Origin of the sequence: Bartonella sp. AP280QHHD (assembly GCF_042196125.1) — a bacterium.
Taxonomy (GTDB): Bacteria; Pseudomonadota; Alphaproteobacteria; order Rhizobiales; family Rhizobiaceae; genus Bartonella.
Map to the genome: position 1 here is coordinate 288,357 of NZ_JBHIPQ010000038.1, position 49,215 is coordinate 337,571.

Consider the following 49,215-nt stretch of genomic DNA (forward strand, 5'->3'; position numbering starts at 1 on the left):
GGTTACAACAACTCGACGCATTCATACCTCCTCGTTCCATACAGAATAGTGAAAAGTTCTTTCTGACGGAAATAACGTTCAATCTTCTTTGAATAAAGCAACGCGTAAATCGTTCGCCTTATAAATAGTCTCTCCATCTGCTTTTAGCCACCCATCAGCTATTCCTAAGACTAAATTTCCACGTCGAATACGCTTAAAATCTATTTCATATTCAAGAATTTTGGTTTGTGGAGTTACCATCCCTGATAACTTTACTTCACCTGTTGATATTGCTCTTCCTTTGCCTGGTTCGCCTAGCCAACCAAGAAAAAAACCTGTTAATTGCCACATACCATCCAGTCCGAGACATCCTGGCATGACGGGATCGCCTATAAAGTGACAATTAAAGAACCACATGTCTGGTGTAATGTCAAATTCGGCGCGAACCATTCCTTTATCGTATTTACCATCAGTTTCACTAATTTGAGTGATTCGATGAATCATTAACATTGGCGGTGCTGGCAATTGCGCATTACCTCTACCAAACATTTCGCCGCGAGCGCAGCTTAGAAGCTCTTCATATGTGTAGCGAGACTTTTGTTCAGCCATTGTTACTCCATTTATTTGCATATATCTTTATTTCTGCGCTTTTCCCAACCTACTTTTAGAGCAAATTTTAAAGAGAGGGAAATGATTTTATATCATTTTTAATGACAAAAGCCTTTTTTTATGTATTCTACATAGGTAATTATTTAAAAATGGAATACAAGATTACACCATACTATTCCCATTTTTTTGTATTTTGATCTTATTTAGCAGGAATATATTTGGGTTTGTAATTATGTCAGTGAGTGCAGACAATTTAGATATGAATGAAGAGCAGCAGTTCACAAAAGAGTGTGGAAAAATTGTGCAATATTATTCCATTTCTATGTTAGAAAAACATTTGCGTCAAAATGGTCTGCGTCCAACACGTCAGCGGTTGGAACTTGCACATATGATTTTTTCTCAAGGAAATCGTCATATTACTGCTGAAGAGCTCTATGAGGAAGCGGTGAGGGCAGGTGTACCTGTATCTTTAGCAACGGTTTATAATACGCTTCATCAATTTACGGAAGCGGGATTATTACGGATTATTGCCGTAGAAGGCTCAAAAACTTGGTTTGATACCAATACCTCTGATCACTACCATTTTTATATAGAAGGCGAAAATCGTATTCTTGATATTCCTTATAATTTGGAAGAAGCTCCCATTATTAGAAATTTGCCTAAGCCACCAGAAGGTATGGAAATTTCACATGTTGATTTAATCGTGCGATTGAAACCAAAAAATCAATCTTGTGATAGGCAGTGAGGATATTCAATGAGGAATAAAAATTAAACTTGTTGAGTTTGAGTATTCACCAACCTTTTACTTTTTCATCAGGATAGATTCCCCATAACTGGGGTTGCTGAAGCCATCCGCGCGTATTATTAATGTTTAGTTCGCACCATTGTCCATCACATTGGCGGATGTTACCAATGACGTTAGGTTCTACTTCCGCCACAAGTTCTGCGTTGTCGGTGGGGTTTTTTCGTAGCATCAGCCTTTTTGTTTTATCTTTTTGCCATGGAATAGTTATAGCAGTTCGCTTTCCCGATAAAAGCGATTGATACACCCATCCCTCATCGCCTTCTGCATCACGAATTTTGCGCCATTGATCATATTCTTGAATGATTTCAATAGGTAAGCCCTTCTTTTTGTAGGTGAAAATGATTGAATAGTTGCTTCCTGGTCCGACGCGTACATTAACGCTGGTGGGTTTAATCGAAGCAAATCGCGGAAGTGGTAAACCACTGGGCCCTAAATTTTGATTAAATGTTTGTGCATGCAACAAATGAGATGAACCCAATACAATGACTATTGCTATTAAGATACATGATATGAGTATTGAAACGCGAAACCAACGAGAATTTTGCACACCGAACTCCTTTATTTCGTCATATATTGGAAATTTAAAATCTGAAAGATAAGACTGGAAACTGATAAAAAGTATGACACATTGCTCGTTAAAGAGATCTAAACGATGAAAAAATTGCTACAAAAATATCAAAATAAGGAAAACAAAAGGTTTGTATTTCTTAGTGCTTATCTTGTTTATGAGGGGGTAGATATAAATAAACATTAGATTTTTATGTAGCTGTAAGCGTGATAAAACAGTAAAGTATATTGGAGCCATAGGCAGTTTTTGTACAGGAAATTAGGGCTAAAGTATTGCATCTCTTTTTTGAGTTTGTTTCTCAAAGTAAAAGTGCATGTATGCATACTATGAACAAAGAGCTGTTCAGAAAGGGATTATTGTGTGGCTTGAAAAGAAGTTTTGAATGAACAAAATAATACGATAAATAAAACATTTAAGCGTAAAAATATGAGCAACATTATAGAGTAGATTGATATATGAAGGGCTAATTTTAACAGGACACTTTTTCGTGATAATTCATTTATAAAATTTTCTACACTCTAATCTTATGCCATGATAATGCTTATCCGTATGGTAGATAAGCTGGCTCCATCGTTCTATTTACCAGCTTTCAATGTTATGCAGTTCCTATTATTTATAGTGTTTATAAGAAGCATTTTTGTTTTTTCTTAAATAGCTTTTATTCTATTTGCATACGAATCCCGCTTATGATGTACAAGAAAATAATCTTGATTGATTCAATATGAGAAAGTGTTGAGAAACTTTACGTTATTCAGAATTATTACTTAATATGAAAAACGATTACTTATAATAATAAATCTCCGCGTTAAAAACTTTAACTCGTTATTTAAATTTTAAAAACATTTCCATCAAAAATGGTAATAAAAGGCACATTCATCCATATTAAAATACAGTGTTTTCTCTGTTTATTGTCAATTTTCTTTTTCTCTAACTCAGTATAGAAGAAAGTTGAATGAAATAGAAAGGCTTATTCGATACACTGATGAGGGTAATTACATAAGTGATGAATAGAAGAAATTTATCAAGAAAAAAGAATCTATAGTGCAGTGGTTGAAATTCGTCATCCTTTAGAGAGATAGAATCAAGAGATATAAAAAGTTATGGAATTATATCGTTTCGTTACATAACTGAAGGGAAAGAGGATTATGAATTTGATATTATATTTTACACACAATCGCATATTGCGATAGTTATTTTTGTTTTGTAATCAGACCTAGGATGATCGAAAGATGTAGAATATTTAATGACAAAAAAGAAGTTCATCATGAAATTTGTACATAAGAAGCAGTGATGTAAGAGATATCCAGAAGGAGAAAATTATAGCGAAAAGTGATAATAAAACACCCCGCACTCAATTTACATAGGAAAAAGTCGCTTAAATATCTCAAGTGTAGTTTGTTATCTATTTTTAAAATATAAGAGTGAAATAAAAACCACCTCTATGATAGAAACCTTATTATTTTCAAATAACTAACATATTAGATAACATTGTACATAAAAACCTACCCAAGCAATTCATCGCAATTGCCTATGAAGATAAAATTTTCTAGTAGCTTACTATCTATTGCTTATGCAATTATATAATATCATAAAGTATATTACTTTACCGCAACAGTTCGTCCGTTACTAACAAAACCTTCTCTTTGTGCACGCTTACGAGCAAGCTTGCGTGTACGACGAATAGCTTCAGCTTTTTCACGAGCACGCTTCTCAGATGGCTTCTCATAATAACTACGCATTTTCATTTCACGGAAGATACCTTCACGCTGCATCTTTTTTTTCAACGCACGGAGCGCTTGGTCAACATTATTATCACGAACGAGTACTTGCACTATCTATCCTGCTTTTTTCAGTGTCATAAATGATAGGAAAAAACCTACGTCCTTTTAAAGGCATATCCAAAAGGACAAGCACTTATATCATATAAATGAGACATTTGTCTATATCGCTTTTTAAAATTCTATTTTTTTTACAATAAAAACGCTTTTTATAATGAATGATAGAATTTACGGTTATAAATTTATGAAAGTCCTTGTATTTGATCATTTTCGTCAAGATGAATTTTTTCAGCCGTGGGATAATGGGGTAGTCCCGGCATGGTCATAACATCTCCACAAATGACAACAATAAAGCCGGCTCCCGCACAGAGACGAACTTCTCGTATGGGAATTTCAAAATCAACAGGAGCTCCGTATTGCGTGGGATCAGAAGAAAAAGAATAAGGTGTTTTTGCCATACAAATAGGGTAGACGCCAAAACCTTCTTTTTCCCAAGTTTCAAGTTGTTTGAGAATAGGGGCTGAGATGATGGCGCCACGTCCACCGTATAGCTTTGTTATAATACAATTAATTTTTTGAACGAGTGGAATATCATCTTGATAGAGAACTTTAAAATCAGAATCGTGCTTTTCAATCAAGGTAACGAGTTCTTGTGCAAGTTCTATAGCGCCTTTTCCACCTTGTTCCCAATGCTTACAGATAATAGCTTTGTGTCCAGTTGTTGCAACTATTTTTTGTAATGTTTTTATTTCAGCATCGCTATCGCTGTCAAAATGATTGATAGCCACAACACAAGGAATACCGTAGTGCTTCATATTTTTTATGTGTCGTAAAAGATTGGCAGCTCCTTTTTCTAAAGCGGTGATATTTTCTTCTGTCAGGTTATTTTTATCCAGACCACCATTCATTTTTAATGCACGAATAGTTGCGACGATCACTGTAGCATTTGGTACAATACCTGCTTGCCTACATTTGATATTGAAGAACTTTTCTGCTCCAAGATCTGCTCCAAACCCTGCTTCTGTGACAACATAATCAGCAAGTTTTAAAGCAGTTTTTGTTGCTATAACTGAATTGCAACCATGAGCAATGTTGGCAAAAGGTCCTCCATGAACGAGAACAGGATTATTTTCAATTGTCTGTACGAGATTGGGTTGTATAGCATCTTTGAGAAGAACTGCCATTGCACCTTCCGCATTGAGATCAGCAACGGTGATGGGCGTTTTATCATAACGATAAGCAACAATAATTTTTTTGAGTCTTTGTGTAAGGTTTTCTAAATTTTCAGAGAGACAAAGAAGCGCCATAATTTCTGATGCAACAGTAATATCAAAACCTGTTTGACGTGGAAAACCATTTGTTATGCCCCCCAATGAAATGACAATATCGCGCAATACACGGTCATTCATATCAAGAACGCGCTTCCAAACAATGCGACGTGGATCAATGTTTAGAGTATTTCCCCAATAAAGATGATTATCTATCATTGCGGCAAGAAGATTATGAGCAGATGTAATAGCATGAAAATCACCGGTAAAATGTAAATTAAGGTCATCCATTGGAATGACTTGCGCATAACCACCACCAGCAGCACCACCTTTTACACCAAAACAGGGACCTAAAGATGGTTCTCTCAAGGTAGCTATTGTTTTTTTACCAATAAGATTAAGAGCATCACTTAGTCCAACTGTTGTTGTTGTTTTGCCTTCTCCGGCAGGTGTGGGATTGATAGCTGTGACAAGGATAAGTTTACCATCTGGATTTTTATTAAGCGATTTTATGTATTCAGAAGAAATTTTAGCTTTATCATGACCATAGGGAATGAGATTTTCATGTGAAATACCAATTTTTTGTGCAATTTCAATAATATGTTGCTTTTTAGCAGTGCGAGCAATTTCAATATCAGTTTTAGGCATGGAAAAATTCTTTAAATTCAGCTTTTATTAATGTTTGAGATCTGTACTCCATGGATTAATTAGAAAAATTCATAGAGAACAGAAAAATATTAAGATATCATAGAAATCGATGATATGCCATGCAAGAGATAATGCTAAAGAAGCACAAGAAGAGTTTTATTGTTTTTTAGGAAAAAGAATCTTTTTGCTTTTAAGCAGTAAAAATACGTTTAATTCAATTAAAAATATTGCGAAAAGAAGCTTTGGTTTGCAACAAATGCTGATGACATTAATGGATACCATAAGTGTTTCATAGTAGTACGTTTGAGAAGTAGTTTATTTATTCTTTCTAACAACACACTGAAAAAGTTTCACATGGTGGTAAACCGGAATTTATGGCGACACATCTGAAGTCCCTCTTAAGATGGGACTGCTAGGAATAAAATATCCAGAAACATCCAGTTATGGAACAATTAGAAATAAGCACGTAAAAAATTACCTAACTGAGTAGAGAGTATAATCCGGAAGAGACCAAAAACAAGCGCATAGATTGAAAAAAGAAAACAACAACATACGCTACTCATGCAATCGCTACGATTATAAGCTAATAAAAGCAACTTAGAGCTGAATTGAAGGACTCGTAACATCTTATTCTAGCAAAATGGCTAAAGAAACGACTCACAACAGAATGAAATAACAAAATACAAAGATAGGTAAAAATAAATCACAAAATAAAGAATTTAAAAAGTCTGACTTTATAAGTAAGATATTGATAGATGGCGCACCCGAAGAGATTCGAACTCCTGACCCCCAGATTCGTAGTCTGGTGCTCTATCCAGCTGAGCTACGGGTGCATACATTTCAATTTTTTACATTGTCTAAGACAAAAGGGTTCCTAATCGTTTCATTAAAGAAATGCAAGTGAAACTTGAGTCGTCATAAAAAAAATCTCTCTTTTTTTATGATATATTTTAAAAAAGGATATAATATATTATGGCTTCAGTTGGTTTTGATATGAACATTTTTTTGTCATGACTATACAAAGCAATATGAACGATAGTTAACTTGACGTTTTAATCTATGAAAGATAGTCAAGCAGAGATGAGATGTGTTTTTTGCGGTGGGGGTAAGATATATACACCCGCTGTTGGGTTTTTGTGTAAAACGCCGATATTACTGTTGAAAACTATTTCAGATGAACATGACACAGCAAGGGCGGATGTATGGCGTTATTAAAAAAGAGCTTTCCATTAGTGTTTTTAATCGTTGTTTTAACGGTTACTTATTGGGCTGGAAAAAAGAGTGCAGACCAACCCATTTCTATGGTGGATAAAACAAGAGTATCGGATAAAGCTTCAAATGAAAAAATGGGAAGGCCACCGGTAAATGTTGTCGTTGATCTTGTAAAAGTTCAAGATCTTTATGAACAACTTAACGTTCTTGGGAGTGGAAAAGCTCTTGCAGAAGTCGAGCTTACCCCTTTATCCTCAGGTGTTATTGATAAGCTTTTTGTATCAGCGGGTACAAAAGTACAAGCTGATGATGTGATTGCAAAGCTTGATTCTAAAAAAGAAGAAATAGCGGCTGCAAAAGCAAAAGTGCAACGTGATAACAATGCGTTGACGCTTTCGCGTATTCTTAAATTACGCGCCAGCAATACGGCAACGGAAGTTCAAGAAATTATGGCACGCTTAGAGTTGGATAACGCAAATTTAGTTTTGCGTAATGCTGAATTAGATCTCGATCGGCGAACAATTCGAGCACCGATTCCTGGAGTTGTTGGTATTTTGCCCGTTGATGCGGGGAATAACGTGACCCTTAATACTGTAATAGGCCGTATTGAGAATAGAGAACGTATTTTGGTCGATATATGGGCCCCTGAACGATATGTGTCGCGCATCCATAAAGGAGATGAGGTAACGGCAACGTTAATCGCGCAGCCAGATAGATCTTTTGTTGGTCATATTTATGCGATTGATAATATCGTTGATCCAGAAAGTCGCACACTTCATGTTCAGGTTGAAATCAATAATGAAAAAGATACGCTCATGTCTGGTATGTCCTTTTCTGTTTCCTTGCAGTTTCATGGTGGTTCTTTTCCTGTCGTTAATCCTCTTGCAGTTCAATGGAATAGTAAAGGGTCATTCGTTTGGCGTGTGAGAGAAGGAAAAGTAGAGGCTATACCCGTATCAATTATTCAGCATAAAGCCGATCATGTTTTCGTGAAAGCTCCCCTAGAAAATGGTGATCAAGTTGTCATTCAAGGGGTGCAAATGCTTTATCCAGGAAGTAAGGTAACTATTGATGATCCAAAGTCTCATCAACAGCAATTATCAGTAGGTTATGGAACGGATATACAATGAGCCAAGAATTGAGCACAAAACAGCCTATGTCAAAGGTGGAGCAAGGTGGTCTCATTACCTTATTTATTCGCAGACCGGTTTTTACTCTTGTTTTGAATGCTATGATCATCATTGCAGGATTTGCAGCATGGTTAAATGTTGATGTAAGAGAATTACCCGATGTTGATACTCCTGTAACAACGATTGTGACGATGTTTTCTGGTGCATCGGCAGAAACAATTGATCGTGAAGTTACAAAAGTTATAGAAGATGCTGTTTCTCGTGTTTCAGGTGTTAAGACGATTTCTTCAACGTCTTCTTTTGGACGCTCCCGTGTGAAGATTAACTTTAATGTCGGTGTTGATTTGAATGTTGCAGCATCTGATATTCGTGATGCTCTCTCTCGTGTTACCTATTCTTTACCGAAAGATGCGGATTCGCCTTTGATTATTAAAGCAGATTCGAATGCTGCTGCCATGATGTATTTGGTTGTGACGTCACCAACAATGAGTGTTGATGATTTAACCACGATTGTAAACGATCAGATTGTTGATGCTATTTCTGCTGTTGATGGTGTTGGTGATGTACAGGTCGATAGTGCTCGCACAAAGATTTTTCAGATTGATATAGATCAAGCAAAACTTGCAAGTTATGGATTAACTGTAGCAGATATTTCACGTGTTCTTGCTGATATGACAACAGATGTGCCAGTAGGGTCATTACGCAATTCTAAGCAAACTTTAGTTGTACGTGCTACTGCACGTTTAACAACACCAGAATCTTTTGAACAAGTTGTTTTAAAGCCTCATGTGCATCTTGGTGATGTTGCGCATGTTACTTTATCGCCGGATATAGAAACAGTTATTCTTCGTATCAATGGAAAGACAGGTATTGGATTAGGTATCGTGCGTAAAGCACAATCCAACACTCTTAATATTTCTGAAGGTGTGAGAGCCGTTGTTGATAATCTCAAAAGTATTGTTCCTTCTTCTGTAAATATAGACGTTATTAATGACGATGCAATTTTTATTAAAAGCGCTCTTCATGAGGTTGAAGTTGCGTTGGTCATTGCTATTTTGAGCGTTATCTTGGTCATTTTTCTTTTTCTCAGAGACATTCGTGTAACGCTGATACCTGCTTTATCTCTTCCTGTCGCTTTGATTGGTACCATTGCGGCTATTTATCTTGTAGGGTTTTCATTGAATATTCTCACATTTTTAGGACTTGTTTTAGCAACAGGGCTTGTTGTGGATGATGCCATTGTTGTTCTTGAGAATATTGTTCGGTGGCGCAATATGGGATTAGGTTCCAGAGCAGCAGCGGTGATAGGAACACGTGAAGTGTTTTTTGCTGTTTTAGCAACAACATTGACATTAGTGGCTGTGTTTGTTCCTATTTCCTTTCTTCCTGGGCAAGTTGGAGGTCTTTTTAGAGAATTTGGTTTTGTTTTGGCAATTTCTATTTTGCTTTCTTCAGTTGTTGCCTTAACGCTTTGTCCAATGTTGGCTTCGCGTTTTCTCAAAGAACATATTGAGGAAAAAGAGGAAAAGTCCCATCATTTTGCTTTTTTATATAAATTAGGTAATTTTTTTCATAAGGCATATACTTACAGTTTGCATAAGTGTTTAGAAAAGCCTTGGGCTGTTGTTTTTGCTTCACTTATTTTTGCGGGTCTTTGTGTTGGAGGCTATACGAAGCTACAACAGGAATTAACGCCAGCAGAAGACAGAGCTGTGATCTTTTTGGTTATTAATGGACCACAAGGTATTTCAACACAATATTTGAACGAGCAAATAGAGCAAATTGAAGCAAGTCTACAGCCATTACGTGATGCAGGGGAGATTGCTAACAGTTACTCTATTGCGGGTGCTGGCGGTTCACCCAATACTGCTTTTTTGATTTTATTGCTTTCATCTTGGGATAAACGTTTACGGAGTCAGCAAGAAATCGTGAAAGATATTAATGCAAAGGTTAAACAGTTTCCCGCAGTTTTTGTGTTTGCTGCGCAGGGAAATTCTCTAGGTGTGAGCGGAACTGGGCAAGGGTTGCAATTTGCAATTCTTGGCAATGATTATGCAATATTACAACCCATTGCTGATAAGCTGGTAAGTGCTTTACAAGATGATCCGCGTTTTATTCGCCCACGCCTTACTGTTGATGCAACACAACCGCAATTTTTTATTGAAATCAATCGAAAAAAAGCCTCCGATTTAGGGATTGATATCACCAATTTGGGCGATACATTACAAACAATGTTGGATGGTAAAAAGATTGGTTCCATTAACGTGGATGATCATTCTTACGATGTTAAATTGATATCGCGTACAAATTCTATGAAGAGTCCTAGCGATTTAGAAAATATTTTTTTAAAAACCAAAGACAATCGATATGTTCCTTTATCGGTTATTGCGCGTTTACATGAAAAAGCTATTGCTCCTCAATTAAAACGGGAAAAACGCATGAGTGCTGTTATTTTAAGCGCAAATCTTACTCCAGATATCGCTTTAGGGGAAGCTTACCAAACTGTACAGAAAATTGCTTCTCCTTTGTTATCAAAAGGAACCTATTTGGTTCCCTTAGGGGAAGCCGAAACGCTTAATGAAACATCTTCCAATTTTATGATTGTTTTTGGCATTGCCTTTTTGATTATTTTATTGATTTTGGCTGCTCAGTTTGAAAGCTTTATTTCAGGATTCATTATTATGGCCACTGTCCCATTAGGGATTGGTTGTGCTGTAATTGCTATGCTATTAAGTGGTGTAAGTCTTAATATTTACAGCCAAATTGGATTAATTTTGTTAATTGGTGTTATGGCAAAAAATGGTATTCTCATTGTTGAATTTGCAGATCAATTACGCGATCAGGGAAGAAGCGTGCGTGAAGCCGTAGAAGAAGCAGCAAACATTCGCCTTCGTCCAGTTTGTATGACAATGATTTGTGCCATTTTAGGAGGTATTCCTTTGGTTTTGGCCAAAGGTGCTGGCGCAGAAGCTCGTATAGCCTTAGGTTGGGTTATCGTTGGTGGCTTAGGTTTAGCAACTATTTTTACGCTTTATGTCACACCGGTTGTTTATCTTTTTTTAGGGCGTTTTATAAGACCAAAAGCAGAAGAAGATTTACGTTTAACAAAAGAACTCAATCAAGTTAAATGATGTATATGATAGAAAAGATTTGAAAGTTTATTCTTGTAAAAATATCATTTTCGGATCTTATCCTTTTATTTTGTATATTCCTTCATTTTTATGTGAGCAGTGAAAATAGCGAGCAATAAAGGAGGTGTTTTCTGCTTTGTTATTGTTTGGGCATAGATTTCATTATCAATAACCGTATAGGATAAGCTTATGGGAGATAGCTTTTCGATTCGAAATGAAATGGCTTTTGAAGCCACATTAAAAGCTTTAAGAAACCATGCCGCAAAGGATGGGGTCTATGATATTCGTCGGCATTTTGTAGAAGATGAACAGCGTTTTTCCCATTTTTCCCTCAGACTTGATGATCTTCTTTTCGATTTTTCAAAATGTGGTGTGACATTTAAAACATTGCAACTTCTAGATGATTTAGCGGTCGCAGCAGATGTGTTAGGCCGGCGTGATGCAATGTTTTCTGGTAAGGCGATTAATACAACTGAAAAACGCTCAGTTCTTCATATTGCATTACGTTTACCTGCTGATGAAATTTTCATGTTGGATGGTCATAATCTTATTCGCGATATTCAAGACGTCCTTGAAGATATGGAAAGATTTTCTGAAAAGGTGCGTGATGGAAGCTATAAGGGAAGCAGTGGCGAGAGAATAAGTGATATTGTCAATATTGGTATTGGTGGTTCTGATCTTGGTCCTGCAATGGTCACATATGCTTTAAAACCTTATCATGATGGTCCACAGTGTCATTTTGTTTCGAATGCTGACAGTGCCCATATTTCTGATACTCTCTCTATTTTGAATCCAGCAACAACGCTGTTTGTCATTGCTTCTAAAACTTTTACAACGGCTGAAACAATGGTCAATGCTCAAGTTGCACGTCAGTGGATTTGTTCACATTTAGGAGAAGAAGCCGTTTGTACGCATTTTGTTGCTGTTTCAAGTGCGCTTGATAAAGTGGCAGAATTTGGCATAGATTCCACAAGAGTTTTTAAATTTTGGAATTGGGTTGGAGGACGTTATTCAATTTGGTCAGCCATTGGACTTGTTGTTATGTTTGCAATAGGTGGTGGAAATTTTCGCCAATTTCTCAATGGTGCTTTGCAAATGGATCAACATTTTAAAACTATGCCTTTGCATAAAAATATTCCTATTCGTTTTGCTCTTTTAGGATTCTGGCATCGTGTTATTTGTGGTTATTCATCACGTTCGATCATTCCTTATGCACAGCGTTTAATACATTTTCCAGCTTATTTACAACAGCTTGATATGGAATCAAATGGTAAACAAGTCTCGCTGGATGGAAAACCATTAAGTTTTTCAAGTGGTTCAATTGTTTGGGGGGATTCAGGAACAAATAGTCAACATGCTTTTTTTCAGCTTCTGCATCAAGGAACAGATATTATTCCTGTAGAATTTATTTTATTTATAAAAGGGCATGAGAAAAAATTACATTCTATGTATGAGATGTTGCTAGCAAACGGTTTAGCACAATCAAAAGCCTTGATGAAGGGGCGTAGTCTTGAAGATGCTCGGCATATCTTGATAAAAAATGGAGTTGATGAGGGTGAAGCAGACCATTTAGCACGTCATAGAAGTTTTAAAGGAAACCGTCCCAGCATTACGCTGGTTCAAGATTCATTAACACCTTTTGCACTCGGTCGTCTTATTGCGCTTTATGAACATCGCACTTTTGTTGAAGGGATTTTAATGAATATTAATTCATTTGATCAATGGGGTGTTGAACTTGGTAAAGAATTAGCAAACGAGTTACTACCAATTCTTCGTGGAGAAAGTAAAGCGGATAATCGTGATAGTTCAACATTAGGGTTGCTAGCACATATTCAAGCAAGACGTGCAAAATAATATAATTTTACAGTAGGTTTTGTACTAACTAAGCAAAAGTAGAAGGAGGAGAAATATGAGATAATTCTTTAATTTTACTATGCCTTCTCTTATTATCTGGATTAGATTTATGTAACAGAAAATCAAAAAAGTGCAAAAATTGTAAAAATGAGAATTTATTCGCAAAAACGATAAAGACCTTTGAGAGGTCTTTGAAGACCCTTTGAGCCCCCCCTTAAAATCCTTCGAAAAAAATAAATTGGTACAAAACCTGCTGACAAGCTACAATCGGAAAGCTACGATTAAAGACAGTTTTAATAATATCGCTTTATAAACTGTGGCGGAGAGAGAGGGATTTGAACCCCCGATAGAGTTGCCCCTATGCCGCATTTCGAGTGCGGTGCTTTCAACCACTCAGCCATCTCTCCATAATAAAGTGAAACAAAAATCGGCACTATTTGAGTGTATAAGTGGTAGATAACCTTCAATTGTTTTTGGTACAACCTTTTTTTCTTTTTTATAGGACTTTATTGACAGAGAATAGAAATTCCTTCATATATACAAAATATAAGCGTGGGGAAATCTGCGCATATTTGTGTTGAAGAAGGTTTTATCCTTCTTTGGGATCTATTACGACTGATAAAAAGCAGCCTATTTTCCCTTATTTCAAGGCAGAAATTAAATAAGAGCTGGAGTGAACGGAAGGATAAAAAATGTTCGCAGTCATTAAAACTGGTGGTAAGCAATACCGCATTGTTGCTAATCAAGTGGTAAAAGTTGAAAAAGTTAGTGGAAATGCGGGTGATGTTGTTGAATTCAATGACATATTAATGGTTGGGCAAGAAGGTAATGCGGTTATTGGTACCCCTGTCGTTGCTGATGCATTGGTGACAGCTGAGATTTTAGAACAGGCACGTGGGCGCAAGGTTATCGCATTTAAGAAGCGCCGTCGTCAAAATTCTAAACGCACGCGTGGCCATCGTCAAGAATTTACGAGGCTTCGTGTTTTAGAAATTTTAATGGGTGGTTCAAAACCTAAAAAAGTTGCTGCGAAACCGATAAAAGAAGAAGAAACTACACCACAAGAAACAAAAGCTGCTGCTTCTGTTGAGAAGACGGCTAAAAAAACGGTTGAAAAAAAGACTGCGCCGCAGAAGAAAGCGTCTGTAGCATCAAAGAGTAAGAAAGATTAAAGGAGAGCGTCTATGGCACATAAAAAAGCTGGTGGTTCCTCGCGTAATGGTCGTGATTCAGAATCGAAACGTCTAGGCGTTAAAAAATTTGGTGGTGAAACCGTTATTGCCGGAAATATTATTATTCGCCAGCGTGGTACACGTTGGCATCCTGGTAACAATGTTGGTATTGGAAAAGATCATACGCTTTTTGCATTATCAAATGGAAAGGTTTCTTTTCAACGCAAAGCGGGTAATCGTTCCTATGTTTCAGTCATTCCTATGCTGGAGGCAGCAGAGTAATCTGTAACACTCTCTAGAAATCAACAGGATTTCATTGAATTATAGTTGTGGTTTTATAAGTATTAAAAGGGAAAGATAGAGTCTTATCTTTCCCTTTTTGCGTTGGTACTATAATAAATGTAGAAGATATACGAAAAAGGTACAATTGAGGAAATGGCTTTTCTCAATGAGGGAAAAAGTTTCTGCGCTGTTATGTTAGTATTTAGTACTGAACATATTGATATTATGATAGAATTTGTTGATAAGTTTCTGTATAATAATAGTGAGGAGAGACTTTCTTTTTATGTATGAAGAAGCGTCGAGTAATTTCTTATAAGAGAAGCAGTTTGTTTTCAGAAAATTATGAGAAATTTAATGAGAGCATTATTGATGTAATCATTTTGATAAAGATGGATCTTTTTATCGGCATTGTGGTATTGATGAGTTGTCATACTGTTTTTAGGTGGTAGTGTGGATAGGTGGGGCTATTCATTTAAAAAGACATAGGGATAAAAAATCCATAAAAAGGTAGTCAAAACGACTTTGAAAGTGACGTGCATTAAGGAATTTTCGGTAAATCGAGAGTGAAATTATATTTTTAAGGAGGACGGTGTTTAAAGATATAAAAATAACCAACGTGCAATCAGCGCCCTTCAAGAATATTTTTTCTGATTTCACTATTATTGTGTATTGTTGAAAATAAACAAGCATAAGAGCTAGAGTTAAGGCAATAATTGCGTTTCATTTTTTACTTTATTTATCTTATTTGTAGAGTTTTTCTTGATTTTAGTTGTTGGTGATGGTGCTTGGAGGGTGTCGTACTTTGCAAATGTGCGACAGAGGGCATTGTGTATTTACGATATTGATTGAAGTAAAGGTGTAGCTTAAAATATATAAATATTATATATCGAGGGTTTGATATCATAAGATGGGCAGCACGGAATTTTAAAGATGATAAGTTGCATGGAGCAATTTGTAATTATGTAATGAATTTATAAAGAGGGATAATAGGTTAAATAAACTTTGAGGAATCAATCAAAATATTAGCTGAAGTTACGGATGATTGGGAAGGATGCTTTCTTGTAGGAAAAATAATGAAAAGTTATGTTGAATAACTTAGGATAATGAGAGCGTTTCGAAAACATAGTTTTTCAGGTGATTGGTTCTGTAGAAAATGGGGTTTTGTCTTTGTAAAGTAAAAGAGTAAGAGGTAGATTTGCTTATAATGGTTTTAAGCACTTCGCTAGATAATAATATCCAATTGTTTTATCGGTTATATTGAGGTATTTAAGCACCTCACTTAGCTATATTCCGTAAAATATAAATAAAGCTGTGGTGGTATTTATAGCTTGTATTTTGGGAAATGCAGCTTTGAAAAGGAATGTGTCAGAGATATTGGTGTTCAAATGTGAGGCAATTTGAATTCATGATGAGATATGAGAAAGCAGAAGCAATGAATGTAGATTTTGCTGATGGTGAAATCTTGTCTATAAGATCTGTACAACTTGCAGCTGCTTTTGATCATAAAAATGATGCAATTTATGCTGCTGCTGAATTGCTTGTGCAGGTTGGTGCAGTTGATAAGTGTTATCTGGCAAGCATGCTTGCACGTGAAGAAACAACCAATACTTGGCTTGGAAATGGTATAGCCATTCCTCATGGTATGGCTGAAAATCGTGATTTAATTATCAAGGATGCTGTTGCTGTTATACAGGTTCCTGCTGGTGTTGAGTGGCAGGATGGCAAGAAAGCATATTTGGTTATTGCCATTGCAGCGTGTCCAGATCGCTATAGAGAAATTTGTAAAAAATTGACGTCTCTTTTATTTGATAAAAAACAGCTTGAAGTACTTGCAACAACTATGGACAAACAACAAATTGTTACAACTTTGTTTGACCAAAATATGAAGATAGAAAAAACTTTTATTGGTGACCTTTCTGTGTGTCAGGAATGGACTTTAGATTATCCAAGTGGTCTTCATGCACGACCAGCTTCTCTTTGGGTTGATTTTGCGAAAAAGGCTCAAAGTTCCATCAGAGTTCGCCATGGTCAATATACCGTTGAAATGAAAAATTTGGTTGGTTTATTGCAATTAGGAGCAAAAAACGGTGATGTTCTGATTTTTTCTACAGATGCTGCAGAAGGAGCACAACTTCTCAATGATGCCATTGCTATTGCAAAAAAAGTGAGTATTAGTGAAAAATGTCTGATGAGAGCAATGGAATCTCAAACAAAGGCTTTTCATGGTTGGTATCCACGCTCTATGCAAAAAGGCATTTCTGGTGTTGGAGCGAGTTCAGGATTAGCATTTGGTAAGATTTTTGTTTTAAGGCAAAATGATATTTCCATAATAGATCAGCCAATTGATTTTGCAGCTGGTGCAGCATGTCTTGAAAATGCTCTTACAAAAACAAAACATAAAATGGCATCTGTGATTTCTGATATTACAGTGCGTATGGGAGCAGATTCTGCTGCGATTTTTTCTGCGCAAATGGTTTTGCTTGAAGATGAAAATTTAATAGCTCAAGCTTGTCGTTTTATAGCGGAAGGTCATGGTGTCGCTTGGTCTTGGGATAGAGCGGTTCGTCAATTTTCAGATATGTTTTTTAAGGTAGATAATCCTTTGTTAGCAGCACGTGCTGTTAATTTAGTTGATGTTGGTCGACGTGTTTTAGGTGAAATCAATCCATCCTATAGATCGTTCTTTTTAAATGATATTCCACATGGTGTAATTCTGGTTACAAATGACCTTTCTCCTTCTGATGTAGCACAACTTGATTGTACAAGGGTAAAAGGATTAGCAACAGCATGGGGAGGTCCATTATCTCATACAGCTATTTTGGCGCGTACTCTTGGTATTCCAATGGTTGTTGCTGCAGGTGATGATATTTTAGCAATTCAGTCTGATATTCAGGCTATTATTGATGGCGATAACGGGTTTATTTACCTTAATCCTACGCTTGAAGACGTTGAAGATGCTCAAAGGCATATTGATACTGTTGCGCAAAAACGTGTCAGTGAAATAAATGCATGTAGATTACCAGCGCAAACGACAGATGGTCAAAGAATTCGTATCATGGCTAATGTCAACTACGCAAATCAGGTTCCTGTTGCGCTTGATTTAGGGGCTGAAGGTGTTGGACTCATGCGCACGGAATTTTTGTTTTTAGAGAATCCATATATTCCGGATGAAGAGCTACAATTTAATATATATCGGGCGATGATTACAGCTGTAGGAGATAAGCCATTAATTATTCGTGCACTTGATATTGGTGGAGATAAACAGGTTACGCATTTACATTTATCTAAAGAGGACAATCCTTTTTTAGGTGTTCGAGGAACGCGGCTTTTGTTACGTCGACGTGATCTTTTGGTGCCTCAATTACGTGCTTTATATCGAGCGGCAAAAGAGGGTGGAGATCTATGGATTGTGTTTCCGATGGTCATGTCTGTTTCAGAGATTGTCGCTATAAAAAAGATTGCAGAGGAAATCCGCAACGATGTTGATGCACCAAAATTAAAACTTGGTATTATGATCGAAGTTCCAGCAGCGGCCATTATGGCAGATGTATTAAGCGCCCATGTTGATTTTTTTTCAATTGGAACCAATGACCTAACACAGTATACAATGGCTGTTGATCGGCAAAGTCCGTACCTTGTGTCTGAAGCTGATAGCCTTGATCCAGCAGTTTTGCGTATGATTTATCAGACTATTCAAGGAGCTGCACAACATAAGTGTTGGGTTAGTGTATGTGGTGGTATGGCTGGAGATCCTTTTGGTGCAATGATTTTGACTGGATTGGGAATTCATGAGCTTTCTATGATATCTTGCGATATTTCTCCAGTAAAGGCGTGTTTACAGACTCATAGTTTTGAAGATATGAAAATTTTAGCACAAAAAGCATTACAATGTGAAACTGCACGAGCTGTACGTGCTCTAAGCAAGGATATAAGGTGATAAAGAACATTAAGGGAAAAGAACGAGCTCATTTTGCAGAGTAATCAGATCTTTAGTGCTGTAAAACATTATCCTTTAAGACGATTATTAACAACATATTAATTTATAATGGTAATTTATCGTTTTACATAATGAGAACTCTAAATATCGTAAGGTTTTTTCGTTTTAAATTTCTCTATATTAAATTAATAAAATTATTCTTTTATACATTACAAGGAGGAGTAATGTATGGATAAAAACACTTTAGGAAAGAATAAATGCCTTTTATGCATTCTCTTAAATAGCAGGGGATGTTGCAACATTAGGGGATAAATAGCGTGATCGTACTTGGCTTTTCCTTTTTATTTAAGAAAAGATGATGCTATCCAATAGATTTTATACCACTCATAGACACCGTATGAGGTAGATGTGACAAGCTTTAAGAGATGTTTTTTAACAAACGTGTGGATGAGAAAGAAAATATATTTTTAGAGTATTCTGTTTTGTTATGAGACCATATCCCACTTAAAGAATGCGATAATCAAAAGTATGAAGTAATACGTAATTTTTTTTTAATAATGGAGACTACTTTAGATATTTTGAAAACTGTAACGCTGAATTTAAAAATATATGGTAAAAATGAAAACAGGTTTGCATTTTTATGATTTTGTATTTGATCAAAATGAGACTATTTTTTCATTTTAGAAAATAAAATATATTCATACATATTAAATTAAAAATGCAAAGTTTTTTCTGAATTTTATTTTCTTTAGTATCAACTAAATATAGAAGTGTGAAATTGAATAGAGGATTTAGAATAGGGCTTATTATGTAATCCTATGAAAGAGAAAACTGATACCATCACACTATTTTACAGCTCTCAATGTTGCAAAAATTCGTGCTATTTAAGAAAATGCATAAGAGCCGCTTATCCTCTCTTAAAATGTTCTTCCCCCACATACCATCCCTTCCTATGACGTATAAGTAAGTGATTTTAATTATTTGGTTGTGTAAAACTATGGACTGTATGCCAATTTTAAGAGAAGTATTTTTTTGTGAAGCAGAAAGTGCGTAAATGAGCATGAAAGTTTATAACTGGTGACAATCTTTTTATTCTCATTATTGTATTCTACAAACCTATCCACGAAAAAAGTTTTTTCTTAAAAAGAAGGGATGTGCTTGTTATTCAACAGATAAAAGCTCTTACTTTAATAAATGAATTTGTTTTTTGGGTTTTGAATGTATAGTTTAGACTTGCACGTTATTTCTTTCTGGGTATAGTGCGAACTTCTGGAGAGGTGGCCGAGTGGTTGAAGGCGCACGCCTGGAACGCGTGTATATGGGAAACCATATCGAGGGTTCGAATCCCTCTCTCTCCGCCATTGATGATAAACAAACCTTTATATAGATTTTATCACATAACCTTTAAATCCTAGAATGTACGAAATTTTTTGATATTTTTTGTTGATCGGATCTCTATAAAAACTCTTTAATTTTTCTTTTATTGCTTCTTTTCTGAAAAGATTTGTACTTGGAAACAGGAAGTGCGGAATCTTTAGACAAGAAACATCAATCGCTTGTGAACAGGGCAGTTCGTGTCTATCTAATAGTATAGCATTGTTAACGAGCGGGCTCTACAACTGCGTGAAGGGTAAAGAAGGGTTTATAATATTTTTTGAGACAAGGAAATTGGATCTTCCGAGAGATTGAAAGTTTGTTTGGACTTGTTAGTCAAATTTTGTTTTTTATTGTATTTCTCCCATGGGGACATTGATCTTGTCCAGTGCTTGTAAGGCTACCTACAGAGTTGTTTTTTCAGATTTTCATCTTTAAGTGTTCCGGTTTTCGCTGTTTTTGGCATTTCTACAGGACACAAACAGCATTTTTTCTGCTGTAAATTCAATTTTAAATTGTTTGTATTTTATAGCGGCTGATGTAGGGCAGTGATATTTATCATTTGGTTTTACGAATTGCGAGAACACCGTTTTTAACCAGTTGGTAACCATTGTCTGATACTGTTTTTGAGTGCGATCTCCAAAAATGAGCACAAGGAGCTTTGACTGATGGCTCTCCAATCCATTTCTGGAAAGTTTTGTGTTTTATGGCGTTGTTTCCCTAACAAAGTCTGCGCTTTTGTTATTGCTTGTAAATAAACATCTACATCTAATGCCGCAGCATGTTTTAGACAAGGATTAAGGCGGATGAGTGCTTTCTCTGCTGTTTCAGATTTTGTATGCCAAATAGGAGCAAATGTGTTATATATCTCTTTGGGTAATTTCTAAAACGAGCAGATAGCCTAATTTAGAGAGAATATGAAGTTTTAAGGATAGAAAACACTTCCCATCTCCTTTTAATTCTGCTTTACGACTTTTAAAGATCTCAAGTAATATATTTTAAATAATGAAGATTATGCATTGATTCATGCTTTTTTTTATTGCGTTCTTGAATGAGGGAACACCCCTCACGTAAAACAGAACGCCATTGGTTTGCCAATTCACGGTTTTTTAAAAGAAACATCTCTCAAAGAGCACCCAGGCCCATTTTACGGCGATGTCCGTGAATGGTATAACGATAAAGCTATTGAGCAGTGCCATCTTTAAGTTTATGAAAGAGCAAGCCGGCACCATCACACATTTTGCCAGCTCGTGGATGTTGCGACAGCCCTTAGTACTTAAGACGATTCATGAGAGGTATTTTTAGTCTTTTCTTAATAGTTTTTTACCTACATGCTAGTCTTGCTTGTGGTGTGTAAACAAGTGATTTTAATTGATTCAACATACATAGATTTGAAATGAGGAAATCTTACGATATTCGGGTCTTTAATTCAATATGAATAACGATATATTATCATTATAAATCAATGTCTTGTCCAATAGTTGATGGGTCGTATGTTTACTTTTTTTTCTTGTTTATTCACGAAGCTGCATTTCTGCAATCAATTTTCATCAGGTGAGAATCTACTTTATGATCAAAGTTGGCCACATTGGAAGGAGGAATCTTGACCATGTGGTTACGTTCAGTATGCTCAAACTTAACAGGAAAACTCTATCAATCGACCATAATGGAGAAATGCACCGTCACTCAACCGATGAAGCCAAGAGATCATTCAAGCATAGCTTTTGTTTGTCATTATGTGTCCCTAAAAATTTGTGTTGGATTTCCATAAGTTTTATAATTTTTATCTCCTTTCCCTCTTTAGATTATCTGATGCAGCATAAAATATTTTTTCGAATATTATTGAATGATTTTTACCATTATCACCAACTTAAAGCTTTAGAATCAATGGTGATCATAGAGCTATTTGCAATTTCGTTTATTAACGGGCTAAATTCGTTTTATCTACACCAGAGGTAACAAAAACTTCAGTTTTTCTTGTGCAATGTGCTCATTTAAAATTAATATCATGAATATTTATCTATTACTATAATCAGAATAAAGGTTGGCGTAATAATTGAATATCATTCATGCAACGCTTTTTTATGGCTAAGGCCTTTTAGGTAAATGGATAGCCCCTGTAAAATAAATAAAGGTGCGCAAAAGCCTATAAATACACACAGGACGTATAATATAGAAAATGAAAAAAATTTTCCTGCATATAAAAGTACAATAGAGAATAAAGCTGTTATGATGCGTACACTGGCATCGCCTGCCAAAATCACCTCGGCTAAATTTTCACTAGGTGTGATAGCTTGTCCAATTGTTATTCCCGATATCCTAAAATAAAATTGCCCAATACCTAATAAAAATCCCATAATATAAAGGGAATATTGAGTAAAATTTAAATATAAAACAAAAGAGATTGCGATCACGGCAAAAGCCGGTGCCCCCCATACAAAAAAACGAATTAAAGATGGAAATTTCCGTAAATAATAAGATGAGATAAGACCATTGATCACAAAACCCAGTGCTGACAAAGCAAAAATAGAATTTTGAATAGCTGTAAATTTTATATTATCTGATGTTATAGAAGCAAGAACAAGTGGCAATAAAACAATAGGCCCCGTATAGAGAGAATTATTCAAAATACGATTAATCGTTAAAAACCGCAACGCAGAAATCCGCCAAAGGCATCTAAAACCAATTCCATAAGCCTTTTGAGATGGCGTTTTTAATAGCTCTTTTACTCTGTTTAGGTGTTGTATAGACTTTATACGAAACCATAAGCTGGCATTCAAAAGATAGATAAATACAATAAAGGCTATGGCTATTTTGTGCCCCAAATGCGCAATTATAAAATATATAAGCAACGGGGATATAATAACAAAAAACTGACAGCAACTAGTATAAAATGCAAAAATTCCAGCTTTTTGTTTGGGAGCTGGAACCAGCAGATTCAAGGCACTATTGTTATTTGGATTATCAGCCCCCATCAGTAGAGCGAGTAAGAAAAACACAAATAAAATAAGCATTGAGTTGTTTATGAATAATAAGAAAGACAATAAACAAGCGCAAATAATTTGGCTATAAAACCCAATTATAAAGCCTTGATAGTGCACCAACACATTTCCCAAACATAAGCCAGCAATTCCAATTGCGATTAAATTAACGACATTTAAAGCAGCAGATGCTTCTCCAGTTGTATCTTGGAATTGTAATAAAGAAAGGCCGATAGATAATACACCACTCGTACAGAAACTTGTCAAACTTCCAATCAAAATCATAAGAAAGACGGAATTACGCAACATTTTTTATGATCCCAGACAGAGCACTAAACCATTTTGTGATTTCCTCTGTTGTCAAATGTAGCTCGGTACTTAATCCGAATTTTTCATAAAAGTTTAGTTCAAATGCGTTATAGGCACTTATTTTTTGAAAGTCATCTGTCAGCATGAATTCTATACTTGGTAACGTTGTACCTATAGATTGAGATAAATAATAGGAAATTACTTTCCAATACATATAGGTACGCTCTCTTGCCAAATAATTTTCCAAGGCATATTTCAAGTGACAACCACTTAAAATATATTTCGGACAATGGTGCAACGGATAATAAATACAAATAGCACCGGCTTCATGTCCGAGACAAGAAGAGATATTAATATTTTTATCATTTCATAATATTATAAAAACGCTCAGTGAGCAGATCTTCCAAATTTAGTCTAGTCACAACAAGATTGGTTGCTAATTTTTGAGCAACATGAGACCAAGCCAATCTTACTACTAAAGTTCCAATAACCTTTAAGTCAGATTCTGGATAAGCTTTTTTTTAATTTTCCACCCATATGTCTCTGTGACATATAATAATTGGCTCATCTCGTCTGAATGAACAAGATGTAATTCTAAACCAATATTATCACAAAGTTTTGAGCTCTTGAATTCTCCATATCCTAACCTGGTATTCTTAAATCATAATAGAAACTAAAGAATTTTTAAGTATTCCAACTTTTATTAAACTTTGTAACAATCTATTGGAATCTCCCCTTCACTGACTTCGACAATTATTTTCTCACCACTATAAGAACAAAAAATTATCTTTGAATTTGCTTACTTTTAGAAAAAAAATGAGCAATACTCTTCCTTAACTAAAAGAAACACGCTCTATACCTTTTTCTTTATGATTATCAAAAAACTATCCCGTTATAATTTAACCATCCATTATTAGGATAAATATTCTGCGTTTAGCCTAATAAACTGTTATAATCAATGTTTCTCTCTGTTCTAAAAGTCAGCGCTTTTCATTCTAGAGATACTCATAATTGCTGTAAAATCTTTCCCCAAAAGGCTTCCCTAAACATTGCTATTAACACGATCATCCTGAGAAGTTTTATACATACACACTGCATTCTATGTATTTTTTGGAAAATCCCTTTGAATCTCTATCGAGCCTTGTTTTGGCAGTATCATTTTTAATATATCATAAATATTTTTATTTAATTTAATTTTAGAAAACTTAGTCATTATCGTGTTTCATTAGATGATATGAGAAAGGTAGGGATTCAATAGTGTTGCCTTGCAGAAAATATTGCGTCCATTCTCTATTTTGGAGTTTGCTATATTTTCTTAAAATAAGGAGATTTTGTGATAATATAAAAAGGTTCAGTCCTTTTTCCTACAACGAGAATACATTTTGTTCTGTAGAGAGAAGACTTAGAAAAAACACTTAAGCTGGAAAGTTAACATAAATAGAGAACTTACTTAATTCTGTTTATATGGGATGGGGTATTGCAAACTATAAACGTAGGCTCCCCATGAAAGCAGAACTCCCATAGAGGATTGTCCATATTTTTTGGTATATGCTTAGGCCATTCTCGGTTGTCAAAATCTCGCAAATCTTTAAGTATAGACCAGAATTTTTCTCTATAAAATTCGATACTTTGTATGGGGGCAGGCTCCTCGAATGCAACAAAAGATGTGTTCTTTCCAAAACTTTTATAGTTATCGCAATAAGTTATCATGTCTTCCATCATATTTTTTGAAGTCAGCTTGTTGTAGAACTCAAATCTAAGCATATTTTTTGAGTATCCATTTACACCGAATAGGCAGGGAAAAGGTCTAATTGTGTTATTCATGGTTGCATCGAATTCTTTAAAAACGATCTGCTTCCATTTTTAATATTTGTCTATATTTTCAATTATTTGCGCTGCTGAATCCATGTTTTCCTCCCAATTGTTGTATTTTATAGGAAATTGCTACGAATGATCCTCTCCAAAGCTGATAATTCATCATCATTGTGTCCCCAAATTGCTATAATAGCTGGGCAGGTATTTAAATCGATGGTTAGGGGGAGGGGCTCGTTTTCTTTAAAAAAAAGCGTAAAATGAATCACATTTTCCCAAGAATGAAGCTTTTGCCGCCATACGTTAACATCTTTTATAATATGACCGTCGATCTCGTTGATAAGGAAGATAATACGCCCTTTTTTCTTAAAGCGACTTGGGGTTTGCGAAAACACGCCTGCAATAAGGTTAACGGAGCTTTCAAGTAAACCATCTTCATAGCAATGCGCGAACAAGGTGGGTGCAATTCCTCCGTGGAGGCGGGCTCCTACTTCGATCATCACTGGACCACGAGCTGTTTGCATGATTTCCATGTGCGCAGGTCCATATTCAATCCCCAGCGCGCGAATGCATTGTTTTGCATAAGAGATAAGAGAGGCATAAGAGGGATCTTGAGAATCAAGCACATCAAGCGTTTCATAAACAAAAGTACTTCCATTATGAATACCTTTTTTATATCGTGACAAACTACATATTTTTATAGCCTCTCCCTTTACAACGGCATCGACGATGTATTCCTCTCCCTCCAATCTTTCTTGGAGCAAATAGGCCTCGTTAGGTGCGCCAAAAATATTTTTTTTCTTCCAGTTGATTTCAGAGGCCCACGTTACTACTTCCTCAAGATTAGAGAAAAACAAAACACCATCACTCCCTGCAGAATCATTTGGCTTTACCACATAGCCGCTGTGGCTTTCAAAGCCATCGAGAGTACAATCGTTTTTTGTAAGAATTTTTGATCGGATGTAAGATAAACCATTTTCACAAAGACGTTTTTGCATCGCTGCTTTTTTCCGTCGCCAATCGGTAGTCAAGGGGTTATTCCCAAGACAACCATAATAAGCCGCCAATTGCTCTGCACAATAGATACCTCTTTCGGCACCCGCTATTACAGCCTCTATCGTGCCGATAGGAAAACGTTTCTTTATCTCATCTACACTATGAAGCTTCGCTTCTGCCATGCCCTTTCCCTGATAAGAAAGCATAAAGTGTGAAAAAGGAGCTGCTTGAGAGACAAGACCATAACAAGCATAGCCTAATTTTTGCAAAGCAGGGCCATAGAGGGCACCCGTGGAGAAAGGGTCGACAATAAGAATAGGTTTTCTCATACTTTGTTCCGCTGTAATAAAAGGAAAAGAACATAAATAAAGATTATCAACCCTATAAGGGGCAGAAGATAAACAGCTGCTTGAGGACCCATAAGGGCAGAGCTTGTAAGAAGACCAAGAATGACATAACCTGCCGACTGGGAGAGAGTATAAAGCATGCCGCTATAGCTTCCCACCAGCTCTGCTTGAGCCTCTGTTTTGGTCGCTTCAATCGTATGTTTGCGGGCATTAATTCGCATGGTATTCATTGAAAAGCCAATAAAAAAGCAAAAGACCACAGCCAAATAGGGCGATTGTGTGGTGCTAAAAATAAGATCAGCTACGCTCAATATAAGGGCTGGGAGAATAAATTCAAAACGAGGGATTTTGATAAAAGCAGCCAAAAAAGCGCCCATGCCCGCAACCGCACTGCAAAGTCCATAATATTCAGAGCCAAAATTTTTCACACTCTGAAAAAGAATGGTTGCCAGCGTATTATAAGCGCAAATATGAAAGCCAATAAGTCCTATGCAGACGCATAAAAGTTTAAGTTCACGGGAGAGCTCATCCGCTTGCGGTGTAGGTGCTGGCTTCTTACCAGTTGCAAGTGCTGTGGTATCTGTAGCGTTGTATTCATCGCAAAATATAATATATCCGGCTATAAGGCTTATAATGATGTCAAATACACAAAGTGTCACAATCAAACCATTATAACCGATTTCAGCCGCTGCCCCTCGAGGGCTGGTCGCTTCTAAGAGATAACCACTTAGTGCTGCTCCCAAAAATGCGCCAATTTGCACCACTGTTTGCATAATGCGGGAAGCCTTTTGGGCGCTAATATAACCACTAAGTGCTAGTTTAGTATTATAAGTCTCGAGTGTGCTTAAGGTAATCAAAGAGAGATAGCCGATAGAGATAGAGACAGCGATAAAACCAAAGGGGGAATCAGCGTAATGGAAAAGAGCAATCAATAAAAGAAGGCTATAGATAATGATCCGCCTTTTGTATAAATCGACCAACCGCAGTGAGGCTTTAATGCGCACAAGACCGCTTTTTTTCAGAAGATAGGGCATAAGGGTGCCCAAAGCCATGGTTACGCCCAGGAAAACCGATGAGGATGTTATGCGATAAGCATTCCAAAGATTACTTAAAAATAAAACCATATCAGAAAGATACAGCAGGACAACAAGCCCATAAAACCGAAACATCAGTTGTTTGTGCACATTATCCCCCCATGTTAAATACACATGCTATAAATTATACATTTTTACAAAAAGCTAATATATATGTTGTTAGGCATGTCAAGTTTTTTCGATAGAAGCATGATACAGATTTGAACGATAACGTTTCTCATAGCGATAGCTAATTTTGGAGAAACTGAGAGCGGAGGCGGTTGGTATTTTTACTGTATCTCTTGTGAGTTGCTTTTCCAATGAGGAGTTTCTTCGCTAAATGACCAGTATAGCTATGTTCTTGGGAGGGCTGTGTTTGCACTCTTAAGATTTCCTCCATTTATACTCAAGGTTTAGGTTTTTCTATTGACCGTTGTTAGATGTTGTTGTGACAATAAACTTCGTTATCTATCAGAAACATTTATGGCATTAGCGCTAAGGTATTGTATTAAAGCCTTTACATAGTAGTCTTTTTATAGGGAGAAGGTATTATTGGTTCAGTTTTAGGAGGCTTTATTACGGCTGATTTGGGCGTCGTCGTTGTTTGAGGTCTTATTATAATATTCTTAGTTTCAGTTTATGAATATACCGAAAAATATAGTGAAACATTTGATTCAAACGCTTTTGCTAGGCATATTTCAATATCTCAGCGATGTTTTCCAAGAATTGCTCTGCTGCTTTTTGACGGGATCGGATATCAAATGCTTATAGCGAGGGCAGTGGTTTGAGAAAAGATAGAGTTGATTTCATTATCTTCCTATGGAGCGCAATCTAGTAGCAGCTCTTAAGGGACAATAATATACTGAGATCGAACTCATTTCTATACACTTACACGACGCTATAGGAGTAATCCTCAGAAACTCTACTAGAATTCGTCAAAAAATGACAGGTTATGGAGTGTGAACAAAAAAATATATTTTTTACAAATACTTAATCTCATTTTAAGTTGTCTAAAATATAACATTATCTTAAAACTAAGTCTATATACCGCCATTTATCATAAAGTTAATAAGTTATACAAAATGCGGGAGTATTGTGTTTTTCTGTTTAGAGACGAGTTAAAAAACACCTTATTAAACATTAAGAGATTTCAGATATAAAACAATTTAACTTATGGAAAGTATATAGACAAAATGTATCTTGATAAAAAAGTTTATAACTCCATGTGGTCTTCAAAGAAATTTTCTGGTTCTTTTATTGTCTTATGCGGGTTTGATGGGAGTGGTAAGACAACACAAACAAAAGAAATTGCACGCCATTACTCAACAGAAAAACATATAATACAAACTTTTCAACCCAGTTATTGGTATAGAAATAATCCAGAAATTAGAGATTACTTAGATAATGGAAAAGCAATTGATCCGTTGCTTTTAGCACTCTTATCAGCGACAGATAGACGCAAATATACGCTTGAAATTATTGAACCTTCCTTAACGTCATCGCAAAATTTATTAATTAGCGATCGATATGTTTATTCTAGTCTTGCTTATTTTTATGCTCGAGAGCTTTCTGTTGAAAGTGTCGTTAAATTAAATCAATCTATTCCAAGACCTCATATTACATTTTATCTTCATTTACCGCCCATTACTATACTGGAACGGTTGCAGAAAAGGGATAGTTTAAACTTAAAATATGAAGAAAAACTCTCTTTTATTGAAAAAATTTACAAAGTATACAAAGTTTTATCGGAAATAGATGAGCGGTTTATAACAATTGATGGAACTACTCCTGTTTCTTTAATTCATCATCAAATACGACATCATATAGATAAGTTTTTTTGATTATGAATAAAATCATTTATTAATCAATTTATCCACGATAAATCCTCCTTTATGTATTCTTACTCTAAATCTGAAACTTTAGAGATGTGATTGCAATAATTTAACTGCTCAGGAAAAATATCACGTTATATATTTTAATTAGAAAACTAACTGTAATGGGCTTGTTTTAAAAGATTTAGAGAAGGGGAGTAGAAAAATTAGCAATATTTATTGTGAGGATAATAGTATGTTTATTCTTTTAGAGACGAAGTGTGGTGATAGAAGAACGACATGGAGGAATATACTCGAGCATATTTTAGTGCACAGAATAATAAGGACAATAATGTGAGTGAAGCTTCCATACCGTAAAATTGTTTCACATATGTATAAAGGTGTAGCTTCTGAATAAAACGCACATAAAATATTAATTTTGTTTTTGTCCATAAATGTTCCGTTTTCATAGAAGAATTAATCATAAAACAGCACAAAGATTGTAAAAGCCTCAAAAAAGAAATTTTGCTTTCTTAAATTTAATGATCTAAAATAAAAATTGTAAGAATGCCTGTTTTTAAACAGGATGTATCATGCATATCGACTGGTATTCATTTTAGAGGATAATTTATGTTCACTTCAAATTTGAAGGAACGCATTGCTTTATTTGAAAATAGAACTTTTCTCTATTTTACTTTGAGCGGCTTATTTGCTACATTTGGAAGTGGACTAAATTATATTACATTGTCATGGCTCGCTTACAATCAGACGGGCTCAATCCGTGGTATAGCGTTGATGATGCTTTTTCTTTGGACGCCTGGCATTATTTTTGCGCCTATTTTTGGCATATTGGCAGATAAATATAACCGTAAAACGCAGATTATTATTTCAAATCTTGTGAGAGGTTTGGTAATTGTAAGCTGGGTAATGCTTTGGCATTTTGGTATAGAAATTGAATTGATGGTCTTATCTGCTCTTTTGGGTATTTTTATCCCTTTTTATATGCCATCAGCTATTTCTTTAATTCAAAGTATTGTGCTGAAGGAACAGCTCATCAATGCAAATGCAACCATCGATATGGTTTATGAACTTGGCACTATCGTAGGTATGGGCTTAAGTGGATTTATACTGTCCTATGCAGGAACAAAAGGAACTCTTCTAATAGGTGGTATATTCTTTATCATTGCTGGTTTATTTAATTTTGCAATGAAGGTACCTAAAAACCGAAGATCTAAAAAACAAAACCAGCAAAATTGGTGGGAAAATTATACAGCATCCCTTCATTATTTTAAACAGAATCCAGCTCTTGTTGTACCTTATATAAGCCAGATGATTATTATGACTCTTTTGATGACCGTTCCTGTTATTCTCGTTCCTTATATACAAGAGGTTTTACATGCGGATAACAGGACCTTTGCAATATTTGAGGTGCTTTATTCTATGGGTGTATTGACAGGTGCGTTTTTTTCACCACTTCTTTGTAAAGTTTTATCCATAAGGAAAACATTAGCCATTTTATTAGCTTTTATGGCTATTGGCCTTGCTATTCTATCTGTTAATACACACAATTTTGTTGTTTTTCCTGTTTACTTTATGATTGGATTTGGACTTTCGAGTTGGGCTCTTTCGATTTCTTTATCACAACTCTCTTGTGATCCTGAATACCAAGGAAGATTGCAGGCAAGTTTTAATGGTATCTCTGGATGCTTGATCCTCGGAGTCTATCTCATTATGGCAAGCGATAACAGTAGCATATCACCTCAATCGATATATTTTTTTCAAAGCATTGTTGCGTTTGTTGGAATACTCATAGTGCTGTTTTATAAACATGAAAAACAATAAATTACATTTAAGTGTGGACAACATACGCTATTTTATAAATATTTACGCTGCAGTACATTTCACATTTTGCTTTTAAAGGAGAGTTGAGAAAATGTAAAAGTTGGTGCTTAATGAACAAAGCATAAATTGATGTATGCTAGAGAATACTCTCTATTTTTTGATAATGATCTAAAAGAATTGATGCGTTTCTTTAATTCATCTCACTGTTGTTAAGAAGACGAAAACGTAACACTTTAAATCTTCTTGAAAGTTTTTTGTCTAAGCGTAGCAGAAAGTAAAGCGATGAGGTAATATCGTATCATATGGGGAGAGTATTGTATTATTTTTGTTTTTCAAAATCCATATGAAAAATTGTATCAATTTCATCTTCATTGGAATGAGTATTTCTACGACGATGCAAGGTTTGCACAATCTCTTTTTTTAAAACAGCATCTGTTTCACTTAAACGGTGAATACTGAGTTCCAATTCAAGAGATAACGCCAAATCCACGCACAGTTTAAGCTCTTCTCCAATGTCGAAACCGCGTTGATAGTCGTCATAAAGACCAACCAGTGTATCAGATAATTCTTTATCGCATAAAGAGGTCATGCTTAATTCCTCAACGTTGCGGGTTTCCATGCAGCTTTTTTAAGTATCACTCCACTATCATCACTTAAAATTGCCATGTATACGAACCTCATGGTTTTGTCAATTTTCTGCAAAATACGCGCTTTTAAATCAAAGCCTATTAAAGATTTTATTACTCCAAGATTTTGAAGCGCCCAATTGTAAATATGGATGGCAATGTGTTTACTATAGAATTTATAGCATTTAAAATACATTGCCAAAAGGCTTTTAATATGCGTAGAGGAAGAGTATTCTGACGATAAACCAAACACCCTGAAATCTCTATTGCCAGTTACAGCTAAATCAGTGCTATTAATATATAAAATAAGCAAACAGGGTTTGTAAACGTCTAACTTTTTAATAACGAGTGATAATCTCATTTTTTGTAGAATACCAATTATTTTGCCTATTTTATATTGATTTTTAGACATTGATAAACTTTTTACCTTATAAAAACCTATGGGAAATGCATTAGCATATTTTTGTAATAAGATTTCAGTGGTATATTACACAGCATGAAATGAAGAGAATCGTATTAGGCTTTTTGCTTTTGAAAGAATATGACTGCAACTTTTGAGAAAGCAGTTGGCAAGAATTGGCTTGGCATGCAAACTGATAGAGTTGGCAGGGGCGCATTTAGTTTTTTCATTGGCCTGTGTCCAAATGTTTTTGACTCTGGAAAATAGCCTCTGATAGGCTTGAGTTTTTCCAAGGTTATATTACAGGGGCGCAGCTCAGAAAAATACCACGGCGATTGCATTTTTGTAATTGTCATAATTTTCGCTCCTGCTTGAATGGATGCTGTAACATCCGTTTTTGTGGGGTTATGTATGTGATAACTGCTCTTCTTAAGGGGCAGTAATGATAGATGTAAATCAATATAATTATTTAGTCAGCAATTATATTGATTTTGGAGTGTTTTTTTGGCTCGTCCGGAAGCAAAACCTAAAACTGAGTTGGCAAAACGTTTTCGTGAAGTGCGTCACGCTCTTGGTTTTACAGAGCGTAAGCAGTTTGCTGAACATCTTGGTATCACTGCTGGCTCTATAGGAACTTATGAAACTGGTATAAGTGAGCCTACAGCCTCTGCGCTCTCCAAATATCAAGAAATTTGTGGTGTTTCATTAGATTGGCTAGTAACGGGAAATGGCGAGATGTTTTCAGATATGGCAAAGGCAAAAGCAGCTGGTTTTAAACCGCAGGCGATACCTGTTGGGCTGATGAAAAAGCTTGGACATTTAGCTTATACGACCTATCATGATGCAAAAATAACACTTTCTCCTGAAGATGTTGCGGAATTAGCAGCAGAGCTTTATGGAAGATTGCAAGAGCTTATTCAAAACCTCAATGATATAGAAGAAATCGAAGCCACTTTGCCGCTTTTAAAATTACATTTAAGACGTAAAATCGAAACTGAAAAACACCTCTAGAAATTTCATAAGATATGAACGAACAGCCTTTTAAAAAAATAAAACTTTTTTGATCTTCTGCTATATAACCAAGTTTGGAATGTGAAAATCTCACAATTTTTGAGTCTTTTATTCAACCTGAATAATAATAAATTATCATTATAAATCAATACATTGCTCTAATACAGATAAAAAGAATGACGAGTAGTGATACAAACAAAATTTCTACAAAAAGAAGCTAATATAGTGCCATTCCTGAAATATTTGTTGGTTGAAAAAAAGATACGGACAACAGTGAAAATACAGTGGGTTCTGTGAGAGGAAAGAGTTTAGAAAACAGCTTCTTTTCGGTTTGTGATATTAAAAAATTTATACAATAGTGAAAATACAATGACGATGTTTTGTTCCTATAGAAGGGTAACAGATATATAAGAGAGAAGAACGAAAGACTATTTATAGATGCGCTTTTGTCTTTTTATGAAGATGATAAGATGAGTACGTTAAAACTTTTTACAGAGCGTGCATCATTATATTTAAGACAGATTTCTTTCAAAGAGATGTATAGTATATTGAAACAGTTTACCTCGCAACAAAAAGTGAGATTATGATGATAATCATTATCTATTACATTGTGCGATAAGTTAAAAAAATCATAAATTTGTGCTTATAAGAACAGTTAATTTATTGAGAAGTATTTTTACAAATTTATAAAAAATAATTTTTACACTCTTGCCATTCTTCTGATGCGCTTTATTTGAAAAGTAGAATTGCTCTTTAGTGAAACTATTTTGTTAAGAGATAAATCGCAGTGTTTTTGAATGGAGATTACGGTATATTTTCAAAGTCTTGTGTTTTTATTTATTTTTTAGCTTGAATCCCTCTAGCTAAAAGGGTTGGGGACTTTTCTAGATTCGATGTTGTTGCAGAGATTTTAGGTCGATGCCGGATAAGTATCGGTATCGTAGGGGGGAGTTTTGTCTTGATTTATTGGTTTTTGAAGTGCGCAAACTAAGGGTTTTGCCATGTGTGTTTTCGCGCGTTGTGATGATGTTGAACTCTGTAGGAGGAGATTCTTATGAAAAAAAAATATTCCACACCAAATTTAATTAAAGTTGTCTCTCTTAGTACGGTAATGGCCACACTCTTATCGAGTGTTTCTCCTGTTTTTGCTGCTAATCTTGCGATAGTAGGAGGGACGAGTCAAAGTACACCTGGTACTGGTGTTGCATATCTACACGGTAGTCATGGTAGTGTTGTGTTGGCTGGTGATGATGACTACTGTGGTGCAGACAACGTTATTGGTCGTGGCGGCAAACAACAAGAGAGAGTTGGTGAAAGTCAACGAATAACCGCACAAGAACAATATGAGCGATTTATTGGTGAGAAAGTTTTTAATGGTCGTAAACCTTATGGCACGACCACTGAAAAGGTTACTTGGACTGGTGATGGGACATTAAGTGATCCCACTAAAGGTTATATGGGGGGACTTACTCGTGGTATCATTAATGCTATGCCTGAGGCTTATGGTGTTTATTCTTTTGCAACGGGTTGTGGATCTGCAGCGACGGGTAATTATTCAACCGTATTTGGTGCAGGTGCGACAGCAAAGGCAGGGGGTGCACAAGCTTTTGGTGTTTCCGCACTTGCAAGTGGTATAGCAAGTGTTGCTATGGGTGTAGGCTCAGAAGCATCGGGCAAATCTTCAGTTTCTATTGGAGGGCTTGCAACTGCATTAGGTACAAATAGCATTGCTTTAGGTACAAAGGTAAAGGCAGAAAAGAGTTATACGATTGCTATAGGTACAGATGCTGAAGCTAAAGCTTCAGGTGCTATTGCAATAGGGGGCAGGCGCTCTGACAGAACCGAAGAAAATGATCCTAACAGAAAAGTAATCGCGAATGCTGAAAATGCGATTGCTATAGGTACGCAAGCTTATGCTGAAAAAGAAGATTCGGTTGCCATTGGTGTAAATTCGCAAGTGCTTGTTAAAGATGGTGTTGCTGTAGGTGGTGGGGCTATCTCTGATAGAGACAAGAATGTTGCTGGTTATGATCCTGTAACAGGTAAAGGGACAACAAAAACCAGTATAGCATGGAAGAGCACCACAGGCGCTTTTAGCGTTGGTGAAGTTGGCGGTCGTGGTAATGGTACGCTAACACGACAAATTACAGGGGTTGCAGCTGGAAGTGAAGATACTGATGCGGTAAACGTGGCGCAACTAAAAGCTATGAAAGATATCATAGCAGGGGGAGGGGGGTGGAAACTTTCTGCTAACGATACCGATCCGACAGATGTGAATTCAGGCAATACTGTAGATTTTTCAGTGAAAAGTGAAAAAGAAGCGGGAAAAGACAACTTAAAGATTGCAAAAAACACTGCAGATAATAAGCATAAAATTGAATTTACTTTAAATGATCATCTTAAATTGACGCAAGTCACCACAGGCCAAAGCACGATGAGTGATGATGGCTTTTTTGTTAACGGTGAAAGCGGTTCACGCATGACTGTAGACGGCTTTTTTATTAATGGTAATGATGGTCCAAGCATGACTATTGATGGTATTGATGCAGCCAAGCAAAAGATCACAAACGTAGCAGATGGGTCTGAACCTAACGATGCAGTGAATTATAAACAGTTGCAAGAGGTGAAAAACGCGAACAAAACGAGTTGGCAGCTTGCTGTTAACGGTGGAAATGCTACGGCTATTGGTCCAAATGGTACAGTAAATTTTCAGTCAGTTGACAATAAAGGTACAAAAAATATCAAGATCGAAAAAGATAATGATCACAATGTCACATTTGATCTAGCTGATGATATTCAGGTAATGACTGTCACAGCAGGAGACAGCATTATGGATGCTGCTGGCTTTAGATTTGACGGTGATGAGGGGCCGAGCATAACTGTTAATGGCATTCATGCTGGTAATAAAACGATTAAAGGAGTAGCGGCAGGGGAAGAAGATACTGATGCTGTAAATTATAAGCAGTTGACAGAGGTAAGAACACTTGCTGAAGCAGGCTGGAAACTTTCTGTTGATGGTAACAATGCTACAGATGTTAAAGCTGGGAGTACAGTAGATCTTGTTGCGGATGCGGGTGAGGACGGAAGCAAAAATATAAAGATTGCAAAAGACAGTAATAAAGTTACATTTTCTTTGAATGATAACCTTAAGCTTACGAGTGTCACGACAGGCAACAGCATTATGAGTGATGAGGGCTTTAAGTTTATTGATGGTAATGGACCAAGCATAACTTTGAATGGTATTAATGCTGGTGATAAAAAAATTACAGGAGTAGCTAAGGCAGAAGGCAATACTGATGCTGTAAATTATGAACAGCTGAAAGAGGTAAGGACACTTGCAGAAAATGGCTGGAAACTTTCTGTTGATGGTAACAATGCTACAGATGTTAAAGCTGGGAGTACAGTAGATCTTGTTGCGGATGCGGGTGAGGACGGAAGCAAAAATATAAAGATTGCAAAAGACAGTAATAAAGTTACATTTTCTTTGAATGATACTCTTAAGCTCACGAGTGTCACGACAGGCAACAGCATTATGAGCAACGATGGCTTTAAGTTTGTTGATGGTGGTCCAAGCATAACTATGAAAGGTATTGATGCTGGTGGCAAAAAGATTACAAAAGTGAAAGCTGGTACTGATGATACTGATGCAGTAAATTATAAACAGCTGAAAGACTTTACAGCGGGGATGGAAACGGGTTGGAAGCTTTCTGTTGAAGACGGAGAAGCTACAGATGTTGAAGCAGGAAGTACAGTAAAGTTTGTTGCAGTTAAGCATAAAGACGATGATAATAATGAGAGTGAGAACACAAATATAAAAATTACCAAAGGTGATAACAATGAAGTAAAGTTTGATTTAAGCGAATATATTAAAGTTGGTCGTGTAGAAACAGGGGACAGCAGAATGAGTAATGCCGGTTTCATGATCAAAGATGGCCCAAGAATGACCAAGGGTGGTATTCATGCCGCCAATACAAAAATTACAGGAGTCGCAGATGGTAGCAATGAGCATGATGCTGTTAATCTTTCACAATTATATAAAATGAAGTTTGAGATAGAAGACAATAGTCTTGTTAAATGGAGTAAAAGTAAAAAAAATATTACCATTGGTGCTGAAAAAGAAGGTATCGAAATCAATATTGCGAACTCTGAAGGCAAGGATCGAATTATTTCTGGCGTTGCAGTTGGAAAAGTCAGTTCCGATTCAACAGAAGCAATAAATGGCCATCAGCTGTTTAGTTATATTACTAATATAGTGGATTTTTTTGGTGGTAAGGAGACAGATATACTTAATGGTATCAAACCAACTTTTATGGTTCAGAATACAAAACACGACAATGTAACGGATGCTTTCGCTGCTGTTGATACTTCTATCACAGATATTTATAGTCAGATTAATAATGTAACAGAAAATAGTCTTGTTAAATGGAAAGAAGATCAGAAGCTTATCACTATTGGTGCTGAAAAAGGCGGTACGAAAATTGATATTACAGGTACTGAGGGAGAGCGAACCATTGCAGGTGTAAAAAATGGTGAAATTTCCAAAGACTCTATGGAAGCTGTAAATGGTAGTCAAATTAATACAATCTCTGGAGATATTGCAAAATTCTTTGGTGGTGGTACTTCATTTGAAAATGGTGTGTTTGTTGGACCACAGTATAATTTATCTACCGTTTCTGCAGATGGTAAGGTAGAACAGAAAACCTTTGAAAATGTTGGTGATGCTTTGACTGGGCTTGATGCGAATGTCAAAAATGTGAATAGTCGTTTAACACATGTAGTCAATAATTTTACTGAGGAAATTCAGGGTCTCTCTAAAGATGCTTTATTGTGGAGCAGTTCTGAGAGTGCATTTGTTGCACTTCATGAAAAAGATGGACAGAAGACAGATAGTAAGATTAAGTTCCTTGCGGATGGCGATATTTCAGGAGATTCAACAGATGCAATAAATGGTTCTCAACTTTATAAGATGGGCGATAAGATTGCGAATTATTTTGGCGGTGGTGCTAAATATGAGAATGGAGAATGGACGGGGCCTGTATTCAAAGTTTCTCGTAACGATCCTGATGGTAATATTGTTGAGAATAGGTATACGAATGTTGCTGATGCTTTTGAAGGTGTCGATAGTTCTATTACGGATATCTATAATCAGATTAACAATGTAACAGAAAATAGCCTTGTAAAGCAGGAGGGAGAAGATGGTCTTATTACTGTGGGTAAAGCAACCGGTGGTACTGAAATCAGCCTTGTAAATAAAGATAAGCAAGAAAGAACACTTTCCGGTGTAAAAGATGGAGAACTTTCTCGAACATCTACTGAAGCAGTAAATGGTTCACAACTTTTTGCTACGAATGAGAAGGTTACAACTGTTACTGATAATCTTAAAACAGTCGCTCAAAATACATCGAAATATTTTGGGGGTAGTACAGATGTACTGAATGGTGTAGAACCAGCTTTCCTTATTCAGGGGAAGACCTATCATAATGTTACGGAAGCGTTTACAGGTGTTAATACTTCTATCACAAATATTGATAATAAGATTTCCGATGTGGTAAAAAATAGTCTTGTTAAGCAAGATGGAGGTGCATCAGGTATTATTACTATTGGTAAGGATACCGCTGGTACTGAGATCAATATTGCAGGTGTTGGTGGTTCAGGACGTAAAATTTCTGGCGTGCGGGAGGCAGAAAATGGTGATGAAGCTGTTAACAAAGACCAACTTGATAAAAGCATAGATAAGATTTCTAAAGATATTGAGACAGTAACTGCTGCTGCGGTTCTCTATGATAAGAATGACGATAATAGTGTTAATTATGGTAGTGTAACTTTGGGCGGCGATAAGAACAACGGACCAGTTGCTCTTCATAACGTAAAAGATGGTAGCATTTCTGAAAATTCCAACGATGCAATCAATGGTAGTCAGATTAATAAAATATCAGCAGATATTGCAAAGTTTTTTGGTGGTGGTGCAAAGTTCATTAACGGTGCTTTTGAAGGGCTGAAATATACTTTATCCGCTATTGTAGGTGGTGAAGTAGGGAAGGCTAATTTTTACAATGTTGGTGATGCTTTAACAGGTCTTGATAAAAATGTTCAAGATGTGAATCAACGCTTAACGAATGTATCCAATGAGTTTAACCAGAAAATTGAAGATTTCTCTAAAGATGCTTTACTGTGGGATGATGAGGAAGAAGCATTTGTGGCACGTCATGAAAAAGATGGTAAGAAAACAAACAGCAAATTGAAGTATCTTTTAGATGGTGAGATTGCTCAAGGTTCAACAGATGCCATTACGGGCAACCAACTTTATTCCATGAATAACCAACTTGCAAATTATTTCGGTGGCGGTGCCAAATATGAGAATGGCAAATGGACAGATCCTACTTTTAAGATTGTTCAAGTCAATGCTGATGGTACGACTGTTGAGACAGAGCATCATAATGTCGCTGATGCTTTTGGTGACGTCAATAAAAATATGTCAAATATTAATAACCGTATTGATGATGTCATCAACAAGGTCGATTCAGATGCTTTAAAGTGGAATGATAAAGAAAAAGCCTATGATGCTGGTCGCGATGGAAAGCCGAATAAAATTATCAATGTAGCTGATGGTAAAGTTGAAAAAGGCTCGAAAGATGCCGTCAATGGTGGGCAACTTTGGGAAACCAATGAACGTGTCACTGGTGTCGAAAAAGATGTGAAGCATCTTACCAACAGAGTTGATACCATTTCCAATACGATTGCTGATATTGGTGATACAGTTATCAATATTGATGCCAAAGTTGATAACATCAATAATAGAGTTGACGGCATTGAAGAGGATGCTGTTCGTTATGATAGAGATGAAAACGGCAAAAAAACCAATAAAATCACATTAGCGGGGGGGGATGCCAGTGAACCTGTTCTGATTGATAATGTAGCTGATGGTAAAATTGAAAAAGGCTCGAAAGAGGCTGTAAATGGTGGTCAACTTCATGATTATACTAAAGAACAGATGAAGATTATTCTTGATGAATCCAAGCAGTATACAGATCAACGGGTTAATAATATTGTGATTGATGCGATTGATGATGCTGTTGATCGGGCTAAGCAATATACAGATATGAAGTTTGATGTTTTAAACTATAGTATTGAGAGTGTGAAAAAAGAGGCAAGACAAGCAGCAGCTATTGGTCTTGCAGTGTCTAACTTACGCTACAATGATACACCTGGAAAATTAAGCGTTGGATTTGGTACTGGTTTATGGCGTAGTCAGTCTGCATTTGCCTTTGGTGCAGGTTACACCTCAGAAAATGGAAAATACCGCTCTAACATATCCGCAACAACTTCTGGAGGTCACTGGGGTGTAGGTGCGGGATTCAATATGACATTGAATTGATAATAAACAAAATACATAAAAATTCCTTTTCACCCCTGTCTCATGAGGCAGGGGTGAATTGTTGTTACGTATGTAAAAAAATATATATAAATTGATAAGCGCTAACGATAAATACAGGTTTAAAAAACAGAAAAACCGGACGCTTTCAAAAAAATGAACTTCTTATTTCAAAATAAGATAATAAGTTTTTCCATAAATTATAAGTTCATTATTTTTTCTTTAATTTTTAAATCTGAAAAATCTGTAGCACTCTACAGATAGAAAAAAACCTTTTGCTCTCTACAAATCTATTAAAAAGCTTTCTACTAAGATAAAAGTACACATTCAAATGTATTTCAACTTTACTGGAAGAAGTTATAAAACAATCCACTAAATCAACTCTACCCCTTGCAAAAAACAAACAATAAGTTTAAAAGTTAAAAAAACTAATCACCACAAAGAAATTTACTTTCTTAGGAAATGTAAAAGAGCAAAACACATTAACCATAAAAGCTAAAAACACAACTTCTCTCTCTTTGCAGTCCGGTACTAAATTTTTGAATACGTTTAGAAAAACCAAATTTAGGAAACTTTATAGCGTTTAAATGTGTCTTTTTTGTGTTTATAGTTATTTCTTTCATTGGGGAGTTCATTATGAAAAAATTATATACAAAATTAGCAGGGAGCAATTTAAAATTTTCCCGTTTTCCTTTTATTAAAGTCCTATCCTTGACTTCAATAGCTGCACTTTTAGCCAGTATTTCCCCTGTTTTTTCGAATGATCTTGATTCAGGAGAAGAGATTTCTGCAAACATAAGGAACACTGCTGAGATATATCCACAAAGTATTGTCTCTGTTTATGATAGCTATAACAGTGATTTGGATTCTTCTAGTGCATCACAGGAAAATTATTTAACAGCGCTGAATGTTTCTTTGACATCCAAGGTAAGTGCTGCTGATGACTATGCAAATTTTTTAACCAAAACTCTTACTGGTGTGAGCGATTATAGTCCTATAGTGAATGTTTTGGCAGAAGCCAGCGATTCAATACGTTCAATTGATATGAATGCTGGAAGTAAAAAAATAACAAGAGCAGCTTTAACTCCAAGAGTTGTAACGGGCGGTCAAATGACTAGGGATGGGAATTTGGGTAATCCTCTTGTCCATGGTGAACGAGCTCAGGGAGAAGCTCATGATGCTATTGTTTACGGGCAGGTAGCGCAGACGAAGGCTGACCAAGGGATTGCAATCGGCTTAACTGCTTTAGCCGGTAGGAGTAGAGATACTAAAAATAGCATTGCAATCGGCTCTTCTCTAACCGATAGTTATGATGAAAAAGAGAGAACAGTTTCATTAGGTGATTTTTCAATAGCCTTCGGTAGTAAAGCACATAGTTATGCAAATGAAGCGATTGCTATGGGGTACAATGCATATGCACAGGAGCAGGCGCTGCAGGGAATTGCTATAGGCGCTAGCTCTAATGTGACGGTTGCGGCAGGTGTTGCTCTAGGAAGCGATTCTATATCCGATAGGGCTGCTGGTGAGCTTGGCTACACTTCTTTGTTGCAGGGGCCTGCAACAAACGTTGAGGCGCAATGGAAAAGTACGCGGGGCTCAGTTAGTGTTGGTGATTATAGTAAGGGTATAACCAGACAAATTACAGGCGTAGCAGCTGGTTCTAATGTTACCGATGCAGTGAACCTTAGACAGTTGCAGGACTTAGAACAAGTTGTAAGACAAAACGGTTGGAAATTCTCTGTTGGAGATAAAAATGCTACAACTGTTCTTATGGATAGCGCGGTAGATTTTTCCGCTGGAAGTAGCAACCTAAATATTACAAAGGGCAAAGAGGACAATAAAGTAAAGTTTGATCTGGCTCAAGACATTGCACTGGAGAGCGTAAAGGCAGGTAAAAATACCTTCGATGCTACGGGCTTAGTAATTACTGATGGTCCGAAAATAACCACCGGTGGTATTGATGCTGGAAATAAAAAGGTAACGGGTGTTACATCTGGTGATCTTAGTGCAGATTCACAAGAGGCGGTAAATGGTAGTCAGTTGAATGTTGTAGCTACCCATATAGCTGGATATTTAGGCGGTGGTGTTAAATTTACGAATGGTCAATGGGATAATCCAGAGTTCAAAATTAAAACTTTAAATCCTGAGACGAATGAGATGGAAGAAGAAAGTTTTCCAAATGTAGCCAAAGCCTTTGAGGGTGTGGGTAAGTCTTATGTAAATCTTCACAATGAGATTAAAAAAGCTGCCGATGATAGTGTCTTTAAATGGCACGCCGAAACGGAGAGCATTACAATTGCTGCCAGTGAGGGAAAAGGTGGGCAAGAAAGTATTGCTATAGGTAAGCTTTCAAGTGCAACTGCTAACAATGGTATTGCATTAGGTGGTTCTGCAAATGTATCTGGTGAAAATAGTATTGCATTAGGTGGTTTTGCAAATGCATCTGGTGAAAATAGTATTGCATTAGGTGGACTTTCAGCTGCAACAGCTAAAAATAGTATGGCATTAGGTTCAAATGTACAAGTACTTCCTGAGGGTGGTGTTGCTGTGGGTTATAAATCTGTTTCTCGTAACTCAGTGTCCGCAGTTGGCTATGATCCTTCCATAGGGAGCCAGTCAACGGATGATGGTGTGATATGGAAGAGCACTCAAGGAGCTTTTAGTGTTGGTGATACTCCGAATAAGATAACACGACAGCTTACAGGTGTGGCAGCGGGTTATGCAGACACTGATGCCGTCAACATTGCACAGCTGAAAAAATTAAGAGAATTTGTAGCACAAGGGTGGACACTTTCTCTTAATGATAAGGCTGTTTCAAACTTTCAGCCGGGTGATATATTAAATTTGGTTTCTGGAAGCAAAAACTTTGAGATTAAAAATAGTGATACAACAGACAATAAAGACAAAAAAATAACATTTGATTTGGCACAAGATGTCACATTGAACAGTGTAAAATTAAAAGACATCACTTTAGATAAAACGGGCTTAACTATTGAAAATGGTCCCAAAGTAATAGCGGATGGTATTGATGCTGCAGGTAAAAAAATAACAGGTCTTGCAGGTGGAGATCTTAGCACAAATTCGACAGATGCCGTTAATGGTGGTCAGCTTCATACAATTACTGGGGATTTATCAAAAATTTTAGGTGGAGATGTATCCTTTGATGGAAAAAACTTTAAAGTACCAGGGTATAAATTATCGAATATTGATGAAAAAGGTGTTGTAACAGATAAACCGCATACCGATGTTGGTTCTGCCTTTAAAGGACTTGATGACAATATCAAGAATGTGAATGCTCGCATTAAGGAAGTCTCAGAAGGAGTTGCACAAGATTCTTTATCTTGGAGCGATGCTGACAAAGCTTTTGTTGCCCAGCATGGGGAAGGTGATGACAGAAAGGCAAGTAAAATCACATCGCTTGCTGTAGGAGATATTACGAAAGAATCGATGGATGCCGTAAATGGTTCTCAACTTTATTCACTGGGCGATAAGGTTGCAAAATATTTTTCTGATGACGCTGAATATAAGGATGGGGAATTGAAAGTTCCTGATTTTAAGCTCAAAATTATCAATGATGATGGCACTGAAGCTGAATCAAGCTATAAGAATGTATCAGATGCATTTTCAGGTGTGGGTAAACTTTTCACAAAGGTTCAAACTGCGATCAGCGATGTAATCAGTAATTTGCTTGTTACGAAAAATGAAGATGTTATCAACATTGGTAAAGGAGTAGAAGGTAGTGAAATCAATATCGCAAACAAGGGTGGTAAGGATCGAACTCTTTCTGGTGTAAAGGCAGCAGAAAAAGCCAATGAAGCTGTGAACAAAGAACAATTTGATAAAGGTTTGAAGGATCTTTCTGATACCCTTCTGTCGGATAGTTCTTCTGTTGTTCTTTACGATAAAACAACAGATAATCAAACTGATTATACAAATGTAACTTTTGGGAAAGGGAAGGATGCTACACCTGTTGCGCTCCATAATGTAGCCGCCGGATCGATTGCGGAAAACTCAACGGATGTTATCAATGGAGGACAAGTTCACATTCTTTCAATGGATATAGCAAAATTGTTGGGTGGAGATGCTGAATTTAAGGATGGTGCTTTTAAAGGGCCAACTTATAATTTATCTAGTATTGATAAAGGTGGTGAAGTAACAGATAAACCGCATACCGATGTTGGTTCTGCCTTTAAAGGGCTTGATGAGAATATCAAGAATGTGAACGCTCGCATTAAGGAGGTCTCAGAGGGAGTTGCACAAGATTCTTTATCTTGGAGCGATGGTGACAAAGCTTTTGTCGCTCTGCATGGGAAAGGTGAAGACAGAAAAGCAAGCAAGATCACATCACTTGCGGCTGGCTCTATAGTATCAGGCTCGAGTGATGCGGTTAATGGTGGACAGATTTATGATCTGAATCAGTCGCTAGCAAAGTATTTTGGTGGTGATGCTAAGTATGATGGTGATGGCTGGGTCCTTCCAGGTTTCAAGATAATGACTTTCCAAGAAGATGGAAGCTTTGTAGAGGAGGATTATGATAGCATTGCAGCCGCGTTTGCCGGTGTAAATAAGGTTTTCAAGAATCTTCATAATGAGATTTCAGACAACATTGAGCAAAATGCGTTGTTGTGGAGTGATGATGCAGGTGCGTTTGTAGCACAGCATGAGGAAGAAGGTAAAAAGGAAAACAGCAAGATCACGTTCCTTGCGAAAGGAAAGATATCAGAAGATTCGACTGATGCGATTAATGGTGGTCAGATTTATACTCTTCAACAGACATTTGCCTCATATTTTGGTGGAGGAGCTGGTTATGATAAGGAAGGAAACTGGCAAGGACCAAAATTCGCCGTTCAGGTCTTTAATAAGGATGGTACGAAAGGTGATAAAGAGGAGCGTAATAATGTCTCTGAAGCATTTGATGTTGTTAATGACAGCATGAGCACTATCAACGATCGTATAAAAGAAGTTGAAAAAGGTACCTCTTCGAATAGTCTGAATTGGAATGAAGAAAAAGGAAGCTATGATGCATCTCATGTTGATGCTCAGGGTGTTAAGAGTCCAAGTAAGATTATCAATGTAGAGGATGGCAAGGTAGACAGAGATTCAAAAGAAGCTGTGAATGGAGGACAGCTTTGGGAAACTCAGCAAATGATTACAGATCAGGTCAAGGATATTGAAAATAAAGTTACGGAGGGATCTGTACAATACGATAAAGATAAAAAAACGGGCAAAAAGACCAATAAAGTTACATTAGTTGGTGGAGATGACAGTTCTCCAGTATTAATAGCCAATGTAGCCGATGGAAAGATTGAAAAGGATTCGAAAGAAGCGGTTAATGGCGGTCAATTAAAAGATAAGATGGATTTTGTACTTGAAAATGCCAATAAGTATACGGATGAGCAAGTTTCTCATCTTGTAAAAGATGGAGTTAGTGAGGCTAATTCGTATACGGATATGAAGTTTTCGACATTAAGTTATGCTGTTGAGGATGTTCGAAAAGAGGCAAGACAAGCAGCAGCTGTTGGTTTAGCGGTAGCTGGTTTACGCTATAGTGATATTCCTGGAAAATTAACAATCGCATTTGGTAGTGGTTTATGGCGTAGTCAATCTGCTTTTGCTTTTGGTGCAGGTTATACTTCAGAGAACGGTGATATTGGTTCCAACTTGTCAATTACCACTTCTGGAGGTCACTGGGGTATAAGTACAGGGGTTAATGTGATACTCAACTAATAAACGACTAAATCCATAAAATTGATTTGCCTTTTTCTTAATTGAAGAAAAGGGCAAATTTTTTACTTTCTTCCAGAGTTCTCTAAAGCTATTCTAAATGTATAAAACACCCGTAATTATATAAAATCCGAATATAAAAAGCCTATGACAACTTTTTTTGAGAATAAAAGACCTTAATGGTAAAGATTTAAAAAATTGATTGCTATTATTTTGATTTATTAAAATGCTTCAAGAAATGTAAATACGAATATACCCTTTATTAAAAGAAGACAGTTTTAGCTTTTATTTTCGTATAGTTTTAAACGTATGCTTTATAATGCAACGATCTACAGATATGCAACGTACTCCAAACACAAGTATTGCTTTAGGGTAGTGGAGCGCAAACGGAAAAAGAATGAAGCGTTTCTGTAGGCAATATGGCTTACGCTTTAGAGAAAAGCAGTATCGCAATAGGTAGTGAATATAATAAGAAGAGCGAATACGGGGAAAATGATTATACAACTTGCGAAGAGTGATTATTCAACAGTAGTGGGAGCTATTTCTAAAGCTTTAGAATATGGTTCGATTTCACTTGGTCATTCCGTGCTATATGCATTTGCTCAAGAAGCTATTTCTATGGGCTTCTATTCAAAAGCAAATGGGGTTGGAAGTATCGCTTTAGGTTCTTATTCTAAAGTGACGGTTGATGGGGGGCTATTGAGAACAACTCTGTGTCCGGTAGGGCTGATGGCGTTTTTGGGTATACGTCTCTTCTGAAAGGACCGGCTAAAAACACCGAATCTCAATGGAAAAGTACGAAATTTGCAGTAAGTATTGGTGTTCCTAGTAAAAACATAACGCGACAAATTATAGGTGTAGCAGCTGGTAGCAAACCTGCCGATGCAGTGAACCTTAGACAGTTGCAGGATTTAGAAGAAGTCGTAAGAAAAAAAGGTTGGAAACTGTCTATTTCTGGTGAGGCAGCTAAAGATATGGGTGCTAGATAGTACAATGAATTTTTCATCTGGAGGAAGTAACTTCAGGGTTAAAAGAGATAAGGACGATGAAAATAAGCTCATATTTGGTTTGGCTAATGATATAGCATTGAAAAGCATAACATTAGGAGAGAAAAGAAAAGTCGATGCAACAGGCTTAGTAATTACTGATGTCCCGCAAATAACCACCGGTAATATTAATGCGGCAAGTAAAAAAGTAACAAATGTTGCAGAAGGAACTAGCAATACTGATGCAGTGAATTTTTCACAACTGAAGGGAATAAAAGAACAAGTAGCAGTGAGTATTTTTGTAAAATAGGATACAGCAACGAGACACATTACCATGAGTAAGGATATAGATGGGGCATTTTAGTAAAAAGCTTTCATAAATCCTCTAATGAAATAAAAGAGCTTATTCACGAAAAATAAACTGATGCCTAAGCGGATGATCAATAGGCACAAAAATTATACCTTTTTCAAAGAGATCAAAGCTAAAAACGACACACAACCTTTGATAGAAAAATGAAATCCATTCTAATATTAAGTATTTTTTTACCTTCCTCAAATTGACTTTCACGAACCTACCCCTAATTACCCTCTAAAGGCGTTGCAGAAACAACAGCTTACGTCTTAATTTTATTTATGTCCTAAAACACGCTGTAAAAGCAGGAACACGCAAGGGAAATAAGAAAGCTCTAGAACACACCTTTTTTGTGTTTTTAATCTATTGTTATGAGGGGGTATTATGAAAAAATATTCAACACCAAATTTGATTAAAGCTGTTTCATTGGGAACAGTTATAGCGGCGCTCTTGTCGAGTGTTTCTCCTGTGGTTGCTGCAAATCTTGCGATAACAGGTGATAAATTTCAAAGTACAAGTGGTCCTAGCGTGTCTTATCAATACGCTAGCCATGGCAGTATTGTATTAGCTGGCGATAAGGATTACTGTGGTGTGTTTAATGTTGTTGATCGTGGTGGAAGCAATCAAGGTACTAATAACCAAATCACTGCAGAGGAACTATATGAAAGAGTTTCTATGAATAAAGAGATTAATGGCAAGCGTCCTTTTAACTGGGCGAAGGTTCAGCTTAATTGGGTTGATGATGGTCTGACCGGTAAGGGGGGATATATGGGAAAAGCAACCGGTGGTCTTTCAAATGTTCTGCCTGAAGCTTATGGTGTGTATTCTTTTGCAACTGGGTGTGGATCTTCCGCAACGGGGCATTATTCAACAGCATTTGGAGCGGCTGCAACTGCAAAGTTTGGGGGATCACAAGCTTTTGGTATTGCTGCACTTGCAGGTGGACAAGCAAGTATTGCTATAGGGGTTGCGTCTGAAGCAGTAGCAAGCAATACGATTGCTATTGGTGGGCGTGCAAAAGCAAAAGGCGTTGATAGTATTGCATTCGGTAACAAATCACTTGCAGGTGGACAAAAAGCAATTGCTATAGGTTATGGTGCTCAAGCTCAAACAGATCTTTCGATAGCGATTGGTTCAGATGCAAGAGCGACTGAGCATAAGGGTGTTGCTCTTGGGAGCGAGTCTGTGGCTGATGTTGCTGCTGGCGCTATCGGGTATAATTCTTTAACTAAAGGCCCTTCAGATTCTGACGACATGATATGGGCGAGTACGCTAGGTGCAGTGAGTGTTGGTGATGCTAAATCAAAAAAAACGCGCCAGATTGTAGGAGTGGCAGCTGGTAGTGGCGACACTGATGCCGTTAATGTTGCACAGTTAAAATCATTACAAAAATACGTAGACCAAGGTTGGACACTATCTGTTGGAGGTAAAAATGCTAAAGCTGTTGGTGTACAAGATACTGTAGATTTGTCGGCTGCAAGTGACAACCTTAAGATTACAAAAGGTGGGGAAAACAATAATGTAACATTTGATCTAGCTAATAATATTACAGTGGAACGAGTTACCGCTGGGAGAAGCTCTATCAGTGATGATGGCATTTTGTTTGCTGATGGGGCTAAAATAACTGTGGATGGTATTGATGCTGGCAATAAGCAGATTACAGGAGTGGCAGCTGGGGAAGAACCTGATGATGCAGTGAATTTTGCGCAGTTGGAGCAGGTTAATCGGGACGTTGCAAGTGTAAGTCAAAATACATCACAATATTTTGGTGGTGGTGCAGATGTATCTAATGGTAAAGCACCAACTTACACAATTCAGGGTAATTC

Annotated in this window: 27 protein-coding genes, 3 tRNA genes and 2 pseudogenes (1 of these 32 cut by a window edge); 17 read left to right on the forward strand and 15 right to left on the reverse strand. The window is 36.5% G+C overall.

What is annotated here, in order from left to right:
* Both fabB and fabA read right to left on the reverse strand, forming a co-directional pair.
* Positions 1-21, reverse strand: partial view of a beta-ketoacyl-ACP synthase I gene (gene fabB / locus ACFIMK_RS06055; RefSeq protein ID WP_375638167.1) — the start only. It extends 1,200 nt beyond the left edge of the window; only the first 21 of its 1,221 coding nucleotides appear in the window; its start codon is at positions 19-21; its stop codon lies beyond the left edge, outside the window.
* A 57-nt stretch (positions 22-78) separates the two neighbouring features.
* Positions 79-588, reverse strand: coding sequence for a 3-hydroxyacyl-[acyl-carrier-protein] dehydratase FabA (gene fabA / locus ACFIMK_RS06060; protein WP_273722474.1), 510 nt, complete (start codon positions 586-588; stop codon positions 79-81).
* Between the two features lie 232 nt (positions 589-820).
* Here fabA and irrA point away from each other — a divergent pair, with 232 nt between their 5' ends.
* Positions 821-1,333 carry an iron response transcriptional regulator IrrA gene (gene irrA, locus ACFIMK_RS06065; RefSeq protein WP_375612837.1) on the forward strand — a complete coding sequence of 171 codons (513 nt, stop codon included), beginning with the start codon at positions 821-823 and terminating at the stop codon, positions 1,331-1,333.
* Between the two features lie 46 nt (positions 1,334-1,379).
* On the opposite strand, the gene ACFIMK_RS06070 is transcribed toward irrA, so the two are convergent.
* From ACFIMK_RS06070 to ACFIMK_RS06085, 4 genes are all read right to left on the reverse strand, one after another.
* Positions 1,380-1,940, reverse strand: a complete 561-nt coding sequence (locus tag ACFIMK_RS06070; RefSeq protein WP_375612838.1) for an SH3 domain-containing protein — start codon at positions 1,938-1,940, stop codon at positions 1,380-1,382.
* 1,619 nt (positions 1,941-3,559) lie between these two features.
* Positions 3,560-3,793 (reverse strand): 30S ribosomal protein S21, encoded by a 234-nt coding sequence (rpsU, locus tag ACFIMK_RS06075; RefSeq protein ID WP_012754552.1) that lies wholly within the window; start codon positions 3,791-3,793, stop codon positions 3,560-3,562.
* Between the two features lie 188 nt (positions 3,794-3,981).
* A complete protein-coding gene (locus ACFIMK_RS06080) occupies positions 3,982-5,655 on the reverse strand; it encodes a formate--tetrahydrofolate ligase (RefSeq protein WP_375638168.1) in 1,674 nt (557 codons plus the stop codon).
* Between the two features lie 756 nt (positions 5,656-6,411).
* Positions 6,412-6,488, reverse strand: a tRNA-Arg gene (locus tag ACFIMK_RS06085).
* A gap of 369 nt (positions 6,489-6,857) precedes the next feature.
* Between ACFIMK_RS06085 and ACFIMK_RS06090 the strand changes: the two genes are divergently transcribed.
* The 3 genes from ACFIMK_RS06090 (at position 6,858) to pgi (ending at position 12,982) form a co-directional block, all read left to right on the forward strand.
* Positions 6,858-7,997: an efflux RND transporter periplasmic adaptor subunit gene (locus ACFIMK_RS06090; protein ID WP_375628415.1), complete on the forward strand. Its 1,140-nt coding sequence runs from the start codon at positions 6,858-6,860 to the stop codon at positions 7,995-7,997.
* Complete coding sequence (locus tag ACFIMK_RS06095) at positions 7,994-11,128, forward strand: efflux RND transporter permease subunit (RefSeq protein WP_375628413.1); 3,135 nt, start codon at positions 7,994-7,996, stop codon at positions 11,126-11,128. Before ACFIMK_RS06090 ends, ACFIMK_RS06095 begins: the two co-directional genes overlap by 4 nt.
* Before the next feature lie 189 nt (positions 11,129-11,317).
* The gene (pgi, locus tag ACFIMK_RS06100; RefSeq protein WP_375628411.1) at positions 11,318-12,982 is read left to right on the forward strand and encodes a glucose-6-phosphate isomerase; all 1,665 of its coding nucleotides are present in this window, start codon (positions 11,318-11,320) and stop codon (positions 12,980-12,982) included.
* A gap of 317 nt (positions 12,983-13,299) precedes the next feature.
* Here pgi and ACFIMK_RS06105 read toward each other — a convergent pair.
* A tRNA-Ser gene (locus ACFIMK_RS06105) sits at positions 13,300-13,389 on the reverse strand.
* A 285-nt stretch (positions 13,390-13,674) separates the two neighbouring features.
* Here ACFIMK_RS06105 and rplU point away from each other — a divergent pair.
* From rplU to ACFIMK_RS06125, 4 genes are all read left to right on the forward strand, one after another.
* Positions 13,675-14,154 (forward strand): 50S ribosomal protein L21, encoded by a 480-nt coding sequence (gene rplU / locus ACFIMK_RS06110; protein WP_375629522.1) that lies wholly within the window; start codon positions 13,675-13,677, stop codon positions 14,152-14,154.
* 12 nt (positions 14,155-14,166) lie between these two features.
* Positions 14,167-14,436 carry a 50S ribosomal protein L27 gene (rpmA, locus tag ACFIMK_RS06115; RefSeq protein WP_100130483.1) on the forward strand — a complete coding sequence of 90 codons (270 nt, stop codon included), beginning with the start codon at positions 14,167-14,169 and terminating at the stop codon, positions 14,434-14,436.
* A 1,405-nt stretch (positions 14,437-15,841) separates the two neighbouring features.
* A complete protein-coding gene (ptsP, locus tag ACFIMK_RS06120; protein WP_375638169.1) occupies positions 15,842-18,373 on the forward strand; it encodes a phosphoenolpyruvate--protein phosphotransferase in 2,532 nt (843 codons plus the stop codon).
* A 1,271-nt stretch (positions 18,374-19,644) separates the two neighbouring features.
* Positions 19,645-19,734 (forward strand) — tRNA-Ser (locus ACFIMK_RS06125).
* Between the two features lie 680 nt (positions 19,735-20,414).
* On the opposite strand, the pseudogene ACFIMK_RS06130 reads toward ACFIMK_RS06125, so the two are convergent.
* The 5 genes and pseudogenes from ACFIMK_RS06130 to ACFIMK_RS06150 all read right to left on the reverse strand — a co-directional run.
* Positions 20,415-20,986, reverse strand: a pseudogene (locus ACFIMK_RS06130) (integrase); the annotation flags it as partial.
* 824 nt (positions 20,987-21,810) lie between these two features.
* Positions 21,811-23,037, reverse strand: a complete 1,227-nt coding sequence (locus ACFIMK_RS06135) for an MFS transporter (RefSeq protein WP_375638170.1) — start codon at positions 23,035-23,037, stop codon at positions 21,811-21,813.
* Positions 23,038-24,483: 1,446 nt separating this feature from the next.
* Positions 24,484-24,861 (reverse strand): YqcI/YcgG family protein, encoded by a 378-nt coding sequence (locus tag ACFIMK_RS06140; RefSeq protein WP_375638171.1) that lies wholly within the window; start codon positions 24,859-24,861, stop codon positions 24,484-24,486.
* 107 nt (positions 24,862-24,968) lie between these two features.
* On the reverse strand, positions 24,969-26,174 hold the full coding sequence (locus tag ACFIMK_RS06145; RefSeq protein WP_375638172.1) for an ATP-grasp domain-containing protein: 1,206 nt from the start codon (positions 26,172-26,174) through the stop codon (positions 24,969-24,971).
* A complete protein-coding gene (locus tag ACFIMK_RS06150) occupies positions 26,171-27,361 on the reverse strand; it encodes a hypothetical protein (RefSeq protein ID WP_375638180.1) in 1,191 nt (396 codons plus the stop codon). Before ACFIMK_RS06150 ends, ACFIMK_RS06145 begins: the two co-directional genes overlap by 4 nt.
* 1,097 nt (positions 27,362-28,458) lie before the next feature.
* Here ACFIMK_RS06150 and tmk point away from each other — a divergent pair.
* Both tmk and ACFIMK_RS06160 read left to right on the forward strand, forming a co-directional pair.
* The gene (gene tmk / locus ACFIMK_RS06155) at positions 28,459-29,106 is read left to right on the forward strand and encodes a dTMP kinase (RefSeq protein WP_375638173.1); all 648 of its coding nucleotides are present in this window, start codon (positions 28,459-28,461) and stop codon (positions 29,104-29,106) included.
* A gap of 600 nt (positions 29,107-29,706) precedes the next feature.
* Positions 29,707-30,918, forward strand: a complete 1,212-nt coding sequence (locus tag ACFIMK_RS06160; RefSeq protein ID WP_375668140.1) for an MFS transporter — start codon at positions 29,707-29,709, stop codon at positions 30,916-30,918.
* Positions 30,919-31,237: 319 nt separating this feature from the next.
* Here ACFIMK_RS06160 and ACFIMK_RS06165 read toward each other — a convergent pair whose 3' ends face one another.
* From ACFIMK_RS06165 to ACFIMK_RS06175, 3 genes are all read right to left on the reverse strand, one after another.
* Positions 31,238-31,507, reverse strand: a complete 270-nt coding sequence (locus ACFIMK_RS06165; RefSeq protein WP_012754562.1) for a hypothetical protein — start codon at positions 31,505-31,507, stop codon at positions 31,238-31,240.
* A gap of 2 nt (positions 31,508-31,509) precedes the next feature.
* Complete coding sequence (locus tag ACFIMK_RS06170; RefSeq protein ID WP_375612874.1) at positions 31,510-31,956, reverse strand: hypothetical protein; 447 nt, start codon at positions 31,954-31,956, stop codon at positions 31,510-31,512.
* 104 nt (positions 31,957-32,060) lie between these two features.
* Positions 32,061-32,300 (reverse strand): hypothetical protein, encoded by a 240-nt coding sequence (locus ACFIMK_RS06175; RefSeq protein WP_375612875.1) that lies wholly within the window; start codon positions 32,298-32,300, stop codon positions 32,061-32,063.
* Between the two features lie 148 nt (positions 32,301-32,448).
* Here ACFIMK_RS06175 and ACFIMK_RS06180 point away from each other — a divergent pair, with 148 nt between their 5' ends.
* From ACFIMK_RS06180 to ACFIMK_RS06210, 7 genes and pseudogenes are all read left to right on the forward strand, one after another.
* A complete protein-coding gene (locus ACFIMK_RS06180; protein WP_375681215.1) occupies positions 32,449-32,955 on the forward strand; it encodes a helix-turn-helix domain-containing protein in 507 nt (168 codons plus the stop codon).
* Between the two features lie 1,054 nt (positions 32,956-34,009).
* Complete coding sequence (locus ACFIMK_RS06185; RefSeq protein ID WP_375682871.1) at positions 34,010-40,330, forward strand: Vomp family autotransporter; 6,321 nt, start codon at positions 34,010-34,012, stop codon at positions 40,328-40,330.
* 633 nt (positions 40,331-40,963) lie between these two features.
* Complete coding sequence (locus ACFIMK_RS06190) at positions 40,964-46,054, forward strand: YadA-like family protein (protein WP_375682872.1); 5,091 nt, start codon at positions 40,964-40,966, stop codon at positions 46,052-46,054.
* A 489-nt stretch (positions 46,055-46,543) separates the two neighbouring features.
* Positions 46,544-46,810 (forward strand): hypothetical protein, encoded by a 267-nt coding sequence (locus ACFIMK_RS06195; protein ID WP_375611459.1) that lies wholly within the window; start codon positions 46,544-46,546, stop codon positions 46,808-46,810.
* Positions 46,765-47,040 (forward strand): hypothetical protein, encoded by a 276-nt coding sequence (locus ACFIMK_RS06200; protein ID WP_375611460.1) that lies wholly within the window; start codon positions 46,765-46,767, stop codon positions 47,038-47,040. Before ACFIMK_RS06195 ends, ACFIMK_RS06200 begins: the two co-directional genes overlap by 46 nt.
* 4 nt (positions 47,041-47,044) lie before the next feature.
* Entirely contained in the window at positions 47,045-47,347 is a 303-nt protein-coding gene (locus ACFIMK_RS06205) for a hypothetical protein (protein ID WP_375611461.1), read from the forward strand.
* A 426-nt stretch (positions 47,348-47,773) separates the two neighbouring features.
* Positions 47,774-49,215: pseudogene (locus ACFIMK_RS06210) on the forward strand (hypothetical protein); the annotation flags it as partial.

Bases quoted from the DNA above. Each gene is read 5' to 3' on its own strand.
- ACFIMK_RS06190 (WP_375682872.1), top strand. From the start codon at position 40,964: ATGAAAAAATTATATACAAAATTAGCAGGGAGCAATTTAAAATTTTCC.
- fabA (WP_273722474.1), bottom strand. From the start codon at position 588: ATGGCTGAACAAAAGTCTCGCTACACATATGAAGAGCTTCTAAGCTGC.
- ACFIMK_RS06135 (WP_375638170.1), bottom strand. From the start codon at position 23,037: ATGTTGCGTAATTCCGTCTTTCTTATGATTTTGATTGGAAGTTTGACA.
- ACFIMK_RS06170 (WP_375612874.1), bottom strand. From the start codon at position 31,956: ATGTCTAAAAATCAATATAAAATAGGCAAAATAATTGGTATTCTACAA.
- ACFIMK_RS06185 (WP_375682871.1), top strand. From the start codon at position 34,010: ATGAAAAAAAAATATTCCACACCAAATTTAATTAAAGTTGTCTCTCTT.
- ACFIMK_RS06080 (WP_375638168.1), bottom strand. From the start codon at position 5,655: ATGCCTAAAACTGATATTGAAATTGCTCGCACTGCTAAAAAGCAACAT.
- ACFIMK_RS06095 (WP_375628413.1), top strand. From the start codon at position 7,994: ATGAGCCAAGAATTGAGCACAAAACAGCCTATGTCAAAGGTGGAGCAA.
- ACFIMK_RS06175 (WP_375612875.1), bottom strand. From the start codon at position 32,300: ATGACAATTACAAAAATGCAATCGCCGTGGTATTTTTCTGAGCTGCGC.
- ACFIMK_RS06140 (WP_375638171.1), bottom strand. From the start codon at position 24,861: ATGAATAACACAATTAGACCTTTTCCCTGCCTATTCGGTGTAAATGGA.
- ACFIMK_RS06090 (WP_375628415.1), top strand. From the start codon at position 6,858: ATGGCGTTATTAAAAAAGAGCTTTCCATTAGTGTTTTTAATCGTTGTT.
- tmk (WP_375638173.1), top strand. From the start codon at position 28,459: ATGTATCTTGATAAAAAAGTTTATAACTCCATGTGGTCTTCAAAGAAA.
- ACFIMK_RS06205 (WP_375611461.1), top strand. From the start codon at position 47,045: ATGAATTTTTCATCTGGAGGAAGTAACTTCAGGGTTAAAAGAGATAAG.
- ptsP (WP_375638169.1), top strand. From the start codon at position 15,842: ATGATGAGATATGAGAAAGCAGAAGCAATGAATGTAGATTTTGCTGAT.
- rpmA (WP_100130483.1), top strand. From the start codon at position 14,167: ATGGCACATAAAAAAGCTGGTGGTTCCTCGCGTAATGGTCGTGATTCA.
- ACFIMK_RS06160 (WP_375668140.1), top strand. From the start codon at position 29,707: ATGTTCACTTCAAATTTGAAGGAACGCATTGCTTTATTTGAAAATAGA.
- ACFIMK_RS06195 (WP_375611459.1), top strand. From the start codon at position 46,544: ATGATTATACAACTTGCGAAGAGTGATTATTCAACAGTAGTGGGAGCT.
- rplU (WP_375629522.1), top strand. From the start codon at position 13,675: ATGTTCGCAGTCATTAAAACTGGTGGTAAGCAATACCGCATTGTTGCT.
- irrA (WP_375612837.1), top strand. From the start codon at position 821: ATGTCAGTGAGTGCAGACAATTTAGATATGAATGAAGAGCAGCAGTTC.
- pgi (WP_375628411.1), top strand. From the start codon at position 11,318: ATGGGAGATAGCTTTTCGATTCGAAATGAAATGGCTTTTGAAGCCACA.
- ACFIMK_RS06145 (WP_375638172.1), bottom strand. From the start codon at position 26,174: ATGAGAAAACCTATTCTTATTGTCGACCCTTTCTCCACGGGTGCCCTC.
- ACFIMK_RS06150 (WP_375638180.1), bottom strand. From the start codon at position 27,361: ATGTTTCGGTTTTATGGGCTTGTTGTCCTGCTGTATCTTTCTGATATG.
- ACFIMK_RS06165 (WP_012754562.1), bottom strand. From the start codon at position 31,507: ATGACCTCTTTATGCGATAAAGAATTATCTGATACACTGGTTGGTCTT.